The organism is Xenorhabdus indica, from assembly GCF_014467235.1.
In the GTDB taxonomy this organism is placed as follows: Bacteria; Pseudomonadota; Gammaproteobacteria; order Enterobacterales; family Enterobacteriaceae; genus Xenorhabdus; species Xenorhabdus indica.
This window is the reverse complement of record NZ_NKHP01000014.1, coordinates 57672-115342: the sequence shown is the minus strand read 5'-3', so window position 1 is coordinate 115342 and position 57671 is coordinate 57672. Positions and strand designations below refer to the sequence as shown.

Sequence of the window (57671 nt, the reverse complement as noted above, 5' to 3'; positions counted from 1 at the left end):
AATTTGGTCGCAGCTATATTGCTCCCGCATCATCGTTACCCATCTATCTCTATACAGCAGATAAGTTACCTTCTGGGTACGACTCTTGGCGTGGTTGGCGTGATATTGTCGGAGAGCATTCTGTACTTCATCCTATTGGTGGAACTCATAGCACTATCATGCAACAACCTTTGATCAATCAATTGGTCGATTCGATCACTGAGCATTTGCTGCCTACTTCCTATGCTCCAGGTGTCATTATCCAAAAAGGGACTGCCTCTATTCCCCCGCTTTTCTGTATTCCTGGTGCAGGTGCCAGTGCCTCCAGTTTTATTGCATTGGCATTGTCACTTCCGTCCCAGCTACCTGTACACGCTTTACAGTCTCGTGGCCTAATAGAGTCACATCTTCCTCCTTATATCAGCGTTGAAGGTACGGCTCATGCTTATGTTCAAGCGATCCGTCAAATGCAACCTCATGGCCCTTATCACCTGCTAGGTCATTCCTTCGGCGGTTGGATAGCCTTTGAGATTGCGTTACAACTACAGGCACAAGGAGAAAGAGTGACCGATCTTATACTCGTTGATAGCAGAGCCCCTGACTTACAGGATAGTGTTCCGAAAGCTGTTGGTCGTGTTGAAACATTCATGAAATTGATCGATATCTACAACATGATGCTGACTCAACCATTACCGTTTACGAGACAAGACTTCGAAAACCAGGAATCAGATGAGCAGATTCAGCTCCTGCTGAGAACGTTGGTGAATGTCGGTATTTTCCCTGCGCATGCATCGATGTCACTGTTGCAAGGTATCGTTCAGGTTATGCAAGCTAATTTGAATACAAATTATACACCTTCTGCCCGCTATGAAGGCCTCGCTCATCTGATTAACGCCAAAGAAGGAGACGTTGATGAAACAGAAAACCGCAAAAATATGTGGTCCAAACATGTCACTCAGCTAAATACGATGATCGTATCTGGTAATCACATGACTATGCTGTCCAACCCACAAGTTAAACAATTTGCCACTTGGTTATGGGAAGAGTTGGATTATGTTAATAACCCTAATCTTGAAAGGCACTTCATGAAGTAAAGTGACTCAACGCTATGACTTTAGCCAGCCTTGCGGGGCTGGCATTTTATCGCTTTCTAACCAATCTGGTCTTTAGGTGTAGTGACATAGGAATTTGCTTACCTGATATCAAGTGATTCCTCAGTATGTTATTCACCAAAAAGGATAGATACACCAGCTAGTTATGCACATAATTTATGGACTATAAATGAACACTTCGACAATAAAACAACCAGCCCATCAGATCTTACTCTCACTTTTGTACCGTTCGCGCTGGGCACTTGCCATTGCTGTTTTTGCTAGTATCGTCAATGGTATTTCCAGCGTCTCTTTGATTACTCTAATTAACAGAGCAGTGACAATCCCCAATGATAACTATTCTTTGCTCGCTTGGTATTTTGGTATCCTGGCTGTGCTGGCTATTACCTGTCGCATACTGAGTGGCGTGATTTTCGCTAAATTAAGCCAGAATACAATGGCGAAGATGCGCCAACTTATTTCAGAACGCGTTGCGCGTGCCCCCTTTCGCCAGATTGAACTGCTTGGTTCATCTCGAGGTCAATCTATTATCACAGATGATGCAACTAATGTATCAATGTTATTCTTCACCTTACCCAATATCATAATGCAGGGTTCGATCGTACTAGGCTGCCTCAGTTATCTGGCTTGGTTGTCCTGGCCCGTGTTCTTCTTGGCATTGGTTGTGGTCATCATTGGCTCACTCGGTTACAGCCTTGGCGGAACCAGAGCGATCAATTCATTCAAGGAAGCGGGTAAGGCGCAAGACCGTCTCTTCAATCACTTCAACGCCTTATTTTCTGGTGCGAAAGAGTTGAAGTTACACTTCTCACGTGCTCAATCTTTTTTTACCCACTCGCTTGGCAGCGAGATTGATGCGGTACGCCAGCATCGTACTCGTGCTTTTAGTGTTTATGCCTTTGGCGCTGGCTGGATCCTCTTCTTATTTTATGTGTTTTTAGGCGTGGTAATATTTGCCCCGACTGTGATACCAGGCCTTGAAACAACGACTCTGGCTGGCTATTTGATTATCTTTCTGTTTATGCTGATGCCTTTGGATGGGCTACTCAACAGTATCCCAGCACTGAATGCAGCTCGTGTATCGCTGAATCGCATCGGAAATATACTTTCTGAATTGAATGAACAAGATTACTTTGGCCCGCAAATCTGTGCTGACGAGTTCGGTGAAGTTCACTCACTACACTTGTCTGGCATTACCCACAGCTATTATCGAGAGAGAGAAGATGAAGTATTCCAACTTGGTTCCATTGATATGGAACTTAAAAGAGGAGAAATTACTTTTCTGATTGGTGGTAACGGCAGTGGTAAAACGACACTCGCCAAGCTATTAGTTGGCCTCTATACACCAGAAAGCGGTGTCATTACTGTTGATGGACATGCCATCACTGACAGCAATAGAGCAAACTACCGACAATTATTTTCAGCGATTTTCTCTGATTTTCACCTTTTCGAAACATTGGTAGGCTTGAGTGATGCAGATTCGACATTAGATGCGCGTGCTAACGCGTTGCTCGCTAAACTACATTTAGATCACAAGGTAAAGATTGAAAATGGTTGTTTCTCAACCCGTGATTTATCACTGGGACAACGAAAACGCCTCGCCTTGGTGGTTGCTTATTTGGAAGACCGGCCATTTTACCTATTCGATGAATGGGCTGCTGATCAGGATCCACTGTTTAAGACCGTATTCTATCAGGAATTACTGCCCGAATTAGCAGCACGCGGTAAAGCAGTACTGGCTATTACACACGACGATCGCTTTTTCCACTTGGCTGATCATTGTATCAAGCTGGAAAATGGTCGACTTCTTATCAAGGACGACAGTACCGTAATAGTTCAGTGATATTACTGGATGCAGTGGGTTTTACCAATGAGAAACTCGTAAACCCACTTTCTGGATCATTCGCACTGATTCTTGTTTCCCTTGCCGTTTTTAGAAACTGGTTTCAGACTTTTTCCAGTTATTTTTCGGCCTTCATGAGCGGCTCTTAAAAAAGAAGAAAGCCGGAAGATCACGCGGATCTTTCCGGCTTTTTCAATATATCAGTATTTATTCATCGTATTCGATAGTTGCTTCTAAGGCAGCTCTAAGCCAGTCCCAAAATGACTCAAAGTTACCCACGTTTTCATACCCTTCACTTGAAAAATCATGAATGATAACAACTTGGTTGGGATTAGCTTTATCCCAACAAGCGACATCATCATTATCTTCTCGACGAGCGAAAGGAATAATATCTCTATTTGGATATCTTTTTTTCAAGCCATCAAAGCGAACTCTAAGCCGTTCTCCTTCCAAAATGATCCAAGGATCAAAGTCGAGTAAGTTTTGTTCAACTATCCTTGTAAATTCATGTGGATAAGAAAACCATTCTGGAAGTTCTGATTTTGTTAATAGTTGTTCCATACTAATCAAGAGATCCTATAACAGGTGAACCATCAGGATATCTATTTCTATATCCTGCACTTTGTTTTCCTATGCGAAGATTAATAGCTTCTTCCCATGTTGATGGAGTGCCTTTTCTGGTTGTAAAACGTTCGACAAATTCTGTTGGCAGTGGTGATGAACCATCATGAATTCGAGCTTTAACATTAACACCAGCTCTTGATGCAGCTAAAACCCTAGTGTTATCTATTGTTGTCAGCCCGCCATCTTTTCATTCTAACTACATCAATTGGATCTCCAGCCCAACCTTTATTCTTCATGCTTTGAGTTATGTCAGCAGCACCATTAACTGAGTTTTGGCTAAATCTAATGGTTTTAGGGTCTAACTCAACCACTTCTGGAGTTTTAGGTTTTACAGGTTCCCCTTTGTTTCCTTTTCCACCTGCCAGCCCCAGAGGATCAACCCAAGATACCGGATTATACACATACCCATAAGGATTCACCCCACCCAGCGATGCCGAACAGCGGGGGCGCCAGACATAATGCAGATTGCCCATTTACCCCCGCCTACGCCGATGCTTCCGGGCAGTCCGGTCACGGTCTGCCCCTGCTCCGCACCCAGCGAACTCAACGGGGATTATCGGGCTGTCCGCTGCCATCGTGGTGTCGGTCTGATACGGTAATTTCCGCAGGTTCAGTGCATGAGCAGCTCTCCGGTGGCTCGGTGTCGGCGTTCGGCTGCTGATGCACCCGCTTTAACTGTTTGATGGCGACCCGCGTATAGATCTGGGTTGTGTTGATCTTCTCATGCCCCAGCATCGCCTGGATATGCCGGATATCGGCACCGTTATCCAGCATTTGTGTGGCCATTGAGTGCCGGAACAGATGGCAGGCGCCCGGTTTGTCCAGCTGTGCCTGTTGACGGATGGCTTTGCCTGCGATCTGCGTCAGATGCCCCAGACTCAGAGGCCTGCCCTTTTGTGAGATAAACAAGTAGCCGCTGTCGTACTGTGCAGCCAACTGAGGCCGGACATGTTCCAGATAGCGCTTCAGCCAGCCCAGCGCCCGCTCACCGATAGGCACAACCCGATCTTTATTCTCTTTGCCCTGATTCACCACTACCGCACCACGTTCGAAGTCGATGTCGCCCCGCTGGAGCTGGCGTAACTCCATGCGCCGGATGTGATGTGGTGAAAGGACATGGAAAAGGACGTACTGGGCACCCTGTTATCACTGTTATGCCTGCCGTAAAACGTTTCAACTGACCTATACCTATCAAGCCTGTCATCCCGGCATGAAAGAGCAGATTATTGATATGACAATCAATAACGCCGGTGTCAGGGATACCGCTCGCGTTCTGAAGGTCGGTATTAACACGGTCATTCGCACACGAAAAAACTCACGCCAAGAAACGTAACCACGTGCCACTGGTAGGGAGTGACATTCAGATTATCGGTGAAATAGACGAGCAAGGGTCGTTTGTCATCAGTGTTGGCTCTGGTATGCCTGGGAACCGAATATGAAGCGAGTCATCGCACATGTCTTGGATGATCGCAGCAGGAAAACGTTGGAAAAATTGCTGGCTCTTCTGTCTCCTTTCGATATCCCGTTCTACTGTACGGATAATTATGCCCGTTTATGATTGCCTTCCTGAGGAAAAACATCTCACAGGAAAGGCATTGACTCAACGTATCGAAAGAACCAATCTCACCCTGCGTATTCGCATCAAGAGACTGAATCGAAAAACTATAGACTATTCTAAATCCGAAGAAATGCACGATAAAGTGATAGGCACGTTCATCGAGCGTGAATACTACCTTGTTTAACCGATCTAACTATTGGGAACATGACCATCAAAACCACAAACAGTCCTACGACTACTAATGATGATGCCGATCTAATTCGCGGTAAAATACCTATTTGTGTCAATAGATTAGGTAGTACAAGTGAAGATAAATCTATTGGAATGGCTGGTGATAACGAAACACGACCTCATAATGTGGCATTCAATTATATAGTGAGAGCCGCTTAAGTCTGAGTCAGTCGCATTGAACAGAATAATTTCAATCCACAGAAAGTTGCGGGTGTAATTCGGTGAATCACTCATCAATAATAACCCGCAACATAGTGTTGATTCCAAATTGGATCTTCCGGCATCTAAACACAGATGTCTAATCGATACACTCTGGAATTATCATACATCCCACCACCAACAGAATATTCCCAAGCATACAAGAATAGAAAGAATTGGGTCATAATGAAGAAGTTCGGATTATTAAAACCCTTTTTATCAAAAAATCTCTTTACAGAAATTTAACTAATTATTATGAATATAAATAAAAATGTTAAGGTTTACACAAAAAACTTAAGTGATTCCTTATACAATTTATAAATGGTTATAAATATTTTAAGGGAAAAATATAGTGCAAAATCTATATTGGGAAAAAGAAAACTATCGAGTTTCAACAGATAAATCACTATTAGATATCACGACTATCCACCAGTTTCTTACACATTCTCATTGGGCTAAAGGAATTGATCTCGAAACAGTACGGTGCTCTATTGAAAACAGTCTGGCATTTGGATTGTATGACAAGAACGTGCAGATAGGGTTTGCTAGATTCGTGACAGATTTTTCAACTTTTGGATACCTGTGCGATGTTTATATATTAGAAGAATATCAAAAACAGCAGCTAGGAAGCTGGTTAATGACATGTTGCCAATCTCACCCTATTATTCAACGATTACGAAGAATAATGCTGGTGACTTCATCCGCGCATTGGTTATACGAAAAGTTTGGCTATTCTCCTGTTAATCGTGAAAATTTTGTCTGGCAAATATTTCGTCCAGATGTTTATGAAAAAAATTGATACCAAACAAGGCTACCGATGTTTAAATTTATTGGGGAAAATATCGATATTTTCTGATGACAGGGTAAAAGCAGAACATTGTTGAGAAAATTGAACACTATCTTCCAGTGTCATTCCGGCCAGCCAGCAGTGAGCAAGCCCTGCCATCATCGCATCACCGGCTCCATTTGTATTGACGACATTACTCATTAATGCGCGTGAATAGCCTGCTTTATTATCTAATTCACTATAATACACACCTTCAGCATCCATACTTAAAATTATTCGTTGGACACCCTGTTGATGAAACCAAGATGCAGCAATGGCTGCGTCCTCCAATGTTTCAATCTCAATACCACTGAGTATTTTGGCTTCGGAGCGATTAGGTTTCAGAGTATGGATATAGGATAGCCAATGGCGGATATTAGATGCTTTGAAGGTGGAAACAGTATCAACAAAAATCGGAACATTATTAGCGTGGTTGAATATCCATTCCAATGATTCCTGAGATAAATTGCAATCAAGAACTAATACACTGGCATTTTGGATAAGTTTTTTAGATTGAGTCAGTAATGAGGGAGTAAGTTTATTCAGAATGCTCATATCATTTACAGATATGATACACTTTCCATTTTCATCAATAAATGAATTGCAGATTGATGTTTTTTCATCATCCAGCTTATGTAAATATTTAATATTAACGCCAGATAATTTTGTTTGTTCTGACAGAAGCTTACCATGTTGGTCGTTGCCAACGACAGAAATTAAATAACTTTCATTTTTTAATGCAGCAATATTCTGAGCGATATTTCTCCCGACCCCACCGGGGGTCGAGATTATTTTCCCTGGGTTGGAATCATCAAATACTATTTTAGCAAAGGTATAGCTGGTTATATCTATATTAGTTGCTCCAATCGTAACAGCATAAACATCATTGGACAAAATATAACCTTTCCCTTTGATATAACCTTTTTTACTTAGATTCATAATATGTCCTGCAACACACGAGCGACTAATTCCAAGAATATCTGCAATTTCTTGCTGTTGGATAAAAGGGTCTCGTTTTAAAATTTGCAGTATTTGATTTTCCCTATTTGACATATTATGACCTTGGTTACTTTTTGTATTCATATTTTTATTTCATATTGAGTGGACAGTAAAGGTTATTTTTATAATTTATTCGGCTTTTGAGAAAGTGATCGTAAGTTTGGTTGGATTGATTTTTTGTTCAAATTGTGATCTGAATCAAAAATATTATTCTGATAAATCAACAATGTTTAGGATAATAAAAGTGTTCAGATTGTAAACTATATTTTATTCTAAATAAAATTATTTTATATCAAAGTGTTATGGTTAATTCTGTTTCTCACAAACAAGTGTTTGGTTTTTATGGAACAGCCTTTGATATCTTGTGAAAACGAAAGATACTTCATATATTAATATATTAAATTCACATAATGAAATTAAAAAATTTGTGTAAACCTGCCTAATGCTATCGAAAACAAGTCTGGTTTCTGTATTGTTAGATAACAACCCTGATATTTAAGTCTATCTTCATGATATAAGATGTTTTTCACAAATTGCTTTTATTTAAACATATATTTATTATTATTCATCTGAAGAAAATATTTTATTAGTTTGATTATATTGATAAAAATAGATTATTGACTTTATTTCTTATAATTTTCATAGGGATAATTAACGGTTTTTTATTGAGTCAATATTATCAAATGATTGCGAATTAATCTTTTTATTATTGGTGTTTATGAATTGTTTGTATTTTTTTTGTAAAACTATGGCAATATGCAAGTGCTACATCTGATGTTAATTAATTGTGATTAAAAATGACCAGCGTGAATTAATATATTAATGATAAGTATTAATTGATTATTTTGGTGCCCTATATGATGATTAGAAAATTCACAATAATATTTATATTTTTAATACCGTATATTTCTTTTACAGCATCCGCTTCTCCGGTAAACCTGAATGAAAATCTATCACCATCTGTTGTGAGTGAAGGAATAAATAATTTACAGAACAGTGAAAGGGAGATTAACAAACTCATTGAACAGAGGCTGCATCAGGCAATACTCAATCGATCAGAAGAGAATTCTGCAAAAAAATCATTACCAAAGCTCGTGGAGTCAAAAAAATGTCTGCCAATTAGTGGCATTTATATGCAGGGAATATCATTATTGTCAACCTCTGACCTGAAAACGCTAAGTGCTATTCCTAGTGATTGTATTACCAGTCATTATATTAATAAATTAGCATCAGAAATTACGAATCTTTATATTCAGAAAGGCTATGTTACAGCCAGAGTAAAACTCATTCCGCCTGATTATGATAAGACATTAGGGATCAGGATTATAGAAGGTTTTGTTGAAGATATTCGGGAAGGGGATCGCTGGGTTAATAGTCAAACTCTTTTTCCTGATTTAAAGAATAATCCATTAAATATACACCAACTCGATCAAGGGTTAGATCAGGCAAATCGTCTGCAATCAAACAGAACTACATTGGATATCCTGCCTGGTACAGTCAATGGAGGGTCTATCATTCTCTTGAATAACAAACATAGTACGCCCTGGAAAGTTTCTGTGACAACTGATAATTATGGACAAAAAAGTACCGGGAAGTGGATGGGAAGGTTAAATACCAGTTTTGATAGCCCATTGGGATTATCGGATTTTATTAGTTTCAGTGGAAGCTCTACATTAAATAATTCTAAAAAAAAACATAACCATTCTTATATATTACTTTACTCACTTCCTTATGGTGAGATGACATTCAGCGGATTTTATGTTGATTCAAAATATAGAAATAAGATGCAATTACAGGTTAGATCAATAAATATAAGAGGAAATGCTGAACAAGCAGGAATGCGGGCTGATTGGGTATTTCATCGTAATCAAAAGCAAATAGATACATTAAGCACACAGGTCGTATATAAAAAAGGAAATAATTATTTAAATGATGAAAAACTCATAACAAGTAGTGAAACCGTTAGTCTTGTTTCTCTTAGTGTCAATCACTTACAAGTTATTCCTACTGGTATTTTTACCTTTGATATTGGAATTAATAAAGGAATGCCATGGTTTGATGCACAGACAGTTATGGACAAGGATTTTATTAAAGGTCAAATGTCACTGAATCTGAAAAAGAGCTTTATACTGTTTAAATCATCCTATTTTTTTGATAGTGAACTTTATACGCAATATAGTCGGAATCGGTTACCGGCTATGGAATGTATAGATATTGGTGATAAAAATAATATTCGAGGATTTAATGGAAGTTTCTTATGCTCTGATAATGGTTGGTATTTAAGGAATACATTGTCTTATCCGATCCCTATACCTCAAGGCTCTCTGACATTAAGCATTGGTGGAGATTTAGGACAGAGTAAAAGTTATAGCAATAAAGGTGAATGGATAAATGCTATAGGGCTGAATGCCGGGATGACATTACGCTACCAACAATTGTTTGCTGATATTCAAGTCAGCCAAGGAAAAATCTTGTCTCCACAATATCGGGGGCTTGATAGCCCTATACAGCTATTAACACGTTTCTCTTACAGTTTTTAATTTTTAAGTAATTACTTTCACTTTTTTAAATCTATTTTTTTGATTACACAGAGTAATAATTAGAAGCACAGGAGTCATTATATGAAAAATACTGATTTTAGATTATCACCTACTGGTCGGCTTGCTGTGTCAGTGGCAATTATTATGATCTTCAGTTCAAATAGTTTTGCCAATGGGATCACGCCCGGAGGTGATCCATCACACCAACCTGATGTAACAAATGCTAAGAATGGCGCAGTGGTCATTAATATTGCTACTCCTTCAGAGTCAGGCTTATCGCATAATCAATATGAAGATTTTAATGTTTCTAAAGATGGTGCAGTTTTCAATAATTCACTAATAGACGGTAATTCGCAATTGGCAGGCAAGTTATTGGCTAATAATAATTTGCATGGACGGAAGGCAGAGATCATTTTAAATGAGGTTATCAGCCGTAATCCTTCTTTATTACTGGGTAGACAAGAAGTTTTTGGCGCGGCGGCAGATTATATATTAGCAAATCCCAATGGTATCACTTGTAATGGGTGTGGTTTTATCAATACAAATCAGTTATCGCTAGTTGTAGGTAATCCATTAGTCGATAAAGGTGTTTTGAAAGGGTTTAACACGTTTGAAGGTAAAAATAGTCTGAAAATTGGTGAAGGAGGTTTGGTACATGATGCTATTATAAATCTTATTGCCCCCAAAATTAATAGCCTTGGTAAAATCAGTACCAACCAAGATCTTAATATAATAACAGGTCAAAACAAAATTTCTTCTGATGGTCAACTATTGGATACAAAAAAATCAGCAGTAGGTTTACTTGATAGCTATTATTTAGGCAGTATGCAGGCTGGCCGTATTCGGTTATTAAGTACAGATAAAGGTAGTGGTGTTAATCTGCAAGGCGAGATGGCCGCTGGTGGTGGTATTAACATTGAATCCAAAGGAGAGTTAAAATTGGAAGGAGCCAGGCTGAAAGGAGGTGATCTTGAATTAAAAGGTGACACTATTTTATCCCAAGGAGCCTTAGGAGAAGTTTCTTTCAAAGATGAAAAATCAGAAAGCTATTTTATGAGCGGAAATAGTACTCGTAAGGAGAGAAAATTACAGTCTATTGCTCATACCAGATTAGAAGGTGAAAATATTACATTGAATGCCCAAAAAGATAATAAAATTATGGCAACAGATATTTATGGCAACAATATTAACCTAATCGGTGAAAATCTGAAATTAGAAGGGCAGAAATATAATCAGCATACTGAAGACAATGAAGAGCAATGGAAATTTTTATGGAAAGATAGTAAAACTAATAGCTATGATAAATTTCAGCAGGATGGAGATAATATTCGAGCTAGCGGTAATGTGAAATTAGCTGCGACAGGTGAGGATATTAAAATAGAGGGTGGGAATATTGATGCAGATAATAATATCATATTATCTGCTAAGCGTGATGTGGTAATAGACAATTTGATAGAAGCTGAAAAAACAAATAATAAAGAATATATCAGACTTGATTCTGGTAAATTAACTACAGGGGATAAAGAAAAAGGTTACTCCACCCAGAAAAATATCAGAAGTGATTTGAATGCTGGAAATGATTTGGGTATTGAAGCAAATGGTAATATTAAATTGATTGGTACTAAATCTCACGCTGACAATAATTTAATCATTAAGGCAAGTAAACAATCTCAAATTATTTCTAAAGATTTTGATAATAAATCGACAGATAATGATAACGTAACATACTGGGGTGGAATTGCAGGAGGGAAGAATAAAAATAATTACAATGAGATTAAACAGAATCAATCCTCTGATGTAACAGCAGATGGGTATATATTCGTGATAGGTGATGATGGAATTAAAATTACCGGAAGTAATATTAAAGCAGGAGAAGGTGCATACTTTGAAACAATTAATGGAAGCTTATTAATTGATAATGCAGTTAATTATCATAAAAATAGTATTGATGAGAGGAATGGAACTGTTTTTAATATTACTAAAGATTCCAATAAAGAAAAAGAATATAAAGAGACGGCAATACAAAGTCAGGTTATTTCTGATGCGGATTTGAAATTACTCAGTGGTAAAGATATTGAAGTCGTGGATAGTTTAATAAAAAGTGCTAATGCATTGAATATCAATGCACTTGGTGATTTAAAGGTTTCCTCTTATGGTGAGAAATATGATCGGCAGAAAATAGCATCTTTGCTTAAAGCAGGGTTTATATTTAAACCTGCTACGAAAGATAAGGATAAAGATAATGGAAAGCTTTTTGATACTGGACTTATTATTAATTATACCAGTGATAGTCAGCAACAAGGAAAAATAACACAAAAATCATCGGAGCTTAACGGGAAGAATATTTCCATTAATGCAGGTAAAGATGTTACTGTTATCGGATCAGATATAGTCACGACAGATGGTAATGTTGATATCTTAGCTAATAATATCTCTTTCCTTTCTGCCGATAATGAAATTTCGAAAAAGCAATCTCATTCATCTACTGGTGTTGGTTTAGTGTTTTCTTTAGGCAAGGGGGGAATTGGGGCTACTGTTGGTACTCAATATGGCAATATCAATAGCGTTCAACAGCAGAAAAATGCAAGAGTTTCAAAAACGAATATTGCTGGTGACATCAAATTACAGGCAAGAAATAAATTAGAGCAACAGGGAACTCAGCATAATATCGCCGGTAATTATGATGTTAACGCTAATCGTATAGAGAACCGGGCGGCAGTAAGTAGTACTACTGAATCTTCAGGTGATCTGAAAGTAGGAGGTGCTCTAGGCATTTCTTTGGGGGTAAAAAACAACTCTCCCGGTGTTGCTCTTAATATTTCCGCTAAGGGAGATAATCACAAAGAACATTCCAGCACATCAAATGCTGATGTTACTCTAATAAACGCCGATAATATTAATATTAATGCTAAGGATGATGTCTATGACCAAGGAACGCAATATCATTCAACTAATGGAAATATAGAATTAAAAGCAAATAATCATATCAGTGAAGCTGCGTTTAATCGTAAAGAAAAAAATGTTTTTCATACGTCAGGTAACGCAGGTTTACAAGCAGGTTTTGACATCCAGTCTCAGGATCTTGTTGTGAAAGGGGGAGGAAAAGGGGGCGCATCGTGGAGCTCTCAATCCAGCTCTGACGCTATAGTCAGTGATTTCAGAGCACAGAAAAACATTAATATTCAAGCTAAGCATAATGCCAAATATCAGGGTACATCTTTTGATGCTGAGAGTGGAAAAACTAGCATTAATGCGGGAGATAATATTACTTTTAATCAGGCAAATAATACTAATAAGGTTTCTAATACAAATTATAAAGTGGGTATTGAAGCTCAGATAGGCGTTAATGTTGCTACCGGTGTTGTTAATTCTGGAGCTGCCTTTGTTGGCTCAAAATATGCTACAAATGATGAAGATACGATAATCGCAAAAAACAGCAATATTAAAGGTGAACAAGGTGTTAACTTAACTGCTGATAATAATCTATCCTTACAAGGCACAAATGTTTCTGGTTATCAGATAGATTTAGCAGCAAAACGGGGCGGAATTATTATTACATCAGCGCAAGATATTACAAGGAAAAATAGTCTTCAAGTTGGTGGTGAAGGAGGATTCGCGGCTGCAATAACGGGTTCTAAATTAGGTCAATTGGGTGTGAAGGCTTATGGAGAATTCGGCAAAGGTTATGCAAATGCAGTTACCAACCATAACAGCCAGATTACAGGTGAAACTGTTACATTAACTAGTGGAAAAGATACAATACTCAAAAGTTCTAATATTGTAGCAGATAGCGTAAATGGTAAAATTGGAGGTAATCTCAATATTGAAACTGTTAAGAATACAAATAATGGACAAAAGACATATGTAGATGCTGGAATTATGTTTAATAGCGGAAATTTATTTAATGATAAACAGCCAACCGGCATTTTTGGGGTGTTGAGTAAAATCAAAAGTATTCTAATCGGGACAAAAGATAAATTAAAGGTTGATTACGAAAAATATGATGATGAGGCTCTGGCGAATCAGTCTGGTATTTCTGGTGCTAATAGTGTAGATCTAAGCGTAGTGGGTAAAACTTATCTGACTGGGGCGAAAATTGACAGCACTAATAAACCTGTTAATTTGAATACTCAGGAAATAGAAAACCATTCAGTAACTGCATATAGTAAAGGAGAAAAAGTATCAGTAAAACTACCTGAATCACCTATTGAATTTATAGCGAGTTTGCCAGAAGTCATTTACAATATTGCAAATAAAAAAATTCCATATACAGATATTCAAAATTATGATGAAAAAAGCAGAGCGCTTGAAAGTGAAGTAAAAGGTTATAAATTAAAGTGAGTATTATTTTATTACCATTCATAATTAATAACAATGGCACAATTAATATTGTTGCCATTGTTACTTTGAAATTCAAGTCAAAATTAATCTGTTTTTTTAATATGAGGGAAATAACCCAATTAAATTGGGCTAATATTTATTAAGAAATTGCGTTTTGATATAAATCCCAACGGTTACCATAAATATCTTCACTTTTTCCTGGTTGGGGATATCTTCCACCAGCGTAAAACCCAATTTGTTGGTGTAGTAATCAATGGCTTTGTCGTAATCATCAACAACAATAGCAACGTAACCTATACATCTTTTTTGTATTCTCATGGTATTCCTATTTAAAATTACAGCATCCGTGTCCCTAAGGCCACATTTTTTCAACTTTGGTGATCCTGCCAACACGAATATCGAGGGCCATAAAAGTAGATATATCTGTGAGATGATTTTCTGGATTTTGCATGTCTGTATATTTGTTAATAGTAAGGTAATTATATTGGGATATTACTATAACAGACAGCACATAAGAATATTTGTCTGACTTTGTGAGCTAATTCACGTCGATACAAAACACTTATCTGTATGAATTCATCAAATAATCATTCAATACGTTATTCTATGGCAACGATATAAACAGGTTTGCTGTAGTCACAAAATACTGTGTAATTTTCGGGAGCCAACAAATGATTTTAGTAACTGGCGGAGCACGTAGTGGAAAGAGTGCTTATGCTGAACGGCTGATCACAGAGCGCTGCGAACAGGTGTTGTATATTGCTACGGCTCAAATTACGGATGAGGAGATGGCTGCTCGTATTGAGCGGCATCAGCAAGATCGCCCCCCCCATTGGCGAACCTGGGAAGGACATCAGGATCTGGGAAATGTTATTCGCCAACACCGTAAACCAGAAGAGGGAGTTATACTTGAATGTGTAACGACATTAATTGCTAACCTGCTTTTTGATAAATCAGAAGGCATGTCACCTGATAAGCTGGATTTCACCTCATTGGAGGTATTTGTCCACCACCAGATAGATGACTTGATCGATGCTTGCCTGAATTGTCCGATGCCTGTTTATTTAGTGACCAATGAATTGGGGATGGGAATTACTCCTGAAAATCGACTGGCTCGTCATTTTATTGATATTGCCGGACGAGCTAACCAGAAACTGGCACAGGCAGCAGAAACAGTCTGGCTGATGGTTTCTGGTATTGGAGTGAAGATTAAATGAAATTGAAACTTTTTTGGGCAACATTACAGTTTATGACACGGCTTCCCGTGCCTGCAAAGTGGGCTCAAGGTACTGATTTTTATCAGCTAGGGCGGGGTATAGCGACTTTCCCTTTGATTGGTTTTATTGTCGGCGTAATTGCATCCTGTATTGCTCTGGCAATAAGTCAATCTGGCGGGGGAGTGTATATTGGTGCAATCGGTTATGCGTTAGCTTTGGTGCTTCTGACTGGCGGATTGCATTTAGATGGTCTGGCTGATACCTGTGACGGAATTTTCTCCAGCCGCCAGAGGGAAAGAATGCTGGAAATTATGCAGGATAGTCGTCTTGGAACGTATGGCGGGCTGGCCCTGATTTTTTGTATCCTCATTAAAATGCTTGCTGTTGTTGAACTTGCCTATCATCCTCCCCTGAAATTATTAGCCTTATTATCTTGTGCTCCTGTTGTTGGACGTACTGTTGTTGTGCTTTTGATGTTTGAGCAGCGTTATGCCCGTGAAAATGAAGGAATGGGGAGCAGTTATATTGGCCGCATTACTCCACGTGGTACGGTGCTCACCTTACTGACAGGGACGGTATTGGTGATGATACTTGGTGATTGGCAGGGATTATCTGCAATGATGGTTACGATGATCGCCATTTTTTTACTTTCTCTCTATTTTAATTATCGGTTGGGAGGGCAAACCGGAGATACACTAGGAGCGGCAATTGAAATAGGCGAAGTGGTTTTTTTACTGACTTTGATTTTGATTTGGAAATAGTTTCTTGGGAAATAGTTCTTTTGAAAAATAGCTTTTATAAATTGGTTTATGGAGAGCCAATAAATGTGGTTTCCTTTAAGTACCCAATCTGAAATTTGGCTGGAAGAATAATTATGGAATTTCACTCTTTGTCTCTTTTACTTGATAAAATTCAACCACTTGATCGGGAAAAAATGGAGACAGCAGCACAGCATATCGACAGCTTGGTCAAACCGATTGGTAGCCTGGGGCGTCTGGAGACTCTGGCAATACAACTTGCGGGAATGCCCGGTATTGAGGATCTGCGAAATCTGCAAAAAGAAATTATCGTTATGTGTGCTGATCACGGCGTTTATGAAGAAGGTGTGGCTATTTCTCCCAAGAATGTGACGGCCATACAGGCACGGAATATGTTGCAAGGGCTGACAGGAGTTTGTGTATTGGCGAAAAACAGCAATACTCATGTTTTGCCTGTAGATATTGGTATTGATTGTGAGCCAATAGATAATTTGCTCTCTCTCAAATTAGCCCAGGGTTGTGGCAATATTACACAAGGTCCGGCTATGTCTTATGAATATGCAGAAGCATTATTGTTGGCCAGTGCGCAACTCGTTCAACAGCGTATTGCAGCAGGTGTTTCAGTGTTTGGTGTGGGAGAACTGGGAATTGCAAATACGACACCAGCAGCGGCAGTTATCAGTGTCCTTACCGGAAGCGAGCCCTGTGATGTGGTTGGATTGGGCGCTAATTTGCCGATTGAACGACTCAGACATAAAGAATCTGTTGTACGTCGTGCTATTGATGTGAATCAGCCAGATGTGCATTCTTCCCTTGATGTATTAGCAAAGGTAGGTGGGTTTGAGCTTGTGGGGATGACGGGAGTGATTTTGGGAGCCGCAGCCGCAGGCGTTCCGGTTGTCCTTGATGGTTTTATTTCTTACGCTTCTGCGCTGGCGGCAGTCCAGATAGCTCCTTCTGTTCGGGATTACTGTATTCCATCTCATATGTCAGCAGAAAAAGGGGCAGTGTTGGCATTACAGCATTTGGGGCTACAGCCTTATCTGCATTTAGATCTGCGCCTTGGTGAAGGTAGCGGGGCAGCAATTGCAATGTCTTTGATTGATGCTGCCTGTGCAATGTATTGCAATATGGGGTATCTGGCAAAAAGTGGGATTCGATTTCCTGCGTTACTCCAATGAGTTAGGTTCTTTCGGGAGTAATGTTATATTGCTGCATGAATTCTCGCATTTTACCATGTCCTGGATGTTATGGGTCTTTCGCTAATTTTCTTAATTGTTCTTTGAGGATCTTTCCGTTTACATTGCGTGGCAGTGCTAAAAAAGTATAGCCTTTGGGCCGCTTATAGCGTGCTACAACGGTACAGATATAGTCATCCAATTCTTGTTCAGTTATCAATGTATGTTCATCCAGTTCGATAAAGGCATGGGGAACTTCACCCCAATATTCATCAGATTTTGCTACAATAGCGACAGCCAAAACTCCGGGGTAATTTGACAGAGCATTCTCCAACTCAAGGCTGGAAATATTTTCACCACCAGAAATAATGATATCTTTTTTCCGATCGATGATTTTAATATAACCATCGCAATCAACGACGGCTAAGTCTCCGGTAAAAAACCACTGACTTGTCATATCAGTTGTAATATGGCGGGCAGGATCATAAGAGGCAACAATATTGCCCCGAATGACAATCTCACCAATAGAGTATCCGTCAGAAGGGACTGTTAACCCGCTGTTTTCATCAATAACCCTGACCTCTCCTTGTAAATTGGAAACAATACCCTGACGCATCTTTTTTAAAATTGTTTCTGATGTTGGTAGTGTTTCCCAATCATGTTTATCTTCACAAACAACGACCGGCCCATAAGTTTCTGTCAGGCCATAGACTTGGGTAACAGCGATCCCGACAGCGTCAAGTAGAGCAAAGATTTTCTCTGTTGGTGGAGCACCGGCAATAAGACCGTAGACATGATTATTAAAAGAGATGCCGCGTTTCTGAGCTTCTTGTCCCAGGGAATAATGCACAATTGGAGCGCCACAATAGTGTGTAACCTGATGTTTTTGCATAAGCTGTATGGCTTCTTCTGCATCAAATTTGCGCATGCAGATATGTGTACCGGCACGTGCAGCTATAGTCCAGGGAAAACACCAGCCATTACAATGAAACATTGGTAGTGTCCATAAATAAGTAGGGCGCTTAGGCATATCCCAATCCAGGATATTAGAAATTGCGTTAAGGTATGTTCCCCGGTGTGAATAGACAACCAATTTGGGTTGTCCACTGGTTCCCGAAGTGGAATTAATGCTGATGGCTTCCTGTTCGTCAATGGGATAAAAATTTAGGGTCTTGGATGAGTATTGGGTTAACAGTGATTCATAGTGAATAAGATCCTGATCAGTTTCCGATATTAATATAGCTGCATTATGCTGAGTTGCCGCAATATTTTCAGTAACCACAATATTTCCAGTAACCACAATGATTTTTATCGGATTGTTAAAAACAACATCATCTAACAATGGAAGATAGACTTTATCTATAACTAAAATCTCAGGATTAATTTTCTCAAAAATAAAATTTAATGTAGCTGAATCTGTCCTGATACTTAAAGCGTTGAGGATCCCCCCGGATAGCGGAACAGCATAATGTAGTTCCAGCAGTTCGTGAGTATTGGATAATAGTGTGGAGACAACACTACCTTTACCCACTCCCATTTGCTGAAGTGCAACTGCAACTTTTTCACAGCGCATTGCATATTGTTGCCACGTCCAACACTGTTCTCCATCTATTATCGCAGGATAGTCACCATTACTTAATATAGTTCTTTTGAGAAATAAAATAGGTGATAGTGCGCTACCGTCATATTCATTTAAGAATGAATGAGAGAGAGTCATATTTTTTTACCCTGTATTTTCACTTATTACTAAAAGTAATCGCGGTGATGATAATATGCAATCCATAATAAGTAATTATGAGTGCTCTTTTCTCAATAAATTTCTCACGAAATTAAGTTAAATAACATCACACTTTTTGTTTAGATATTAAATTGATATTTTATTGTTTTTAATATATCGGTTATATTTATTGTTATTGATAAAATAACATGCTGAAAATATATTGAGGAATTAAGTGTAAGGTAGCAAAAATACTGTATCTACCGATATAAAAGGAAACAAAAATGTTTAATTTAGCCGGAAAAATCGCATTTATTTCTGGAGGAACCAAAGGTATTGGTAAAGGGATTGCTCAGGTATTTAAACGGGCAGGTGCGACGACTATTATTTCAGGTACGGATAAAGTAAAAGGGGAAGTTATTGCCAAAGAATTGGGTGTTGATTTTATCTCCCTTGATGTCACGGATCAGGCTGCATGTAAAAATGTGATTGATGGAATTGTCGAAAAATATGGCAGGATTGATATTCTTTGTTCAAATGCGGGTATTTTTCCACAACATTTTCTTAACGAAATGACGGTTGAAGATTGGGATTTAGTGTATACCGTCAACCTGAAAGGTACATTTTTATTAGTTCAGGCTGCGCTGAGTGTAATGGAGAAGCAGCAGTATGGACGAATTATACTGACTTCATCTATCACTGGTGAGATAGTAGGAATGCCGGGATACAGCCATTACGGTGCGAGTAAAGCAGGGCAGCTAGGGTTTATGCGAAGTGCGGCACTTGAATATGCAACTCAGGGTATTACGATTAATTCCATTATGCCAGGCATGATTGCTACTGAAGGCTTGCAGGCATTCGGTGAAGATTTTTTGCAACAGATCGAAGCTACAACCCCAATGCGTTCCTTAGGAACACCGGAAGATATTGGCTATACTGCTTGTTTCCTGGCTTCTGATGAAGCGAAATATATAACCGGGCAGACAATTGTGGTTGATGGTGGGCAGGTATTACCAGAAATACAAGGTGTTTGATTGATCTAATGTGATCAAAATCGCCTTTTCTTTCTCTCTATTCTTTCTGTCCGTTGTCGTAAGGCAGAAGAAAAAGGTAAGATGGGTAACTAATAAACACAGGGAGGGAAAGCATATTCTCTTCCTGGTTTTTTATTGTCTGAGTTAGGTAAAATACTATGTCATTGAACTATGAACGTAAGTCTCTTCCACTACCCAATGGAAATAATAAAGTACTGCTGCACTCATGTTGTGCGCCGTGCTCAGGGGAAGTGATGGAAGCAATGTTAGCTTCGGGGATAGATTTCACGATATTTTTCTATAATCCGAATATTCATCCGCTAAAGGAATATGAACTGCGTAAAGATGAAAATATTCGTTTTGCAGAACAGATGGGCATTCCTTTTATTGATGCTGATTATGATCGTGATAACTGGTTTGAACGAGCAAAAGGTATGGAAAACGAACCTGAACGCGGCATTCGCTGTACTATGTGTTTTGACATGCGTTTTGAGCGGACAGCGTTATATGCTCATGAACATGGTTTTCCTGTTATTACCAGTTCGCTTGGTATTTCACGCTGGAAAAATATGCAGCAAATTAATGAGTGTGGTGTCCGCGCTGCTTCCCGTTATCCGGGGTTAACGTATTGGGAATATAACTGGCGTAAAGGCGGCGGTTCTGCGCGTATGATAGAAATCAGTAAACGCGAAGAATTTTATCAGCAAGAATATTGTGGCTGTATTTATTCTCTGCGCGATACTAATCGACATCGTTTGGCGACCGGACGGGAAAGAATAAAACTCGGTACTGTGTTTTACAATGCAGATAGCGATAAAAAAAGTAATAAAAGCTGCAATAAGAAAGATCATTAATCACTATAACTGTCGATTAACGTATTCTCTTTTCTCTCTTATTTAATACCTGTCCACCATTTTGATATGGAGGCAGGTTTATTATTTTTTGCCTCATCATATCTGCCTGAGTTTTTATGAGGCAAAAAACTGTAATTAATTTTTGCCGTATCTGGCTCTATTGGGTGTACACCCAAAGCGTTTCCGATAGCTTTGAGTAAAGTAGGACTGACTGGAAAAGCCAGATTCCAGCGAGATATCAGCAATGCTCATTCCACTGTTCAATAGTAATTGATGTGCATAAAGGATACGCTGTTCACTGATCCAGGCACGGGGTGATATGCCGTAAACACTGTTGAAAAGTTCCTTGAATGAAGTTAACCCCATGCCAAATTCGCGGGCAAAATCATTCAGCCTCCATTCTTTGAGATAGTGAGCCTCCATAAATGCTTGCAATCGTTCTACTTGACGATTACTCAACTGCCGCAAAACCGACAGCAGTAATGAGCCTTGTTTTCCGAGGGAAAGTAACAAAAGGAGCTCTTCAATTCTTAACTGAACCAATACTGGGGGATAGTCATGAGCAAGTACGTTGACTAATCCACGGATACTTTCTGTTAATAAAGGAAATTGATTGAAAGGAATTAACCGATAAGCGGGGAAATCATGACGCTCTATATTACTTAATAGATCTCCAAAGCGTTTCATAAAACTACGCAAAAAATCCATATGTAATGGTAGCCATAATGCCTGACAATTTTTTGTATTAGTTTTTGCAGCATAGTTTCCCGGATGGGTAAGAAGGATATCATTTGACTTGATGTGATAGGTTTTGGTGCAATCTTTCCATATCATTTCCCCGTCAAGTAAAATATACAGTCCTCTTTGTTTATGTTCGAGAATATTGAAGTCCGGCATGGTTAACTGTAAAGAGAAAATATTCTTTTTGTTTAAGCCTGTCGTCCTTTTCATTTTATACTCCTAATCTTCCGTATCATGAGTAATCTGAGATCCATTGACCATATCCTCTGTCTTTCAAGTAGCTTTTTTGTGGACTGGAATGCAACTCAAAACTTACTGGATATAAATTGAATGTAGGATAAACATATTGTCAGATATCAGAATCGTATGCGTAACATCAATTAAATCACCCCAGTATTATATCCTCAAATTAATATTTATGTTAGTTTTAAATGTCAAAAATTTAGATTTAAATTTATTTGTTCTCAAGCCAGAGAAGCTGAGGTGGTGATATGTTTTTATCCATTCCGTTAATAAAAATTATCAATTTTTAATTGGGTAAATTTAAATCCCAATAGATTGATTATTTCTTGAAATAAATTTTTATATTAGAAAAGGCAAAGAATAGAATCATATTTACACCAGAATTTATGCTCTCATTATTATTCTTTCATTGATTAGGTATTAGGGCACAACAATATTACTGTATCACCTGTGATATTATTTTGTTAATTATTCGTTTAATTGTGTTGCGGATTTATTAGTTTATATGGTTTTTATATTGAAAATAGTCAGATAAAGCTGTTGAAGTGAGCTTTTTATGTTGGAGTTTAAGAGAGAATTATCGATAATTCAGCATATTAGGCTTTAGCGACAGCGTTATCGGTGTAATAGCGTTACAAATGCCCCTGTTATAGCTTTGTAGATTGTTTTTTATACTGATACAATGCTAGGATGTATTTTCATCACCTTTCTTCTATATCCGCTAAGGCATACTCATAGATATATTTGCTGATGAAAGATAAAAGATCACAAGAACGAGAAAAATATGGAAAAGTATCGTTTTTCAGATAACGTTTTTTTATACAGTCTATGGCTCTTCTGGGCTATTACACTGGGTTTGTACGTGTATGGTGCAAATATTAGTTGTGCCATAACAGCAATTTTATCTTTTTTAGCCTTAGTATTTTACTTTACTAATATGAAACAGAGAATCAAAGTTATGTTTGGAAAAAAAACTGAGACATCTGCTGCCAGCCTGGTCACACAGATCACTCCTGGGCAAACTGAAGAGAAAAAAATCTCCGGTACTGAAGCCCGCGCGAATACAATTATCGCGAAGAATTCCGTATTTAAAGGGGATATCGAGATGGAAGGAGATATTCAGATTTGGGGAAAAGTTGTCGGAAATATTCGCGTAAAAGGAGGAGCTATCCGTGTTATGCATGCCGGAAAAGTGGAAGGTGAGTTAAGTGCGCCTGAAATTATTATTGATGGTCATGTTGAAGGAACGTGCTGTGCAGAAACATTAGATATTCTTGAGCATGGAGAATTACGGGGTATTAGCCGTTGCGGAAGTATGTCAATCCGACGTGGTGGATTATTTGTTGGTCAATCTGAACAAGTAGAAAATAAGAAAAAACAGGAAGCTGAGCGAATTGTTTCTATTAAGGAAAGTCAGGGAGACAAGCCAAAATCTAAAACCACTGCCTGATATCTGCTGATAAAGAATACTCCCCGTTTTTCAATCTATTGAGATTCATTGAGTATAAAACTCCATGTATTCTGCCGGAAATATGTAGAATTTTCCGGCAGTTTTTGTTTTGATAGTCAACTGTTTTATACCTCAATGAATTTTAAGGGGGCGTTGTGATTATAGAACTGGAAACAGAAAGGTTATGGCTTCGCGCCTGGAAGGAAGAAGATAGAGAACCTTTCTTTCGCTTGAACAGTAATCCGGAAGTGATGGAGTTTTTCCCTGAGACGCTGACAAGAGAGCAAAGTGACACATTCGTTGATAGTTTTATTCGTAAATTCGAAATACAAGGAGGTTGGGGTTTATGGGCGGTTGAATTAAAGCAGAATGGCGAATTTATTGGTTTTGTTGGGCTGAATATCCCTAGCCTTGAATTGCCATTTTCTCCTTTTGTTGAGATAGGCTGGCGTCTTGATAAGCCATTTTGGGGAAAAGGTTATGCTTGTGAAGCGGCCCGTAAAGTTTTTGATTTTGCTTTTACAGAAACTGAACTAGATGAAATTGTGGCGTTCACCTCTTTGCTGAACTATCGCTCAGAAAGTGTAATGAAAAAATTGGGTATGGTCAGAGATGAAAAAACCTTCATGTATCCGGCATTAGAGGAAGATCATCCATTGCGGGAGCATGTTTTGTACCGGATCAAGCGTCCGGATGGTTAAATAGACGCCATCAAGGTTATTCTGATGAACAGAAATGACCTTGATGGAAAACGTATTACTACATAAACCGTTATTGTCTGGAGATCACCAAAGCGACGCGGCCAATGAATTGAATATCACTGATCGCACAGTCAAAGGTGACATCATCATCGCTGACTCGAATTTTACTGACAGGGATTTTGGCTATTTTCTTGATACTGTGCATTCCTTCAATATCTACCAGCCATAAACCATCCTGAATATTGTCTTCCTGGGTATCAAGCAGATACCAGGATATGCCATCATCAACCATCAGCGGTTTTCTGAGGTCTTTGGAAATTAGCTCACTATCCAGGATAACCGGATCAGCCTCATTTAGTTTTCCTCCTGACAGTTTTACACGAGAGATTGACGGCGCGATGATATCTTCCAACCGTTCCGTTTTTTTACCTTCTTCTCCGTTTGGGAACATCTCTCCTTGCCCTGTACTCAACCATAACAGTGAAGCACCAGTTTCTAGATTACACTGAATAATCCAATCCGCCGGAAAACTATCACGAAGATAGCGGTTTGCCATAGTGCTTTTGGACACGCCTAAATGGTCACTCAGAGCCTGACGAGACTTAAATCCATACGCGCGGACAAGGCGCTCAATAGCTGGTCGCCCACCGCTATCAGCCCCCATCTTGATCTCAATATTGGTATTTTTCATTGACAGTACAGATAAGAGATATTAGTATCTCACCAAAGTTCTCTAATTGAGACCTTGATGAACCCGGATTGGTTAATGCGAAAACCATTGAGAGATATTGCATCATGAACTGCCAAATTTCAATCCTTATACCAGAGATCAACTGTGTTCCAAGTATTGCTCTGACAATAAGCTCTCTGAAGGTAAAAGAGTGAGGAAAATATGGCGAATACAGAGAAAGAAAAATTTGCCCAAATTAACCTCGGTCAGCGGTTGGAAGGATTGAACCATTTGTCGAGGATCAGAGCGATATACTGGGGAAATGATGAGAAAGAATTAAGACGGTTTCTTGCCGATATGCGTGACAAAAGGGATTGTCATTATGCAGAGAATAAGCGGGTGCTATCCGCTATTTTCTATTTGGCAAATATTCCACGTTCTCGTCATGACAATGAAATCAGCCAATTTACCCTAGAGGAAAAACGGTCTCTGATCAAAGCGATGAATCACATTAAGGTTGTAGTCAGTCAGTTTCCCAAGCATTTGACGTTATCCAATTAATCACTCTTTTAAACATTTTTTCTGTTTATCTTTCTGAATAAATAGCATTTTTGAACAGATGGCATGTGCACGTCAGGCACTTACATACCCTTAATATGGTGACATTGATGAATAGTATTTCTTTCGCTCATGAATATTACGCTGGCAATGCTATTGCCAACGATAAGCAGGTGGGAATGTGTCGGCCAAACTTCCCGCAAAATGCGTCAATGGCAGAGTGTTTGTTGTGGGAAGTGAATGCAGAAGATTATCAATGGTGCCATCAATATATCGGTCAGATACCGGTCTTTCTGGCGAAATATTTCAGCCGCCGTTATGCCGATATTTTGACTAAATCAGGGCGCAGGGCTGCCAATTCTTATCTGAGAAAAACTGTCGGGCAAAATGTGTTGCCACGGTTACAGTTGGTTAAGCACAGATACCAATTCAAACACCGGGTGTCTGGTATTGCTCCTTTCCCTTTTATTGCACAATTGAATAACGTGGTGACTTATGATCGTAAACAGCTTTTGAAGCTCGCTCATGAAGTCTCTGTGTTTATCACGGAAAACTATGAGTACTATTCTCTGAAGCCTTTTGGGGAACCCGCTTCTTTAAGTCCCTCTTCTTTGCAAAAACCTTTTTTGCAAGAGTCCCAACATAGCCAAATGAAATCTTTGGACAGTGAGATGGAACAATTTTCTCGTATGGCAGAAGTTTATCAATTATTGGCAAAACTAACGTTGCAATGTGGTACTCATCCTCCTTATTGGCAGCGATTTAACCATGGACGCAAAGCACTTTCTGTCGATCAGCTCTGTGCAGCAATGTTGCGTATGATGTCCGCCCGCTGGTGGTACTTTCGTTTAAAGCGCCTGCGGGATATTCAATCGGAACATATGGCAATTGCAGTTGGACAGGTTCAGAAAGTGGCATCGCCTTATGTTTCGCAACATGCTTTGCGTGAATGGCTGGAGCAAAAGCGACGCAATCGTGAGTTTTTCCAGCTTTTTGATTTGGAAAATGAAGCGGGAGAACGTATTTCATTAGCAGAAACTGTGATTCACAGTAACGCGAATCCTGCTATCCGTCGTTGTGAATTGATGGTCAGAATGCGCGGTTTCGAGGATATTGCTGACAAAATGGGCTGTGTAGGGGAATTCTATACTATTACGGCACCAGCGAAATACCACGCAGTCCGGCATCAAGGTGGATTTGTTAATCAGTGGGAGGGCGCGACTCCCCGCGATACACAACGCTATTTATGCAGCGTATGGGCAAAAGCCCGTGCAGCTATTGCTCGTGCAGGAATTAATCTATTTGGTTTTCGTGTTGTCGAACCTCATCATGACGGTACTCCGCATTGGCATATTTTATTGTTTATGCTGCCAGAACATGTGCAGCAGGTCAGAAAAATCCTTGAACATTACACTTGTCAGGAAGAAGAGGAAGAGTTACTGCGTCATCGTAATAATGACAAAAAATCTCGTTTTGATTACAGGGAGATAGATCCTCATCAAGGTAGTGCGACAGGTTATATCGCAAAGTACATTTCTAAAAATATTGATGGTTACGCATTAGAAGATGAAATCGATCATGAAACGGGCGAATCATTACGCGATATGGCTAAATCGGTAACAGCATGGGCAAGTCGTTGGCGTATTCGTCAATTTCAACAAATTGGTGGCGCTCCGGTTTCTGTTTGGCGCGAATTGCGCCGACTCAAAGAAATACGTTTGTCTGATAATAAAATGAATGCGGTCTTACAGGCCGCAGATGAAGGCAATTGGGCTGCTTATACGCAGGCCCAAGGTGGACCGTGGGTTGCTCGTTGTGATTTGGTCATCCGACTCTCTTACAAACAGATTCCATTTGGTAGCTCTTATGGTGAAGAAATTCACGTCATCCAAGGAGTGACCTCGCCTTTGCTGTCTTATGCAAAATATATCTGTACACGAATCCATCAATGGTCAATTGTACCAAAATCTGATGCGATTCCGACTTCGGAGAAGATTGTCTATAAAAGAAACAGGAAATGGCTCTCTTGGAGTTCTGTCAATAACTGTACGGATAGACAGGGAAGATATTATTGTGATATAGATGTGAAATTGTTTTAAAGAATACTTTTTTTCAAAAAAAATTTCCATAAAAGAAATATATAATGGTTATTAACTATTAATTTTTATCTTTAGGAAGGGAAAAAACTACTTTAAATTTTCACTAATTAGGTGTACTGTATATGTATACAGTTTTTGAGTGGAGGCGTATATATCAGTGGACTCTCTTATGGAATCATTGGTAGCACAACGTATTAATTTTATTGCCAGAATGGCGACAAGTTGTGAATGCAATCAAGCAGAAGACAAAGAATTGGCATTGGTCTGGATAGCTGAGTTATCTGCACCTTATGAAAAAAGACTTAGCAGTTATAATAGCTTGTATAAAAACAATTTGTTAGAAAGGGAATGGTCGGTAAATTCAGATTCGGTAGAAGAATAGATTTTGTCGGGAGAAAATGATGCGGATTGAAATACTTTTCGATAAGCGAGCTAATGTTTCTGAATCGGTCATGTCTGCACTTGAAAATGAACTTAAAAAGAAAATACTACCTCAGTATCCAGAGACGCATTTTAGAATTGCCGTCAGCAGCAATACGTCCGTAAAAGTGACAGGAAGTAAAAACAGTAGTGAACACAACCAAATAATGGAACTCATCCAAAGTGTCTGGGAGGATGATAGCTGGCTATCGGATTAGGTCTAATAGATTGAATTCTCAAACAAATAACAAGTAATTTAAATAACACAAGGGCAGGGTCAATTCCTGCCCTTATGCTTTCTTAAAAAGTCAATATCCTGGCAGAGTTGTTCTTCATTTGTACGATTTCTCCGACAATGCCGCTTCATTGAGGTGTTCCGCTGATTATTCGATCATAACTCTCCGATTTACTGATTGTTTTCTGCAAAGAAAAGGAGAGTGTATGCAAATTATTGCACAACAAAATGAGACGGTTGATGCTTTGTGCTGGCGCCATTATGGCCGGACATTGGGCATGACGGAACGTGTATTGTTAGCCAATCCGGGACTTGCTGATTTTGGCGCGATATTGCCTCATGGAACAAAAGTTGAAATGCCGGACTTTATGCCTGTGGCCAGCAAGCCTATGATCCAGCTTTGGGATTAAGGGGTATGAATGGATAAATACAGCCATGCAACTTATGCCTGCGCCAGCACCACTGCTATTTTTTCCGGTCTTTCTTTATATGAGTGGAGTTTCCTGTTGGGAGCATTCGCCAGCATTGCTCTCGGCATTCTGACTTATCGTCTCAATCGTCGTGAGCAAATGAAACGCACTCTGATCTTAAAAGAAATTTTGGAAAATCTGGAGGTAGATCCTGCGTCAAAATCAGCCAGTATTGTCAGCGAGCTGATAAATCACGCACCAAAAGAGCTGTGATATGTATGCAGGATTTCAAAACTAAACTTAGCCGGTTGCTTATTGGTCTTATCATCGGTGGTGCCAGTTCTTCCGTTATTCTTTCCCAGTTCCTTGATGAGAAAGAGGGTAACCGGCTTACAGCCTATCAGGATGCTGGTGGAGTTTGGACGATATGTCGGGGAGTGACGCGCATTGATAATAAAGCGGTATATAAAGGAATGCAGTTGACCTCTGAACAATGTGAAGCCTTGAACCGGATTGAAGCTGATAAAGCGATTGATTGGGTAAAAAAGAATGTCCACATTCCGCTGACTGAACCACAAATTGCAGGGATTGCCAGTTTTTGCCCATATAACATCGGTCCTTCAAAATGCTTTTCTTCCACATTTTATCGCAAGCTCAATGCCGGAGATAGAAAAGGTGCCTGTCAGGAGATTAAACGCTGGATTTATGATGGAGGACGTGATTGCCGAAAAACCCAAGGACAGCCGAACGGTTGTTATGGGCAGGTCTTACGGCGTGATCAGGAATCTGAACTGGCTTGTTGGGGACTGGAACAATGAAGAAAGTACCTTTAATTGTCACCTTTATAATTGGAGGATGCTTTGGCTGGTGGGGACACCGTTCACTGTTTCTTAGCGAAGTGGCAAACTTGAAGCAGCAGCATTCCGCTCAAATCGCTGCTATCTACCAGAAAGCAAGCCAGGAAACATTATCAGCTATTCAACGAATGAAAGATGCACAAAACAGGGTCACTCAACTGGATGAATACTATTCTGGAAAATTAGCTCATGTTACTGAAGAAAATGCCGCTTTGCGGGCTGATATTGCCGCTGGCCATCGCCGGGTGCGAATCGCCACCGCCAACCTTGCTACCTGTCAGCTCACCCAAAACCGAAATACCCGCTCCCGCAGTGTGGGCGATGGAACCCAAGTCGAACTCACTGCAAAAGCTGGACGCACTATTTACGATATCCGAGCCGGGATCATCAACGATCAAGCCAAACTAGATTACCTGCAACAGTATGTCCGTGAAGTTGTCCGGCAATGTAAACCCTAGCCATTCTGTATGGCTTAACAGAACTCCCTTACATGACCTCCTAAAAGCCTTTTTTCAGAATAAAAAGGCTTTTATTTTATTGATTTAATTTCCTTTTTTCTGCTGTTTTGTATGCCGGTTCCTACAAGCCTGGTTTAATGTTTCACCTGCTTTTTCATGGCATTCTTACGCCATGAACACACAACTCACTGAACTGATGCGCTTATTGCGCAACCTGATCCGAACAGGCGTCATTACCCAAGTGGATACCACAAAGGGAATGTGCCGAGTCGCGACAGGTAATCTTGAAACCAACTGGCTGCACTGGTTGACATCCAGAGCGGGAAACTCCCGCACGTGGTGGGCGCCCAGTGTTGGTGAGCAGGTTTTATTACTGTCCATAGGCGGCGAACTGACCACCGCCTTTGTATTGCCAGCAATTTTCTCAGATGAGTTTCCGGCACCATCAACATCTCCTGAAGCAACGCATATTAAGTTTCCGGATGGTGCAGTGATGGAATATGAACCGCAATCAGGCGCATTGACTGTGACTGGCATCAAAACCGCGACAGTGATTGCATCGGATTCCGTTCATATTACTGCGCCGGAAATTACCTGTGTTGCCAGCACCAGAATTACGCTGGATACACCGGAAGTCATCTGTACGCAGCTAATGAGCACGGGGAATCTGATCGTGCGCAACGGCGGCAAAATGACGGGCAATATTGAGCACACCGGCGGCACATTCAGTTCCAATGGTGTGATCGTGGATTCCCATAAACACACCGGTATTCGGTCAGGCGGTGACACATCAGGAGGCCCCGTATGATGTATCTGGGTATGAACCGACAGACAGGTAAGGAGCTGGCCGATCTGGATCATGTCCGGCAATCTGTCAGCGATATTTTACTGACCCCTGTGGGTAGCCGTATTGCACGGAGGACTTACGGCTCTTTGCTGCCTGAACTGATCGACTGGCCGCAAAACCCGGCGCTCAGGCTTCAAGTGATGGCGGCCAGCTTTACCGCAATCAGCCGCTGGGAGCCACGTGTGACGCTGACGTCAATCACGATGGAAACCCTACAGGACGGCAGAATGGTGGTAGATATCACGGGTACTTACCATCAGTCCGCCAAAGAATTTTCACTTTCGATTCCGGTGAGGTAAGCAATGCCAACAATCGATTTAAGTCAGTTGCCGCCACCGGACGTGGTTGAGCCACTGGATTACGAACAACTGTTAGAAGAGCGCAAAAGAGGGCTGATATCGCTTTATCCTGGAGACCAGCAAGATGCCATTGCTCGAACCCTGCAACTTGAATCCGAGCCTTTGGTGAAGTTGCTGGAAGAGAACGTGTACCGCGAACTGCTTCTGCGCCAGCGAGTTAATGAAGCTGCACGAGCGGTAATGGTTGCTTATTCAACTGGTAACGATCTGGATCAATTGGGTGCGAACAACAATGTATCCCGCATGGTTTTGCGTTCTGCGGATAACTCCACCATACCGCCGACACCGGCTGTTATGGAATCCGACAACGATTACCGCGTGCGCATTCCTCAAGCCTTTGAAGGTTTGAGCGTTGCAGGACCGGTTGGGGCTTATGAATACCATGCCCGCAGTGCAGATGGGCGTGTCGCGGATGCTTCGGCTATCAGCCCCTCACCAGCCAACGTTACGGTAACAATCATGTCCCGTGAAGACAAAGGTGTGGCATCCAAAGAACTGTTGGAAATCGTCGAAAAAGCCCTGAACGATGAAAACGTACGCCCAGTGGCAGATCGTTTGAAAGTTCAGTCAGCGAACATTGTGGAATATGAAATTGATGCGGTGTTGTACATCTTCCCGACACCGGAATCAGAACCTATCCGTAAAGCGGCTGAGCAAAAACTGAAACATTACGTTGAAGCGCAACATCGTTTGGGGCGTGACATTCGTTTGTCAGCGATTTATGCCGCATTGCATGTGGAAGGTGTCCAGCGTGTAGAACTGAAAGCACCGCTGAAAGACGTTGTGCTGGATAAAACTCAGGCTTCTTACTGCACCAAGACCACATTGACGATGGGAGGTTCTGATGAGTGATCGCCTTCTGCCGATGGGCTCAACCCAGTTAGAACTTGCCGCAGCTAAAGCATGTGCTGAGTTGCAGAAGATCAAAGTGCCATTGCGGGAACTGTGGAACCCGGACACTTGTCCGGCATCATTACTGCCTTATCTGGCATGGGCGTGGTCAGTGGATCGCTGGGACGAAAACTGGCCTGAGAACACCAAAAGGGAAGTGATCAAAAGCTCGTTGTTCCTGCACAAACATAAAGGAACGATTGGTGCGATTCGGCGGGTAGTTGAACCGTTAGGTTATCTCATCCGTGTACGGGAGTGGTGGCAGACCAACGACGTTCCGGGCACCTTCCGGCTGGACATTGGTGTGCTGGATAGTGGTATCACCCATGAAATGTTCGAAGAGCTGGAAAATTTGATTTTCGATGCCAAGCCGGTGAGTCGACATTTGATTGGGTTGGATATCAACCTGGATACACGCGGTGAATATCATTACTCGGTAGCGACTTACAGCGGTGACGAACTGACAGTTTATCCCTATTTCCCGAAAGAAGTGACAGTATCCGGCTCAGAAATTGTGGGCGCGGGAGTACATATTATTGATGACATGAGGATTAGACCATGAGTACCAAATATTTTGCGCTGCTGACACAGTTGGGCGCGGATAAATTGGCAAATGCTGCGGCACTGGGTACTAAAATCGAAATTACCCATATGGCCGTTGGTGATGGTGGCGGCAGCCTGCCGATGCCAGACACTAAACAAACTAAATTGATTAATGAAAAACGTCGTGCAGCGATTAATACGCTGAGCATTGATCCAAAAAACACTAACCAAATCATTGCGGAACAAGTTATTCCTGAAAACGAAGGTGGCTGGTGGATCCGTGAAATCGGCCTGTATGACAAAGATGGCATTCTGATCGCTGTTGGTAACTGTGCAGAAACCTACAAACCCCAATTACAGGAAGGCTCCGGTCGTACACAGACGATCCGTATGATCCTGATTGTCAGCAGCGCTGACGCAGTGACTTTGAAAATTGATCCGTCTGTGATCCTGGCGACACGTGAATATGTGGACGATTCCATTAAGAAACATGCAAATAGCCGTAATCATCCTGATGCGACGCTGAAAGAAAAGGGATTTGTGATCCTAAGCAGCGCGGTGGACAGCAATAGCGAAACTCATGCAGCGACACCGAAATCGGTAAAGGCGGCTTATGATTTGGCTAATGCGGCGAATAATAATGCTAATGGTCGTGTTCCGGCAGGGCGTAAGGTGAATGGTAAGGCGCTATCAGCAGATATTGCGCTGAATGCAGGGGATGTTGGAGCTTATTCTAAGGAAGAAACCGAAGCTAAGGTGCGTGAAGCTAAAGCACAGGCAGATGCAGCAAATAATAATGCCAATACTCGTCTGGAAAAAAACAAGAATGGTGCGGATATTCCAAACAAAGATGAGTTTGTAAAAAACCTCGGTTTAACAGAAGCCAAAACCAAAGCGGAGGGGGCATTGCCTCGCAGCGGAGGAGAAGTCACCGGGGATATCACGATTTCAACTGACAGTGAGATAGCCTGGCGTAGAAATACGGACATGGCTGCTATCGGTTTTAAAAATACCGGTGATGGTGATACAGACTCCTATATGTGGTTTAAAACAGGCGATAATGGTAACGAATATTTCAAATGGCAGCATAGTCTTTCTGGAGGGGGAACCACTGAATGGATGAGCCTGAAATCTGATAATCTCCGAGTTAAAGGGCATCAGGTCTATCATGAAGGGTATAAGCCATCCGCTGCGATCATTGGTGTTTATACAAAATCTGAATCCGATAACCGTTTTATTCATTTAAATACGAACACTAAAACATCAGGATATATTTTATCTAAAGCAGCCAATCTTTATGATGATCCTAGTTCGCGTCATTTAGGACTTTCAGGTTTTTTAAGGCCTAATGGGGTAGATGATCTTGGTGGGTTAGCTATTCATGTGGCCCATCCTTCTGTGGATGGGCCACAGCATGCTAGAGGTATTTCTTTTGAATATGGAAGTAATTGGGATAAATTTGGGATATCTACCTATGCTTTTGATAAAGATGGAAAATTTCAAGGAAAAAAGAAAATACTAACAGAAGATGATAAAGATTCATTAGGTAGTGTGCCTGTTGGAGTACCTTTACCGTGGCCACAAGATAAAGCACCGCCAGGATATTTAATTTGCAATGGTGACAGTTTTGATAAAGCTAAGTATCCTCAATTAGCAAAAGCATATCCATCTGGTTTTTTGCCTGATCTGCGTGGTGAGTTTATTCGTGGTTTGGATGTAGGACGTAATGTTGATTCAGGAAGAAAGGTACTGTCTTCTCAAGAAGGTAGTATACAAAGCCATACCCATTCTGGAGTGTTTACTGGAGCATTTGAAAGAGAATCTGGTGGTCGAGGTGGTTGGGGGGCTACAAATACTAATGGAAATACTGCAGCGACTGGTGGAAATGAAACACGTCCTCGTAATATTGCTTTTTTATATATAGTTAAAGCTGCTTGATGTTTTATAAGGTAGTCCTGGGTAAGTAAATTATTCAGGATTACGAACAGATTATGAACATAGATAGTTAGTATAATATTTAAATTATTGCTGATTTATAGATCTTTAGATCACATAAAATAGATTATTTACTTATAATATGATAATATATTTTAAAATTTAAGTTTATAAAATGGTTTTGCAATGGGTAAGATTATTGTGAATGGCGTTTTAAATCATAAGTTTATATCAGAATATGCTTATGATTTTGAAAATATAATAAATAAAAAAACAAATCCAGATTTAATTCAAGATAGATATTATCGCAAAGGTAAAGCGTGTTGGGTTCTTCAAACTTTAATTAATCTAAAATATTATTATGCTGATTATTTGGATATTACACTAACCAATGAAGTTCGTGCAGATGCTATAAATCTATTACATTATGACGATTTTAGTTTTAAAATGAAACCATGGAAAGGAACTACTATAGTTTGTCAAGCTGATAGACCTTCAATATCTGGGGCTGATTGCATTGTTGTTCAAAACTCATTACAAGCCAAAAATGGAAAAATTTTCATACCTCATTGGCCACAGCCTGGATTGAAACCTAGATCTAAAAATCGTCATGAAGTAAAAACGATTGGTTTTTTGGGTCATGAAGATGCATTGCCTGAATTTTTTTCCGATGAAGCGTTAATAAGAGCTCTAAAAGATAGAGACATTACATTTATAAAATCATCTAAAAATTGGGAAGATTATACAAATATAGATATTGCTATAAGTTTTAGAAAAAATAGCTCTTTAGAACTTATAAGAAAACCTGCTAGCAAGCTCATTAATGCATGGAGTGCCGGTTGTCCTCTAATTTGTGATGATGAGCCTTCTATGAGAGCTATAATGCAAAGTGAATTAGATTACTTAATAGCAAGAACACCAGAACAATTTATTCATGAAGTAGATAAATTAATAAATCAACCTGATTTATATTTATCTATGGTATTAAATGGAAGAAATAGATTCGAAGAATATAATCGTGAGTCTACAGTAAAAAAATGGTTTCATTTAATTGAAAAAATTCATCAAACAAAAAAGGCAAAAAAAATCAGTTTTATATTAAGATTAATTAAGTTTTATTTGCATAAAAAATATATTAATTAAATTATTTTTCAGAATAAATAACTAGGGGCATATGCCCCTTTAATTATATTACCTTGGTTGTTCCGGCCATTCAATTTCTGGAGCAACAGATAGATCAACTCTATTCAATAACACTAAATATTTTTTCCACTTAATGAGAGATGATTTTTCTTCATTTGTTGCTAATTCAGTATCAATTGCATATTGTAATGGTAAAATAATATCATTCGCTTTTTTTCGTAAATTTATTCGTTCTTTTTCTGCTTCAGAAATTTGATTTTCTTTTAAAGAAATTTTATCCGTAACCCATTTAGAGCCATCCCAATTGTCAAATTCAGTATTAGGTTTCTTAAAGGTTAAAATATCAGATAATCCTCCTATTTCAGTAACGTTAAACTCTTGTCGCGTTTTGATGTGGTAAGCAGTTTTTCCTCTATAATCTGATAAATATTCCCAGTCTGTTAGTTTTTCGTTACGACAAACCACAAAACCAGGTTTATTTCCCAGTGGTTTATCAACACAAGAATGGGCTGGGATACCCACTCCAACAGCTAGAAATTCAATATTACTATTTAAATATTCTCTAGTTATAGCATCGTAATTAAAAATAATTACTTTTCCAGAAATAGTTGCTATGTTATTTTTATCTAATTTAGCTTTAAACATTATTTAGCCCTTAAAATATAATTAAATGCTATATTCCTTGGTCGCGTTTTGAAATTAGCTAATGAAACTGCGCCTGTAGGGATTAATTTATTAGTTGTGGAAAAATATTGACCACTACCATATGTAGGAGATTCAAAATTCTCAGCTGTATTATCTGTTGGATATCTGTTAGGGTAACTATTAATAGGTGGCGTTACTAAACTTCCCTGAGTAGGTGAATACGCATAAATATAAATATTGGGTAATTGTGTCGCATCTTGCCATGACAACAAATCACGAGATATATCAATCCCTCGACTATCATCCCAACCACGAATAAATTCACCTCGTAAATCTGGTAATACTCCAGATGGATATATCTCCGCTAATTTCGGATATTCTGACTTAGTAAATTTTGCACCATTGCATTTTAGCCAACCTATAGGAGGTGTATCAGTTGGCCATGGAATAGGGGAACCTATGGGAAACCCAATGATAGATTGCTGTTTATGATTACCATTAGTATTTAAAAACCGGGTATGCAATATAGCGGAGGAATCAAGCCAGATTTGCCCTACATCACCACCTTTAAATCCGATACTGACACCTTTTACCCATTCTCCTTCCTGACCACATGAAAATGCCCCTATATATGACTGATCAGGAACCCTGGTCATATGTCTGGTTTGGGAAAATGCCTGTACATCCCCCGCACTTAGAGAGATATCATTCATAAGCGGTTTCCCATTGATTTTTCGGTTATTGGGCACCGCATTTTTTGCCAGCTCCTGAGTTTCTGTTAAACCGACGTTAAAAGAGATTGCTAAACATTCTAAGTTTCAGACTGAAAATTTAAGATACCTACAAATAGAAAATTATAAATAAATTTTTATGTTTATAGCTTTCCAGTGACATAATGATCCATGGTTTTATCACCATTTAAATTCTGATTATGACTAAACCTCGGTTTAGTGGGAACTGTGGATAAAGCTCAAAACGCTGTACCAAATTCAAGGAAAGTGAATGGAAAATCATTATCGGGAGATATCACCCTGAATGCAGCAGATGTTGGTGCATTTTCTCAAACGAATCAGATGACTAATATCCCTGATCAGTCGTATATAGGGGCATTTTCATGTGGTAGAGAAGGAGAATGGGTAAAAGGCATTAGTATAGGATCTAAAGGTAGCGATGTAGGACAGATATGGATTGACTCTTCTGCTATGTTACACACTCAATTTTTGAATTCTAATGGCAACCATGCACATCAATCCTATACTGTTCGTGGGGAGTGTTACACAAAACCAGAATCTGAGAATCGTTTTATTCCATTAAATAAAGGCACTACAACATCAGGGTATATTTTATCTAAGACGGCAAATTATCTTGATGATCCTAGTTCACGTAATTTAGGTCGTTCAGGTTTTTTAAGAACTAATAATATGGAGAATCTTGGTGATTTTGCTATTCATGTAGCCCATCCAAATGCAGAAGGCTCTCAACATGCAAGAGGAATTTCTCTTAATTATGGTGGTAGTACAGATAAATTTGGATTATCTACTTATTCTTTTGATGAAAATGGTAAGTTTCAAGGACAGAAGAAAATCTTAACAGAAGATAATATGGCAGATATGCTGTATCCAGTAGGCATAGTTTTATGGTTTGCTCAAAACAAAAACCCGAATAACCTTTTTCCTAAAACACAATGGAAATATATAGGCGAAAATAAAACAATTCGTTTAGCTAACCAAAATGGTTCAAACGTATTTTCTGTCGGTGGAAATGATTCAATAACACTCACGGGTGCACAAATACCATCTCATAATCATTCAATTAATGCTACTACTAGCAATTTTGATTATGGTACTAAGACTACTAATTCTAATGGAAATCACTTCCATGACAGTGGGTGGGGTGAAGCTTCTGGTGCTAGATATGGAAATTATGATAATACGGAAAATAATGTAGGTTCTCGTAGTACTGATTGGGATAATTATAAGCATAAAACCAGTACTGAAGGTGCTCATACGCATACCGTACATATAGGAGCGCATACACACTCAATTTCAGGCACAACGGGAAATACTGGTAGTAGCTCAGCTATAAATATTACTAACTCATATATTATGTTAATGGGGTGGTATCGAATATCCTAACTTGTATTAATTAATATTAAAACTCATCTTATTAATTAACCTAGTTAAGGTTGGTTTTATTCTCATCTGCACCAATAATTACATATAAAAAATATTGGTATCGAGTAAAAAACCGCCTTCTATGGAGTAATACCGCTCGCTTAAACACGAGAGGTATTACCATGGGAGGTGGTTTAAGAATGGCAATAAAATTAGTATTTATTATTTTTTTCACCAAAAACCAAATAGTATTTATTTAATGCATCTTGGTCGACAATAGATGCTCTAGCCGCCTGACGCTTTATCAAAAGAGACTGATATTCTTCATTAGTAATCGAAGATTCAATATCTAAGCTCAATTGATCACGATGTCTGGTTACAAGCCAATCCGTCGATTTTAAGTATAGAAGATTATCTCGGTCTAATTCTGATTGAGATTTGATAAATTCACAATCATCTACATTATAACCTAGTAATTTAATGTCTTCTTCAGCAGTATTGGGATTAAAGATACCAATAATTTTATTATCAATTTTATTTATTACTTTCATGATTTTTTCCCTGGGGTAAATACCGGAGATATACTCGTTTCACCAGCAGCTACTATCATAGACTTATTAGCCATTGGCACATATAAATAAGGAAGAGCCAAATAAATCTCACAGTCTTCATCATAAGGTAAACCGAAGTTTAGAACATTGCCTTGCACGGTAGTTACTCGAGATATATCGATTAATTTGTCTACAAACAACCAACCATCTTGAGCAGAATCTGCTTCTGCCTTTTCAATAACATAACCTCCTAATGGTCTATATTCGCCCTCGTTGTATCCGCTATCTACTCCCATACCTAATTTCCCTTTAACTATTTTCACCCAAAAACGAAGACCTAATTGTTCAAAAACTCCATAAGTCTCGACCGGAATTCTAAAAAATTTATGTCCAGAAGATTCAGTAGTCGATGTTATTTTCAAAATCTTACCTGAGTCTATCCCACCCCATCCACTGCCCAAACCACCACGCCCCATACGAGCACCTAAATAATACTTACCATACCAATACGGATTATTTTCATTTGCCGAGTCTGGATCTGGAGCCACATTAGGAGGAGCTACTTCTGTGTAAGGACCTTCAAACCCTTTAGTCCAGGGATGCACAGCCTGTATAGTACACCCTATTGCTGTATAGTTAGTTGGATGTCCTTCCGGTTCAACTGACCGCATCATTGAGTTACTAAAAAGGTTTAAAGGAAGAGGAATATAACCCTGTATATTCGTTTTAAATTGATTAAATTGATTAAATTGGCTATCAACTTTGTTTATCTGTACATCTGTTTCTTCTTTAGAATATGCTCCGACATCTGCTGCAGAAGGTTTATTTTTAGTGGTATAAAACTCTGTCCACGGCTCTTCAAATCCATATCTATCTCTGGCTGAACGATAAGCAATACCATTGTTCCGATACATAGCCTTTAATTGTAAAGCAGGGGTACTACCAGCATCCACATTAAAATGTATGACAAGCTGGGTATCTCCATTTCTCTGAGCAATATAAGAACCGGATGCTGCATCCCACGATACGCCATTTTCTCCTTGAACAAATGTGGTAGCTCCTCTGGAAAATGCACCAACATCTGCTGCATTCAGGGTGATATCTCCCGATAATGATTTTCCATTCACTTTCCTTGAATTTGGTACAGCGTTTTGAGCTTTATCCACAGTTCCCACTAAACCGAGGTTTAGTCATAATCAGAATTTAAATGGTGATAAAACCATGGATCATTATGTCACTGGAAAGCTATAAACATAAAATTTATTTATGATTTTCTGTTTGTAGGTATCTTAAATTTTCAGTCTGAAACTTAGAATGTTTAGAAATATATTCTACACATCAGTATGTTACATAAATGCAGATAGTTTATTCCGTCGTGTATCTCCTAACACCAGTTCTCAGCATAAAATGTCTGGTTATTTTTTTAGCGAAAATGATACCAAATTATCATGTTATTCAATTATTCCTTATAAAATGTCAACAACATCTAACAGAGGAGACTTTCCATTGTGAAAAATTGTGGAGCTGGAAATTATCTGACTGTTTTATTTAGAATAATCTGTGTTAGTATGTCACATCAAATAAAATTCAACATGGTGTCCTATGAAGATTTTTGTCATCAATTTAGAAAAAGATATAGAACGCAGAAAATCAATGCAAGAGCAGTTGCAAAAAGTGAATCTTAGTGCTGAGTTCATAACAGCAGTATACGGAAAAGAATTAACCAATGAGCAGCTGATAAATTCATGCCCTGATTTTGATGATTTAGCCCTCACTCTTGGTGAAGTTGGTTGTTCAATGAGCCATATAAAAGTGTATAAGAGAATGCTCGATAGCAGTATACCTGTTGCTTTAGTATTAGAAGATGATGTACTTTTTGATGAAAGTTTAATTACTATATTGTCGTGTTTAGATAATCATCCCTTGTTATTAAGTTCAAAACCTTATGTTTTTTTATTAAATAATACTAATGAATATTTCGAATCATTTAAAAAACCATTGATAGAAAACTATAATATAGTCAATGTAATTGATGCCGCATGTGCTTTTGGATATGTTTTAAATCTATCCGCAGCCAAGAAATTATATCATTATTTACAACCTGTTAGATTTGTTGCCGATGAATGGAAATTTTTCAAAGAACAAGGTGTAATTACATTGAAAGGAATTATCCCTCCAGTAATTCATCCTTCTGCCCAATCGATAAATTCATCGATCGGGGAAAGAGAGTATACATTGACGAAATTAGATATAGAAAATAGAAAACGTACAATTATCATTCAAATAAAGTTAGCTTTGTGGAGGATATTCATTCGTACTTGGCTGAAAAAAGTTAGGCCTTAGCTTTCAAGCTAAGGCTATCATGAATGAACTAATTTGTTCGGTACCAACCCATTAACATAATATAGGCATTAATAACATCAAATCCTTCACCACTACCAGTTTCAGATGTATTACCACTAACATTATGTACATGTTCTCCATTCCATGATGTGTTTCCAGTCCAAGTCCGGGATGCATCAAATGTGGTAAGGTTTGTCCATCTATCTGTATATTCTACACCAGGTTTACTCTGGCCATTTCTAGCAAAAGCACCTCCAAAAATATCACTTCCATGAGCAATAACACTTGGTAGATAACCAGTAATGTTCATATTCCCACGGTTATGATTATGTCCTCCAGTACTATTTGTATTCCCACTAAAATAGTGACTATGTTTTGGAATATGTTTTATAGTTAGCTGCTTAGTATCATTACCACCTGCCGATAACACATTTGATCCATTACTAGCAGCCAAGCGAACTGTTCTATTTTCACCAATATACTTCCATGTTGTCCCGGGAAATAGATTGTTGGGATTTTTATTTTGTGCAAACCATAAAACAATTCCAACAGGGTATAGTAAATCTATGGATACTGATTTGGCTAACGCATCAGTGACTGCTTTTTGACTCATTATTTGTTCAGCTGAGTTTCCTGATTCTTGTACTATCGCTGATTTTGGTACGGAATTTTTTGCCAAATTAATAGTTTCTACATAATCATGAGCATAAGGCAGGACAGAATCATCGTAATCTTTTCCTAATAGGGGGTCATCAATGGCATAGGATTTCACAGCCCATTTCATTTCAAAATTATTCTGAGGCTCTAAAGCACTAGAGAGCTCCACTTCATCATCTTTACGAGAATAATGAATATCGGAAAAATTACTGGTGGCATGGTAAGTTAATCCACCCCGTAAATAACAACCACTGAATCTTTTGCAATAAACAATATCTCCGGGCTTAACCTTTTCATAAAGGGGATATTTACCATCAATTGGCCTTGCAATACTCATCATGCCATGACAAATATTTTTAACGGTCTTACGGTATCTCTGATGAATCCGTTTAATATTCAGGTACTGGGCATCACCTCCCCACAGATAATCCCCTCCTTCAATCTGCAATAACAACCCAGCAATATGAAATTCACCTTTACTAAATAGGTCTTTTTCTCTGTCTTCAGCATACCAGCGATGAATTGTTAACCACGAATTTGCTCCATTATTCGATGGAAACTGCCACCATACCGGATAATAACGATCAGTACTCAACCCGGTTAGATCTATCGTCATGTTAAAACGCGGTTCACCCTGTACATCTTGTGCATTCAGGGTCACATCTTCCCCCAACGGTTTCCCATTGATTTTTCGGTTATTGGGCACCGCATTTTTTGCCAGCTCCTGAGTTTCTGTTAAACCGAGGTTTTTTACAATCCTTAGATCCTTATGATCCTAGCTAAGATCCAATCTCCTATCCCCTGAAAACCAATAAATAGAGGTGAAAATGACCCAATTTAGCTTGTCAAAAAATAACCAAAAACTCGAATTACTTGAAATAATATTGAATAGAATAAATTTTAAACCAATTTTGAGCTAAAAATAGACTAAAAAAGGTCATTGTTTGGTCAATAAAAGACTGCCCTCACAAAAAACTACTCATTTCTCTCTCCTATACAAAAACAAATCAAATATAAAATTAACATATTGATTATTAATAAAAATATTAATATAGATTTGTACCTTGCCCCACACACAGCCAATCGAATGATTTCCCCCGTTCAATCCGCCAATATATCAGCACACCTTAACAGGAGAGAACGCTAATATGGCACAAGATTATCATCACGGAGTCCGTGTACAGGAAATCAAAGAAGGTACACGCACCATCACTACCGTTAGCACCGCTATCGTGGGTATGGTCTGTACTGCACCTGATGCAGACGAAAAAACATTTCCATTAAACACTCCGGTATTACTGACTGACGTTATGAGCGCCATTGGTAAAGCCGGTGAAAAAGGCACATTGTCCGCATCCCTGAAAGCTATTGCAGCTCAGGCTCAGCCTGTGACTGTCGTTGTTCGTGTGGCTGAGGGCGAATCTGAAAAAGAAACCATTGATAACATTATCGGTGACGTTACGCCAGAAGGTAAGAAAACGGGTATGAAGGCACTGCTCGCTGCGCAAAGCCAGCTCGGTGTTAAACCTCGCATTCTGGGTGTTCCAGGTTTGGATTCACAAGCTGTGGCTGCTGAACTGGCCGCTATTGCCCAGCAACTGAAAGCAATGGCGTATGTCAGCGCTTATGGCTGCAAAACCATCGAGGACGTCCTCAAGTATCGCAAGAACTTTGGTCAGCGTGAACTGATGCTGATTTGGCCTGATTTCCTGAGATGGGATAAAGGTGAAGTTGTTGCACCTGCGACGGCTTATGCACTGGGCTTGCGCGCCAAAATCGACGAAGAGATCGGTTGGCACAAAACATTGTCCAATGTAGGTGTTAACGGCGTAACGGGTTTGTCTGCCGATGTCTTCTGGGATCTGCAAGCGACTGGAACTGAGGCTGATCTGCTGAACCAGAATCACATCACAACACTGATCCGCAAAAACGGTTTTCGTTTCTGGGGTTCACGCACTTGTGCTGGCTCTGATTCTGAGGACTCACTGTTCCCATTCGAAAGCTACACCCGTACTGCTCAGGTTCTGGCTGACACCATGGTTGACGCACATATGTGGGCGATTGACAAACCACTGACTCCATCACTGGTACGAGACATTATCGAAGGTATCAATGCTAAGTTCCGCGAACTGAAAGCAGGTGGTTACATCATTGACGGTCGTTGCTGGTATGACGACAAAATCAACGATAAAGACACCCTGAAAGCAGGCAAACTGACCATTGATTACGACTATACCCCTGTACCGCCACTGGAAGACATGATGTTACGCCAGCGCATTACAGATAGTTACCTGATGGATTTCGCAAAAAGTATCAATAAATAAGGGGCTAACTGATGGCATTACCTCGCAAACTTAAGTACCTGAACTTGTTCAATGATGGCAACAATTATCAGGGTATTGTGGAAGAGCTAACTCTTCCTAAGCTGAGCCGTAAACTGGAAGCCTACCGCGGTGCCGGTATGAACGGCAGTGCAATGGTGGATCTGGGTCTGGATGAAGGCGCACTGGATGCGGAATTCACTCTGGGTGGCATTGAAGCTCAACTGTACAAACAGTGGGGCATCGCACAAGTTGATGGCGTTATGTTGCGCTTTGCTGGCTCTTTTGAGCGCGAAGACACGGGTGACGTGGTTGCAGTTGAAGTTGTTATGCGTGGCCGTTTCCAGGAATTCGATCACGGTACTTATAAACAAGGCGACAACACTCAAACCAAAATTACCGCTAAAAATACTTATTTCAAACTGACTTGGAATGGTGAAGAACTGGTTGAAATCGACACCGTCAACATGGTTGAGAAAGTGGGCGGAGAAGATCGCCTGGCGCAGCATCGCCGCGCTATCGGTCTTTTTTAATCACTCTTTTATTAACAAATTTAAAACTTATTCCCTGTCTCAATCAGCATATCGCGGCTGAGACAGGTTTTTACTCGGATAAACAAGGTTGAATTATGACTGAAGCACTGAAAACTCAAGATGAAGATCTGCGCACAATCGAATTGGAAGCTCCACTGGCGCGAGGCAACGGAAAAATCACGGAAGTGACGGTACGTAAACCTACCAGTGGTGCGTTGCGCGGTGCTCGTTTACAGGCACTGCTGGAAATGGATGTGGATTCTATGTTGCTGGTTCTGCCACGTGTTACCACTCCTGCATTGACCAAAAATGACCTGATGATGATGTCACCTGGTGATCTGATTAATCTCAGTGTGGAGGTGGTCAATTTTTTGTTGCCGAAGTCGGTCAAGTCCGATTCCCAGAACGATTAACCGTTGATGAACTGGTGGCAGATATTGCCACCGTTTTTCACTGGACTCCGGCAGACACAGATGAAATGTTATTGTCGGAATTATTGGACTGGCGACATCGGGCCATTTTAAGAAGTGGTGCAGAAAATGAGTAATATACAGTCACAGCTTAACAAAGTACTGAGTACTGTTGGTAAGCTGACCAGTTCCTTTAAATCTTTTCAACATCATCAGAAAAAACTGGTAGGTTCAGTAGATAAAATTTATAACCAGTTTAAAAAACTCAATAAGAGTGTTGAAAAATTAAAACCCATTATAGGTTATGCGCAGGAAACTGCGCGTATGCGGGCCGAACTTAAGGCCTATAATCAAACAATTAAACAATCTTTTTCTGTGCGGCAAAATTCCCCAAAAGTGATACAGGTAAATGCCGCCAGCCAATCAGCTAATGTGGTCCAAATGACCCAGAATGTCCGACAGGAAAATTCATCCAGTAAAAAAAATGAATTTAATCTTGGTGTGACAGGCAATATGACTAACAATTTTAAATTGTTAGATAAATTGGTTATTAATATTAATCCTCAGATAACTATTTTATTTGGCATGCTGAATAAAATTAATGGGGTTTTGAATTTAACTGCTGGTTTTGTAAAAGTCACATTCCAAACATTAATTAGTCATATACAAATATTTGGTAATATCGGCATAAAAGCATTTGATACGTTAAGAATCAGATTAAATATATTTGCCTTGCTGGGGATTCAGGCATTTGTGGAATTAAGGGCCAGTCTGAACTTTTTTGTACAATTGGGTATTCGGGCTTTTGTCGCGTTAAGAACGAGTTTGCGCTTTTTCGTGCAATTGGGGCTGCAGGCATTTGTGGAATTAAGGGCCAGTCTGAACTTTTTTGTACAACTGGGTATTCGGGCTTTTGTTGCGTTAAGAACGAGTTTGCGCTTTTTCGTGCAATTGGGGTTGCAGGCATTTGTGGAATTAAGGGCCAGTCTGAACTTCTTTGTACAATTGGGTATTCGGGCTTTTGTCGCGTTAAGAACGAGTTTGCGCTTTTTCGTACAATTGGGGCAGCAGGCATTTGTGGAATTAAGGGCCAGTCTGAACTTTTTTGTACAATTGGGTATTCGGGCTTTTGTCGCGCTAAGAACGAGTTTGCGCTTTTTCGTGCAATTGGGGTTGCAGGCATTTGTGGAATTAAGGGCCAGTCTGAACTTCTTTGCGCAGTTGGGAGTTAGTGCTTTTATCGAACTAAAAGCCAGTCTGAATATTTTTGCGCAGTTTGGCATTCAGATTTTTGTTGATCTGAGAGTTAGTCTGAATAAATTTGCGGAATTGGGCCGCCAGGCACTGGATACATTAAAGACCAGCTTGAATACTTTTGCGCAGTTGGGCATTAAGGCTTTGGAGACGTTGAAATCCAGCCTGAATAGGTTTGCAGAATTAGGTAGCCATGCACTGGATACATTAAAGACCAGCTTGAATGCGTTTGTACAGTTAGGGACTCAGGCTCTGAATAAATTAACATATCCTTTAGATATGTTTGTCCAGTTAGGAATCAAAGCCTTTGAAGAGTTAAAAGCCAGCCTCAATTTCTTTGCTCAATTAGGTATTCAGGCGTTGGATAAATTGAAATCCAGCCTGGATACATTTGTGCAGTTGGGACTTAAAGCTTTTGAGGAATTAAAATCCAGCCTGAACTTTTTTGCACAATTAGGTGTTCAAGCGCTGGATAAAATAAAATCCAGTTTGGATGCATTTGTGCAGTTGGGACTTAAAGCTTTTGAGGAATTAAAAGCTAGTCTAAACTTTTTTGCACAATTGGGCGTTCAGGCGTTGGATAAATTAAAGTCCACTCTGGATGCATTTGTGCAGTTGGGAGTTCAGGCACTAAATAAATTAACGGCCCCACTGGATATATTTGCACAATTGGGTACTCAGGCGCTGGATAAATTAAAATCCACATTGGATGCATTTGTGCAGTTGGGGGTTCAGGCACTGGATAAATTGAAATCCAGTCTGGATATATTTACCCAGATTGGGGTTCAGGGACTGGAAGAATTAAGAGCCAATCTGAATAGATTTGCGCAAGTCGGTATTCAGGCTATGGAGAATTTAAGAGATGGCTTGAAGGCATTCGCACAATTCGGAGCTGAGGCTTTGGAAGCACTAAGAGCTGCCATGGATTTTTTTGGTAGAACCGGGGATAAGGTTTTTGGCTCACTGAATAATGGTGCTGATTTGTTATCTAACAAAGGTAATAAAGATACTTTTGGAAAACAAAGAAGAGGCTTAGGTGCATTAGGGAATATTGGTCAAAAAGTTTTTGGTGTTTTGGGTAATGGCATAAATATTCTGGCAAGTGTTGGTGTAAAAGGCCTGTCTTTTTTAAGTAGTGCTTTCAGCGTGTTAGGTAAGGCAATGCTGTTTATTGGCCGGGCTATGATGGCAAACCCAATTTTTGCTGTTATTGGTATTATCGCAATGGCTGCTATTTATATTTGGCAGAATTGGGAATCATTGGGGGCAAAATTTACTGCCTTATGGGATGGTGTAAAAAATATCTTCGGTATTGCCTGGGAAGGAATTAAAAACCTTGTCAGTACAGCGTGGGAAGGTATTAAGAATTATTTCATGAGTGGTGGGTTAATCGGCATTATTTACCAAAACTGGGACACCATTAAACAAAGTGCCTCAGAAGCTTGGGAGTTTGTTAAAACGATAATAAGTGGGGCTTGGGAATCTGTTAAACAGAGTACATCTGAAATCTGGGAGAGCGTTAAAAAATCAATTTCAGATAAATGGAATGAAATTGTTGCTGATGTTCAGGCTATTCCTGAAAAATTAAAAACGGCTGGGTCAGAAATGATCGATAGTTTGCTAGTTGGTATTCAGGAGAAATGGGAAAACCTGAAAAGTAAGTTTTCCTCAATTACAGATTTTTTTAAATCGTGGTGGTATGGCGATGATAAAAAGGAAATTACTGTAAAAACATCGCAGGAAATTACTAAGAACGACACAGTACAACAAGCGGCACAAATTACTAAGAGCGACACAACACAACAAGCGGCACAAATTACTAAGCACGATTCAGGAGGATTTATTCCAGCCGGGAAGCTAGGCCTCGTGGGTGAATATGGTCCTGAAATTATCAACGGCCCTGCCAATGTTACCAGTAGAAAAAATACTGCAAAACTGGCTGCTTTGGGGCTTGCCGTCAGCTCAATGTCATTGCCTGCTGCGGCGCAGGATGCTCCGTTGCACGCACAAAGTTTACCTGCCCATGCTTATGAGGAAGTTCAGGCAAAATGGGAGCGGAGCCAGCCACAACAATACAGTGGCGCAACACCGCAATATAACATCTATGTCTATGGCTCTCAGGGACAGTCCGCTCAGGATATCGCCCGTATGGTCAGACAGGAACTGGAACAACGAGAACGTATGCATCAGGCCCGTATGCGTAGCTCACTTTCTGACAGAGGAGAAGATTTCTTATGATGGCTGCACTTGGTTTATTTGTTTTTATGTTGAAAACCACGCCATACCAAAGTTTTCAGCATAAACAAAGCTGGAGACATGCCTTTAATAGCCGTGTGGGAGCACGGCCTGCATGGCAATTTGTGGGTTCAGATAACGATACGATTACATTATCGGGAGAACTTTATCCTGAACTGACCGGCGGTTCGCTTTCACTGACTACATTGAAATTGATGGCAGATAGTGGCAAAGCGTGGTCTTTTATTGATGGCAGTGGCTCGATTTACGGCATGTTTGTCATTGAAAGTATTGATGAGACTAAAACCGAATTTATGTCAGGCGGGGCGCCCCGCAAAATTAGCTTTACGCTGACTTTACGGCGGGTAGACAACAATTTGTTTGAGATGTTGGGTGATTTGCAGGATCAGCTATCTGACATCAAGGATAAGTTATCTAAGCCGCTGAGTAAGTTTTCTGAGCTTAAAGATCAGACCAATGGATAAAGTTAAGGAAATATTCTCATGATAGATTTCAGTCAATTGACACCAGGCACAGATTGGATTCCCAAATTTGATTTGATTATTGGGAAAACAGGGGCGCCAGCTTTTCGGTTGGAAACTAATAGCAAAGATATCACAGGAAAAATTCAGTCGCGTTTAATGTCATTAACACTGACAGATAACCGTGGATTGGAATCAGATCAGCTCGATATTGAATTGGATGATGCAGATCGCGAACTTATTTTTCCTTCCCGAGGCGATATTTTGACATTGGAACTGGGGTGGCATGGCCACACTTTAACGCCAAAGGGAAAATATGTCGTTGATGAAATTGAACATTCAGGTGCACCTGACCGATTGACTATCCGTGCTCGTAGCGCGGACTTTCGTGGCGACCTGAACGTAAAGCGTGAAGCTTCTTATCATAAACTCACGTTAGAGAACATTGTGAGTACGATTGCTACGAGAAACCAACTGAAATTTCAAGTCAGTGAGGAATTGAAAGGGATCTCTATGCATATTGATCAAACTAACGAATCTGACGTGAGCTTTTTAACGCGGGTGGCTAAGCAGGAAGGCGCGATTGTTTCAGTTAAAAATGGCGAATTGTTGTTTATTTGTCAGGGAAAAAATAAGACTGCAAGTGGTACGCCTATTACTCCTGTTGTGATTACTCGTGAATCAGGGGATAGCCATCGATTCTCTCTGTCTGATCGTGAAGCTTATACTGGTGTGATTGCTCAATGGTGGGACACAGGTACAGCATCTAAACAGACAGTCACTTATCAACGACAGGAGTCGACAAAAACAAAAATTGATGTCTCCGTTCACTACGAAAGCAGCAAAACTAAGTCATCAACTAAAAATCATTCTCAGATAAGTAATAAGTCTTCTAAACATAGGGATAGAGAAAAACTAAAAAAAGAAAAAAAGAAAAATTCGGGTGCTACCGACTTGTCGAAAAAAAATCTTAAACCGAAAGAAGGGAAGAAATCTCCTTATGATAGGACTCGTCGTACAGGAGGAAATCGGCATGACAAAAATAGTCGTAGAGATGAAAGTCACTCCTATTCCTATGAGGAACAGCGAGAATCTGTGCATGGATCTCATCAAACAACGACGAACCAACAACAAACACAAGAGTATTTGCAGGGAACAGCGGAGAATATACTGACACTTTCGCGGATCTATCACAACAAAGCAGAGGCAGAACGTGCTGCCAAAGCAGCCTGGGAAAAAATTCAACGAGGTACAGCGCAGTTTTCTATCACTTTGGCCAGAGGACGTGCTGACATCTATCCTGAAACACCAGTTCTGATTAGAGGGTTTAAACCACAGATAGACGAAACAAATTGGACGATAGTTAAAGTGACTCACAATCTCAATGACAGTGGTTTTACAACATCTTTAGATCTTGAGATTAAGCTTGATGAAATAGAAATCAAACCAGAGGATACCAAAATAAACACTTGATCTCAATATGAGAACTTTGATATATTGTTCACCAGACGAGATGGTGTTATTTCATTAAAAACAATGCTTTCAAGAAAGGTGAACAATTATGATTAAGTGTCCTCTGTGTGGTCAGTCAGCACATACTCGCAGCAGCTTCGAGCATTCCAGCCAAACAAAGGAGCGCTATAACCAATGCCAGAATATCAATTGCGGGGCAACGTTTGTCAGCCATGAAACGTTTGTGCGCTTTATCTCTAAGCCGGGGGAAGTTGAAAGTGTTACACCACATCCAAGGGTAAAAACGAAAAGACAACCTCGCCAGAAAGCTGTTACACAAGCGGCTGTAAGCCAATAAATAATGAAGAAACCTTGCTCCAATTTTTGCCACCTTTATGGTGGCTTTTTTGTGGATGTTTGACAATTTCAGTTCTTGATTTGAGAACTTTATTGTAGGGAAATGACAAACAAATAAGTGCTTTCATGAGACGCCCGCTTTTCAGCGTAGCAGGCGTCAGTCTATGGCAGGGTTACTTCTGAGATTCTGCCTGCAAAATCCTTTGCATCTCATCCTTTATATGCAATTTTTCTTTTTTTAATCGCACAACTTTTTCGTTATAGCCGGCTCCGTTCGGGCCTTCAAGTTGCGATATCTCGTGGTCAAGGCGGTTATGTTTTTCAAACAAGGATTGGAAACGGGGGTGAGATTCTTTCAGGTTAGATACTAAATTGTGATCTTCTGGAAACATGGGACCTCCTATACGAAGTTTGCTACCACACTATGAGTGTAGCAGCCCATTGTAATATCAGATTTGAGAAATATCACATAAAAAATATTTTGTAGAAACTATGTATCTTTCTGATTGTTAATGTAAATTTATTTTATATCCGAGAGAGTTGCTTTTATCTAAAAGAATAGTGGTAAAAATCAGTGCCTTGCCAAAAAAGCATAATTTCTTTAGGGATTTTCGTTGTTATGATCCTCTTGCATTGTTAAACATATCAAGAGGTGAAAAATGAAAAAGTATCTACTTGCTTTAGCTGCTATGGCTGTTTCTGTTTATGCTCAGGCTGATAAACTTGAAAATATAGCTCCTTATCCTGAAGCTTCAAAGGGTATGGTTCGCAGTGTGATTACATTATCACCTGAAAAGAACGAAAATAATTATATGGTGGAGTTGATAATTGGTAAGGATATGTTGGTGGATTGTAATCATCATTCATTCGGCGGCAAGCTTGAAACGAAAACCCTGGAAGGGTGGGGATATAATTACTACGTTTTGGATAAGGTCATGGGTCCTATTTCAACCAAGATGGCATGCCCTGATGGCAAGAAAACTATGAAATTCGTTCAGGTGAATTTAGGAAAAGATGCAGCTGTACGTTATAACAGTAAATTACCAATTGTAGTATATACACCAGATACCATGAAAGTGAAATACCGTATTTGGCATGCGTCAGATAAGATCAATAACGCGGTAGAGAAATAAATTATTAATTAAATAAATCAGCGACCTGAGTTTATTATCATTAAACTCAGGTTGTTATGTATTGAATATGAATGTTGTGTACCTCAGATTAATTTATTCATCATGGTAAATGACTTATTGCCTACTTTCCATTAGATTCAGATATCTTCTATCTGGATAATTATAAAATCATTATTCGTAATGTTTTTCTATCACTTATTTTCTGCTGACAGTTCCTTGCACATACTTAAAAATACTAACTAAACTTTGTTTGGATTCTTTTGCATTCATGCAAATATAATTGAGGATTCATAGAATGTTTAAAAAATTATCAGCGGAGTTATTCGGAACGTTTTGGTTAGTATTTGGAGGGTGTGGAAGCGCTGTTTTAGCTGCGGCATTTCCACAGACAGGGATAGGTTTTGTAGGAGTATCTCTAGCTTTTGGTTTAACTGTTGTGACAATGGCATATGCTGTTGGTCATATTTCCGGGGGGCACTTTAATCCGGCTGTGACATTGGGATTATTTGCTGGTGGGCGTATTTCAGCTAAGGATGTTATTCCTTATATTATTGTTCAGGTAATTGGAGGAATTGCAGCCGCTGCGGTACTTTATCTGATTGCCAGTGGTCAAAGTGGCTTTAATGCAACAGAGAGTGGATTTGCATCTAACGGTTATGGGGAGCATTCTCCTGGGGGATTTTCATTACAATCTGCAATTATCATTGAATTGGTGTTAACAGCATTTTTCTTGATCGTCATTTTTGGCGCGACAGATAAAAATGCGCCAACGAAATTCGCGCCATTGGCAATTGGTTTGGCATTAACTTTGATCCATTTAATTAGCATACCTGTGACAAATACGTCAGTTAACCCTGCAAGAAGTACAGCAGTTGCGATTTTTCAGGGAACCTGGGCTATAGAACAGCTATGGTTATTCTGGTTGGTTCCATTAATTGGGGGAATTATTGGTGGTTTGATATATCGCGGATTATTACAAAAAAATGAGTAAATCATGGAGGTTTTCATATTTTGAAATGCCACACCATTGTGTGGCTTTCTTTTAAGCGTTTTTGTGATAATTTCTTTGCACAGCTAATTTTTCTGAAAAGGAAAAGAAGATGAAAGAAGCGATGGAGTGGAAACGTGACGAATATTGGATCACAACAGATAAAAATAAAATTGATGTGAAATTTGTTCACAATAATCTTACGCAATTATTTTTAGCACTTGGCATTAGTCACTTCTGATGCGGGTTGGTTATATAAAAAATTTGGATTTGTTCCTGTCACAAAACAAGATTTTGTATGGATGTTGGAGAAAACCCAGAATAATTAGCTTGAGTCGTGGCAACAAGGAAACACATTCCCGGAAGCCTTTGCAAACGGTGATGCGTTCATAAAGAAGGGTATAAGCCTATCAAAGTCATAAAACAGCCATCATTGACCATACTCTTCATCTTTCAATTCGTGCCAATGGCTGATAATTTTCCCTACGATATCATAATCATAGATTCTTACAGCCCCATCCAGAAATTACGGTCAGTGTCTTTTTCCATTTTATCAATAGGATGTCCGGAAGCTCTTCCCTGAACGCCTCCCAAAGTCTGGTGGATCATAAAACGAGTATGTTAATGGAGCGTGATTGAAGTAGTTTACGGTGGGAAAAGTGACTTTGAGGTATTGCTTTTTTCTATTTTATTATCAAGAACATTATATGTCATTTTCTTATCACTTAATTAATATTTTTAACAGTAATAAATAGTATAACTTATAAAAAATTTTTCTATATAAAGTGGGCTAAATTAATAAGTTAAAATTTCTAATTAGTTTAATTAAGTGAAATTTCTTCTTTATATTGTTTTTTCCTAAGCTTTTTCTCTTTGCTCATAGATATTAAATGGCTATATTATTTTATATATGTACATGTAATAAAATACATTATATACAACAAATATTATTATTTATGTATTATATGATTGTCATGTATGATTCATGTTAATAAGATGTTACCTTGTTTATTTCCATAGAGGAGGTTGATTATAATATTTTCGACAAGCTTAAGTTTGTCGCTTTTTTATTAATTACCTGATTTTGTCGGCATAACTTATTGTTTAGTTAAGTGAATTTAAAATTCCTGGGTTTTGTGGTTTTTATATTAAAAAAAATTATAACCTTATAACTTTTCAATTTTGTTTTTGAATTTTTTATTGGGTTATATCAAATAATATCATTAGTAAATATCTAATACAGATATTCTGTAGGTAGGAATTATTTGTATTGAAGTGAATATAATAAGCTAGGAATGAATTATGAAATACTTTGATATAGAAAAGGTGTCAGGAAAAATCTTGCAGGAATTATTGCAATATAGACGTCGTTTTCCAACATCTGAACATACAATTGAAAATGAGGAAAAACACGTTGCCGAGGTTCAGTTACCACGTATTCGCGCATTTGTTGAGCAAGGCAAAACGATTAAATGTATCCTGCCAGCGTTTCCGACAAAATCACCAAACCCCCGTAAGGTATTGGGCATTATGCCTGATATGGCAGAAAAATTATCGCTGATTTTTTTGAATTCTTTATGTCAACGTATTCAGCTTTATTATCCCCCAGGGGCGCATATTATTATTTGTTCTGATGGGCATGTATTTAGTGATTTGATACGGGTCAATGATAAAACTGTTACTCTTTATCAATTGGAAATTGAGAAACTGTTACATGAATTGGGATTGACTAATCTCTCGGTATTTAATCTCGGTAATGTTGAGTCATTAACTCAATATACCAGCAATTACGATCAACTACGTGAATTGCTAGTCAGTAACTATGCTTATTCTACTGAGGAGATTAAAGCCACATTGAAAGAAAGCGAAGAGGGTATTCAATTATATCGGGCGATTACTCGTTTCCTTTATGAAGATAGCTTATTACCTGAATATATCGGTTCTAAAAATGCGTTGCAGAAAGATGCCCGCCATCGTTCTGTTGGCGTGATCCAACGTAGTTGGGCTTGGGGAAGTCTGCTGTCAGAACAATTCCCTGAAGCCATCCGTCTTTCTATCCATCCTCAACCTATGGACAACATTAAAATCGGCATCCATATGATGCCTACCCGAGATGACTGGCTGACACCGTGGCATGGTGTCGCAGCCAATATCAATGGTCAGTTTGTGCTGATGAAAAGTGATGAAGTGAAAAAAATGCAAGGCAAATTGGTCGAAATCCGTGGTGTTCCAAGCCATTACTTGATCGAAGGTTTACCTGAGATAAGTCAACAGGATGTACCTCTGGTGACTACATTACAGAATAAGCAAACAGCTTAGGAATATCTCTATCCTCCATCGTTATACTGCACTTTGAGAGAAAGCATTATGTATACAGATAAACTCGATTGTCACATTGAACCGATTACTCCTTTTGGTGTGATGATTACGCCAAATTGGCCTGAGCAGGATGTGGGCACGCTACCTGTTGATACTTTACGTGAGTTAGCTCGTACTCATTTACTGGTTATATTACGCGGTTTTTCTTCCGGTTTTACAGATCCAGAAAAGTTGACTGAGTATTCTCGCCGTTGGGGAGAAATCATGATGTGGCCTTTTGGCGCTGTATTGGATGTGATGGAACATCAGGACCCTTCTGACCATGTATTAGACAGTACTGAAGTACCTCTGCACTGGGATGGAATGTATAGAGAAACTATTCCGGAATTCCAGATATTCCATTGTGTTTCAGCACCAGAAACAACTCAGGGGGGCCGAACCACATTTATTAATACTGAACAGTTGGTCCTTGATGCCAGTGAAGATGAACGTCATAGCTGGAAAAATACTATTGTCACTTACCGTACAAGCCGCGTAACACATTATGGTGGTGAGGTAGTTTCTCCACTGGTTTGTCTTCATCCTGATGGTGAGAAATGGGTAATGCGTTACAACGAACCGATGGCGGTTGACTGTGAAAAATATTCTGATCATCACACTGTCAAATTTGTCGGTCTTTCACCAGAGCAGCAGAAGGTTTTGGAAAAAGATCTGAAGAGCAGGCTTTATGAACCGCGCTATTTCCTTGCTCATCAGTGGCAAACGGGTGATATTGTTATTAGTGATAACTTTACTTTACTACATGGCAGAGAATCTTTTATTGCTCGTTCATCCCGCCATCTCCAAAGGGTACATATTCACGGAACACCAATATGTAATAACACTAGCTTTAAGACTATTTCCACGCCGCCTTCAGATAGTAAGGCAGTTTAATTGAAGGAGATTTGATTTATGGCGCGTATTGTTTTGGCAGCAATTGCAACTCCGGGACATGTTTTTCCCATTTGTTCCATTGCCAGACACTTAATAGAACAGGGACATGATGTAACAATATTCAGTGGTTCTCTTTTTCGGCAACAGTCGGAAGCGCTAGGGGCGAGTTTTGTTGCTTTTGATCCGAGAGTGGATGTTGATTACCGTTATTTGGAAAAAAAGTTTCCTGAACGTGGACAGCATCCGCCGGGAAATGCCCAGACGTCGTTTTCTCTTAAGCAATTTTTTGCCGGGCCGATCCCTGTACTATATCCTCAATTGCAACAACTGGTTGCAGATGCTGATTTGCTGATTGTTGACAATACGTTCTATGCTGTATTGCCCTTATTACAAAAGCCTGCTCATGAACGTATTCCTGTCATGGTGATTGGGGTAAGTCCGCTGTTATTGTCATCTCGGGATGCCATATTCTGGGGTGCACGTATACCGCCCGAATTGCTTCCTGCCGATTTAAAACGTGAACAGTTGGTGGATGAGGAAACTCACAAGCTGATTGCACAGGTCCAGGACGCTTTTAACACAGCTTTGGCCACAGTGAATGCGCCTTTGCTGACACAGGATTATAACGATGTCATTCTGAAACAATCTGATCGTTTCTTGCAATTGGCAACTCAGTCATTTGAATTTCCGCGTGATGATCTGCCCGAAACACTGGATTTTATTGGTGCGCTGAAAGTTGATGTACAGGATGATAAAAAAGAACTGGAATGGCCTGATGAGAGTTTGCCACTTATACTGGTTACCCAAGGTACATTGGCGAATGTTGATTTCAATCAGTTAATAATACCGACTTTGCATGCCCTGGCGAATTTACCAGTACGCGTTTTGGCTATCACCGCAGGAAGACCGGCTGAAATGTTGGGTGAATCAATACCGGATAATGCCAGAGTAGTGGAATATCTTAACTTTGAATATTGGCTTCCCCGTTCAGCAATTTTTATGACTAATGGTGGATATGGTTCTCTCAATGCAGCAATTCGTCATGGTGTACCTATGGTTGTGGCTGGGACAGGAGATGGTAAGCTGGAAGCGGTTGCCCGTGTTATCTGGGCACGCTGTGGTATCAGCCTGAATACAGATACACCGAGTGAACAACAGCTCTATCAGGCAGTCACACGGATACTTTCTTCTCCTGAATGGTATCAGCAGGCGCAGAAACTTAAGGCAGATTATGCTGCTCATAACGCTCTGGAGTCTATTACATTCCATGTTAATAAATTGCTTGCACAGTCGGTTTAAGTAGCGACAGAGATCATGGTTTAATTTCAAGTTGCAGCCAACAAATCTGCAACTTGAAAAGCAAAAAGGATAGGAG

The 57671-nt window shown here is 39.5% G+C and carries 54 protein-coding genes and 3 pseudogenes (1 of these 57 only partly in view); 43 read left to right on the top strand and 14 right to left on the bottom strand.

Annotated elements, in window-relative coordinates:
• Both Xind_RS12395 and Xind_RS12390 read left to right on the top strand, forming a co-directional pair.
• Positions 1-1073: part of a non-ribosomal peptide synthetase coding region (locus Xind_RS12395; protein ID WP_187650141.1), annotated on the top strand (this coding region is incomplete at its 5' end). Its footprint begins 1265 nt before the window's first position; the window shows 1073 of its 2338 annotated nt.
• A gap of 187 nt (positions 1074-1260) precedes the next feature.
• Positions 1261-2934, top strand: coding sequence for a cyclic peptide export ABC transporter (locus Xind_RS12390; RefSeq protein ID WP_047683373.1), 1674 nt, complete (start codon positions 1261-1263; stop codon positions 2932-2934).
• A 207-nt stretch (positions 2935-3141) separates the two neighbouring features.
• Here Xind_RS12390 and Xind_RS12385 read toward each other — a convergent pair whose 3' ends face one another.
• From Xind_RS12385 to Xind_RS12375, 3 genes and pseudogenes are all read right to left on the bottom strand, one after another.
• Complete coding sequence (locus Xind_RS12385) at positions 3142-3495, bottom strand: hypothetical protein (protein ID WP_052189625.1); 354 nt, start codon at positions 3493-3495, stop codon at positions 3142-3144.
• Position 3496: 1 nt separating this feature from the next.
• Positions 3497-3983 (bottom strand): annotated as a pseudogene (locus tag Xind_RS24590) (RHS repeat-associated core domain-containing protein); the annotation flags it as partial.
• Between the two features lie 118 nt (positions 3984-4101).
• Positions 4102-4647, bottom strand: coding sequence for a tyrosine-type recombinase/integrase (locus Xind_RS12375; RefSeq protein WP_187650140.1), 546 nt, complete (start codon positions 4645-4647; stop codon positions 4102-4104).
• Between the two features lie 14 nt (positions 4648-4661).
• On the opposite strand from Xind_RS12375, the pseudogene Xind_RS12370 reads away from it, so the two are divergent.
• A pseudogene (locus Xind_RS12370) lies at positions 4662-5300 on the top strand (IS1 family transposase).
• 597 nt (positions 5301-5897) lie between these two features.
• Positions 5898-6344: a GNAT family N-acetyltransferase gene (locus tag Xind_RS12365; RefSeq protein WP_187650139.1), complete on the top strand. Its 447-nt coding sequence runs from the start codon at positions 5898-5900 to the stop codon at positions 6342-6344.
• 12 nt (positions 6345-6356) lie between these two features.
• Here the strand turns inward: Xind_RS12365 and Xind_RS12360 are convergent, their stop codons facing one another.
• Positions 6357-7424 (bottom strand): PfkB family carbohydrate kinase, encoded by a 1068-nt coding sequence (locus Xind_RS12360; RefSeq protein ID WP_047683433.1) that lies wholly within the window; start codon positions 7422-7424, stop codon positions 6357-6359.
• Positions 7425-8227: 803 nt separating this feature from the next.
• On the opposite strand from Xind_RS12360, the gene Xind_RS12355 reads away from it, so the two are divergent.
• Both Xind_RS12355 and Xind_RS12350 read left to right on the top strand, forming a co-directional pair.
• Positions 8228-9910, top strand: coding sequence for a ShlB/FhaC/HecB family hemolysin secretion/activation protein (locus tag Xind_RS12355; RefSeq protein WP_246432532.1), 1683 nt, complete (start codon positions 8228-8230; stop codon positions 9908-9910).
• Between the two features lie 81 nt (positions 9911-9991).
• Positions 9992-14251: a hemagglutinin repeat-containing protein gene (locus Xind_RS12350; RefSeq protein WP_187650138.1), complete on the top strand. Its 4260-nt coding sequence runs from the start codon at positions 9992-9994 to the stop codon at positions 14249-14251.
• Positions 14252-14443: 192 nt separating this feature from the next.
• Here Xind_RS12350 and Xind_RS12345 read toward each other — a convergent pair.
• Positions 14444-14569: pseudogene (locus tag Xind_RS12345) on the bottom strand (VOC family protein); the annotation flags it as partial.
• Positions 14570-14922: 353 nt separating this feature from the next.
• Between Xind_RS12345 and cobU the strand changes: the two are divergent.
• The 3 genes from cobU to cobT all read left to right on the top strand — a co-directional run bounded on the left by cobU (position 14923) and on the right by cobT (position 17407).
• The gene (gene cobU / locus Xind_RS12340) at positions 14923-15468 is read left to right on the top strand and encodes a bifunctional adenosylcobinamide kinase/adenosylcobinamide-phosphate guanylyltransferase (RefSeq protein WP_047683381.1); all 546 of its coding nucleotides are present in this window, start codon (positions 14923-14925) and stop codon (positions 15466-15468) included.
• Positions 15465-16229, top strand: coding sequence for an adenosylcobinamide-GDP ribazoletransferase (gene cobS, locus Xind_RS12335; RefSeq protein WP_047683382.1), 765 nt, complete (start codon positions 15465-15467; stop codon positions 16227-16229). The genes cobU and cobS overlap by 4 nt, the downstream gene beginning before the upstream one ends.
• Before the next feature lie 113 nt (positions 16230-16342).
• Positions 16343-17407, top strand: coding sequence for a nicotinate-nucleotide--dimethylbenzimidazole phosphoribosyltransferase (gene cobT, locus Xind_RS12330; protein WP_047683384.1), 1065 nt, complete (start codon positions 16343-16345; stop codon positions 17405-17407).
• 67 nt (positions 17408-17474) lie between these two features.
• Here cobT and Xind_RS12325 read toward each other — a convergent pair whose 3' ends face one another.
• Positions 17475-19121 (bottom strand): AMP-binding protein, encoded by a 1647-nt coding sequence (locus Xind_RS12325; RefSeq protein WP_187650137.1) that lies wholly within the window; start codon positions 19119-19121, stop codon positions 17475-17477.
• Positions 19122-19405: 284 nt separating this feature from the next.
• Between Xind_RS12325 and Xind_RS12320 the strand changes: the two genes are divergently transcribed.
• Both Xind_RS12320 and Xind_RS12315 read left to right on the top strand, forming a co-directional pair.
• Positions 19406-20155, top strand: a complete 750-nt coding sequence (locus Xind_RS12320; protein ID WP_047683388.1) for an SDR family oxidoreductase — start codon at positions 19406-19408, stop codon at positions 20153-20155.
• A gap of 158 nt (positions 20156-20313) precedes the next feature.
• Entirely contained in the window at positions 20314-21009 is a 696-nt protein-coding gene (locus Xind_RS12315; protein ID WP_047683390.1) for an epoxyqueuosine reductase QueH, read from the top strand.
• Between the two features lie 135 nt (positions 21010-21144).
• Here Xind_RS12315 and Xind_RS12310 read toward each other — a convergent pair whose 3' ends face one another.
• The gene (locus Xind_RS12310) at positions 21145-21960 is read right to left on the bottom strand and encodes a helix-turn-helix transcriptional regulator (protein ID WP_187650136.1); all 816 of its coding nucleotides are present in this window, start codon (positions 21958-21960) and stop codon (positions 21145-21147) included.
• Positions 21961-22951: 991 nt separating this feature from the next.
• Between Xind_RS12310 and Xind_RS12305 the strand changes: the two genes are divergently transcribed.
• Both Xind_RS12305 and Xind_RS12300 read left to right on the top strand, forming a co-directional pair.
• Positions 22952-23443, top strand: coding sequence for a bactofilin family protein (locus tag Xind_RS12305; protein ID WP_246432530.1), 492 nt, complete (start codon positions 22952-22954; stop codon positions 23441-23443).
• Positions 23444-23598: 155 nt separating this feature from the next.
• Positions 23599-24144 carry a GNAT family N-acetyltransferase gene (locus Xind_RS12300; RefSeq protein WP_187650134.1) on the top strand — a complete coding sequence of 182 codons (546 nt, stop codon included), beginning with the start codon at positions 23599-23601 and terminating at the stop codon, positions 24142-24144.
• Positions 24145-24214: 70 nt separating this feature from the next.
• Here Xind_RS12300 and Xind_RS12295 read toward each other — a convergent pair whose 3' ends face one another.
• Positions 24215-24835, bottom strand: a complete 621-nt coding sequence (locus tag Xind_RS12295) for a phage repressor protein CI (RefSeq protein ID WP_047683398.1) — start codon at positions 24833-24835, stop codon at positions 24215-24217.
• 201 nt (positions 24836-25036) lie between these two features.
• On the opposite strand from Xind_RS12295, the gene Xind_RS12290 reads away from it, so the two are divergent.
• From Xind_RS12290 to Xind_RS12220, 14 genes are all read left to right on the top strand, one after another.
• Positions 25037-25375: a DUF5347 family protein gene (locus Xind_RS12290; protein ID WP_187650133.1), complete on the top strand. Its 339-nt coding sequence runs from the start codon at positions 25037-25039 to the stop codon at positions 25373-25375.
• A gap of 107 nt (positions 25376-25482) precedes the next feature.
• Positions 25483-27471: a replication endonuclease gene (locus tag Xind_RS12285; protein ID WP_187650132.1), complete on the top strand. Its 1989-nt coding sequence runs from the start codon at positions 25483-25485 to the stop codon at positions 27469-27471.
• Between the two features lie 169 nt (positions 27472-27640).
• The gene (locus tag Xind_RS12280; RefSeq protein WP_047683404.1) at positions 27641-27853 is read left to right on the top strand and encodes a hypothetical protein; all 213 of its coding nucleotides are present in this window, start codon (positions 27641-27643) and stop codon (positions 27851-27853) included.
• 16 nt (positions 27854-27869) lie between these two features.
• The gene (locus tag Xind_RS12275) at positions 27870-28109 is read left to right on the top strand and encodes a DinI-like family protein (protein ID WP_246432528.1); all 240 of its coding nucleotides are present in this window, start codon (positions 27870-27872) and stop codon (positions 28107-28109) included.
• A 223-nt stretch (positions 28110-28332) separates the two neighbouring features.
• Positions 28333-28536: a tail protein X gene (locus Xind_RS12270; RefSeq protein ID WP_047683408.1), complete on the top strand. Its 204-nt coding sequence runs from the start codon at positions 28333-28335 to the stop codon at positions 28534-28536.
• Positions 28537-28545: 9 nt separating this feature from the next.
• Positions 28546-28809: a hypothetical protein gene (locus Xind_RS12265; protein ID WP_047683410.1), complete on the top strand. Its 264-nt coding sequence runs from the start codon at positions 28546-28548 to the stop codon at positions 28807-28809.
• Positions 28810-28814: 5 nt separating this feature from the next.
• Entirely contained in the window at positions 28815-29354 is a 540-nt protein-coding gene (locus Xind_RS12260) for a lysozyme (protein WP_052189631.1), read from the top strand.
• Positions 29351-29851 carry a lysis system i-spanin subunit Rz gene (locus Xind_RS12255; RefSeq protein ID WP_187650131.1) on the top strand — a complete coding sequence of 167 codons (501 nt, stop codon included), beginning with the start codon at positions 29351-29353 and terminating at the stop codon, positions 29849-29851. The genes Xind_RS12260 and Xind_RS12255 overlap by 4 nt, the downstream gene beginning before the upstream one ends.
• Positions 29852-30023: 172 nt before the next feature.
• The gene (locus Xind_RS12250) at positions 30024-30659 is read left to right on the top strand and encodes a phage baseplate assembly protein V (RefSeq protein ID WP_047683412.1); all 636 of its coding nucleotides are present in this window, start codon (positions 30024-30026) and stop codon (positions 30657-30659) included.
• A complete protein-coding gene (locus tag Xind_RS12245; protein ID WP_047683414.1) occupies positions 30656-30997 on the top strand; it encodes a GPW/gp25 family protein in 342 nt (113 codons plus the stop codon). The genes Xind_RS12250 and Xind_RS12245 overlap by 4 nt, the downstream gene beginning before the upstream one ends.
• Before the next feature lie 3 nt (positions 30998-31000).
• Positions 31001-31909, top strand: coding sequence for a baseplate assembly protein (locus Xind_RS12240; RefSeq protein WP_047683416.1), 909 nt, complete (start codon positions 31001-31003; stop codon positions 31907-31909).
• The gene (locus tag Xind_RS12235) at positions 31902-32510 is read left to right on the top strand and encodes a phage tail protein I (protein ID WP_187650130.1); all 609 of its coding nucleotides are present in this window, start codon (positions 31902-31904) and stop codon (positions 32508-32510) included. The genes Xind_RS12240 and Xind_RS12235 overlap by 8 nt, the downstream gene beginning before the upstream one ends.
• Positions 32507-34429, top strand: coding sequence for a phage tail protein (locus tag Xind_RS21685; RefSeq protein WP_246432527.1), 1923 nt, complete (start codon positions 32507-32509; stop codon positions 34427-34429). The genes Xind_RS12235 and Xind_RS21685 overlap by 4 nt, the downstream gene beginning before the upstream one ends.
• A gap of 183 nt (positions 34430-34612) precedes the next feature.
• Positions 34613-35569: a glycosyltransferase gene (locus Xind_RS12220; protein ID WP_047685757.1), complete on the top strand. Its 957-nt coding sequence runs from the start codon at positions 34613-34615 to the stop codon at positions 35567-35569.
• A 48-nt stretch (positions 35570-35617) separates the two neighbouring features.
• On the opposite strand, the gene Xind_RS12215 is transcribed toward Xind_RS12220, so the two are convergent.
• Complete coding sequence (locus tag Xind_RS12215) at positions 35618-36214, bottom strand: tail fiber assembly protein (protein WP_047685759.1); 597 nt, start codon at positions 36212-36214, stop codon at positions 35618-35620.
• The gene (locus Xind_RS12210) at positions 36214-36927 is read right to left on the bottom strand and encodes a phage tail protein (RefSeq protein ID WP_246432526.1); all 714 of its coding nucleotides are present in this window, start codon (positions 36925-36927) and stop codon (positions 36214-36216) included. Before Xind_RS12210 ends, Xind_RS12215 begins: the two co-directional genes overlap by 1 nt.
• A 246-nt stretch (positions 36928-37173) precedes the next feature.
• Here Xind_RS12210 and Xind_RS21680 point away from each other — a divergent pair, with 246 nt between their 5' ends.
• A complete protein-coding gene (locus tag Xind_RS21680) occupies positions 37174-38349 on the top strand; it encodes a phage baseplate protein (protein ID WP_338114352.1) in 1176 nt (391 codons plus the stop codon).
• A gap of 191 nt (positions 38350-38540) precedes the next feature.
• Here Xind_RS21680 and Xind_RS12200 read toward each other — a convergent pair whose 3' ends face one another.
• Both Xind_RS12200 and Xind_RS12195 read right to left on the bottom strand, forming a co-directional pair.
• Positions 38541-38879 (bottom strand): hypothetical protein, encoded by a 339-nt coding sequence (locus Xind_RS12200; protein WP_047686490.1) that lies wholly within the window; start codon positions 38877-38879, stop codon positions 38541-38543.
• Positions 38876-40045, bottom strand: a complete 1170-nt coding sequence (locus Xind_RS12195; RefSeq protein ID WP_187650129.1) for a tail fiber protein — start codon at positions 40043-40045, stop codon at positions 38876-38878. Before Xind_RS12195 ends, Xind_RS12200 begins: the two co-directional genes overlap by 4 nt.
• Before the next feature lie 436 nt (positions 40046-40481).
• On the opposite strand from Xind_RS12195, the gene Xind_RS12190 reads away from it, so the two are divergent.
• Positions 40482-41222 (top strand): glycosyltransferase family 25 protein, encoded by a 741-nt coding sequence (locus Xind_RS12190; RefSeq protein ID WP_047683600.1) that lies wholly within the window; start codon positions 40482-40484, stop codon positions 41220-41222.
• Between the two features lie 28 nt (positions 41223-41250).
• Here the strand turns inward: Xind_RS12190 and Xind_RS21675 are convergent, their stop codons facing one another.
• A complete protein-coding gene (locus Xind_RS21675) occupies positions 41251-42540 on the bottom strand; it encodes a phage baseplate protein (protein WP_246432525.1) in 1290 nt (429 codons plus the stop codon).
• A 487-nt stretch (positions 42541-43027) separates the two neighbouring features.
• Between Xind_RS21675 and Xind_RS12180 the strand changes: the two genes are divergently transcribed.
• The 8 genes from Xind_RS12180 to Xind_RS12145 all read left to right on the top strand — a co-directional run bounded on the left by Xind_RS12180 (position 43028) and on the right by Xind_RS12145 (position 50924).
• Entirely contained in the window at positions 43028-44203 is a 1176-nt protein-coding gene (locus Xind_RS12180) for a phage tail sheath protein (protein WP_187650128.1), read from the top strand.
• Positions 44204-44214: 11 nt separating this feature from the next.
• A complete protein-coding gene (locus Xind_RS12175; protein WP_187650127.1) occupies positions 44215-44733 on the top strand; it encodes a phage major tail tube protein in 519 nt (172 codons plus the stop codon).
• A gap of 95 nt (positions 44734-44828) precedes the next feature.
• Entirely contained in the window at positions 44829-45146 is a 318-nt protein-coding gene (locus tag Xind_RS12170; RefSeq protein ID WP_047680883.1) for a phage tail assembly protein, read from the top strand.
• A 14-nt stretch (positions 45147-45160) separates the two neighbouring features.
• Positions 45161-45280, top strand: a complete 120-nt coding sequence (locus Xind_RS12165; RefSeq protein ID WP_197056368.1) for a GpE family phage tail protein — start codon at positions 45161-45163, stop codon at positions 45278-45280.
• On the top strand, positions 45273-48635 hold the full coding sequence (locus tag Xind_RS12160) for a phage tail tape measure protein (protein ID WP_187650126.1): 3363 nt from the start codon (positions 45273-45275) through the stop codon (positions 48633-48635). Before Xind_RS12165 ends, Xind_RS12160 begins: the two co-directional genes overlap by 8 nt.
• Positions 48632-49117 (top strand): phage tail protein, encoded by a 486-nt coding sequence (locus tag Xind_RS12155; protein ID WP_187650125.1) that lies wholly within the window; start codon positions 48632-48634, stop codon positions 49115-49117. The genes Xind_RS12160 and Xind_RS12155 overlap by 4 nt, the downstream gene beginning before the upstream one ends.
• An 18-nt stretch (positions 49118-49135) precedes the next feature.
• A complete protein-coding gene (locus Xind_RS12150) occupies positions 49136-50587 on the top strand; it encodes a contractile injection system protein, VgrG/Pvc8 family (protein WP_187650124.1) in 1452 nt (483 codons plus the stop codon).
• Between the two features lie 88 nt (positions 50588-50675).
• Entirely contained in the window at positions 50676-50924 is a 249-nt protein-coding gene (locus Xind_RS12145; protein WP_047680871.1) for an ogr/Delta-like zinc finger family protein, read from the top strand.
• Between the two features lie 172 nt (positions 50925-51096).
• Here the strand turns inward: Xind_RS12145 and Xind_RS12140 are convergent, their stop codons facing one another.
• The gene (locus Xind_RS12140) at positions 51097-51315 is read right to left on the bottom strand and encodes an HP1242/YdcH family protein (RefSeq protein ID WP_047680869.1); all 219 of its coding nucleotides are present in this window, start codon (positions 51313-51315) and stop codon (positions 51097-51099) included.
• 267 nt (positions 51316-51582) lie between these two features.
• On the opposite strand from Xind_RS12140, the gene eco reads away from it, so the two are divergent.
• From eco to Xind_RS12110, 6 genes are all read left to right on the top strand, one after another.
• Positions 51583-52056, top strand: a complete 474-nt coding sequence (gene eco / locus Xind_RS12135; protein ID WP_047680867.1) for a serine protease inhibitor ecotin — start codon at positions 51583-51585, stop codon at positions 52054-52056.
• A gap of 295 nt (positions 52057-52351) precedes the next feature.
• Positions 52352-53047, top strand: coding sequence for an aquaporin Z (aqpZ, locus tag Xind_RS12130; RefSeq protein ID WP_047680865.1), 696 nt, complete (start codon positions 52352-52354; stop codon positions 53045-53047).
• Between the two features lie 109 nt (positions 53048-53156).
• Entirely contained in the window at positions 53157-53285 is a 129-nt protein-coding gene (locus Xind_RS22770; RefSeq protein ID WP_255347638.1) for a hypothetical protein, read from the top strand.
• A gap of 1061 nt (positions 53286-54346) precedes the next feature.
• Positions 54347-55363 carry an L-tyrosine isonitrile synthase gene (gene pvcA, locus Xind_RS12120; RefSeq protein ID WP_047680863.1) on the top strand — a complete coding sequence of 339 codons (1017 nt, stop codon included), beginning with the start codon at positions 54347-54349 and terminating at the stop codon, positions 55361-55363.
• A gap of 48 nt (positions 55364-55411) precedes the next feature.
• Entirely contained in the window at positions 55412-56296 is an 885-nt protein-coding gene (pvcB, locus tag Xind_RS12115; protein WP_047680860.1) for a tyrosine isonitrile desaturase/decarboxylase, read from the top strand.
• Positions 56297-56314: 18 nt separating this feature from the next.
• Positions 56315-57595, top strand: coding sequence for a glycosyltransferase (locus Xind_RS12110; RefSeq protein ID WP_047680857.1), 1281 nt, complete (start codon positions 56315-56317; stop codon positions 57593-57595).
• Positions 57596-57671 lie beyond the last annotated feature (76 nt).

Bases quoted from the DNA above. Each gene is read 5' to 3' on its own strand.
- Xind_RS12390 (WP_047683373.1), top strand. From the start codon at position 1,261: ATGAACACTTCGACAATAAAACAACCAGCCCATCAGATCTTACTCTCA.
- Xind_RS12385 (WP_052189625.1), bottom strand. From the start codon at position 3,495: ATGGAACAACTATTAACAAAATCAGAACTTCCAGAATGGTTTTCTTAT.
- Xind_RS12375 (WP_187650140.1), bottom strand. From the start codon at position 4,647: ATGGAGTTACGCCAGCTCCAGCGGGGCGACATCGACTTCGAACGTGGT.
- Xind_RS12360 (WP_047683433.1), bottom strand. From the start codon at position 7,424: ATGTCAAATAGGGAAAATCAAATACTGCAAATTTTAAAACGAGACCCT.
- Xind_RS12355 (WP_246432532.1), top strand. From the start codon at position 8,228: ATGATGATTAGAAAATTCACAATAATATTTATATTTTTAATACCGTAT.
- Xind_RS12350 (WP_187650138.1), top strand. From the start codon at position 9,992: ATGAAAAATACTGATTTTAGATTATCACCTACTGGTCGGCTTGCTGTG.
- cobU (WP_047683381.1), top strand. From the start codon at position 14,923: ATGATTTTAGTAACTGGCGGAGCACGTAGTGGAAAGAGTGCTTATGCT.
- cobS (WP_047683382.1), top strand. From the start codon at position 15,465: ATGAAATTGAAACTTTTTTGGGCAACATTACAGTTTATGACACGGCTT.
- cobT (WP_047683384.1), top strand. From the start codon at position 16,343: ATGGAATTTCACTCTTTGTCTCTTTTACTTGATAAAATTCAACCACTT.
- Xind_RS12325 (WP_187650137.1), bottom strand. From the start codon at position 19,121: ATGACTCTCTCTCATTCATTCTTAAATGAATATGACGGTAGCGCACTA.
- Xind_RS12320 (WP_047683388.1), top strand. From the start codon at position 19,406: ATGTTTAATTTAGCCGGAAAAATCGCATTTATTTCTGGAGGAACCAAA.
- Xind_RS12315 (WP_047683390.1), top strand. From the start codon at position 20,314: ATGTCATTGAACTATGAACGTAAGTCTCTTCCACTACCCAATGGAAAT.
- Xind_RS12310 (WP_187650136.1), bottom strand. From the start codon at position 21,960: ATGAAAAGGACGACAGGCTTAAACAAAAAGAATATTTTCTCTTTACAG.
- Xind_RS12305 (WP_246432530.1), top strand. From the start codon at position 22,952: ATGTTTGGAAAAAAAACTGAGACATCTGCTGCCAGCCTGGTCACACAG.
- Xind_RS12295 (WP_047683398.1), bottom strand. From the start codon at position 24,835: ATGAAAAATACCAATATTGAGATCAAGATGGGGGCTGATAGCGGTGGG.
- Xind_RS12290 (WP_187650133.1), top strand. From the start codon at position 25,037: ATGGCGAATACAGAGAAAGAAAAATTTGCCCAAATTAACCTCGGTCAG.
- Xind_RS12285 (WP_187650132.1), top strand. From the start codon at position 25,483: ATGAATAGTATTTCTTTCGCTCATGAATATTACGCTGGCAATGCTATT.
- Xind_RS12280 (WP_047683404.1), top strand. From the start codon at position 27,641: ATGGAATCATTGGTAGCACAACGTATTAATTTTATTGCCAGAATGGCG.
- Xind_RS12275 (WP_246432528.1), top strand. From the start codon at position 27,870: ATGATGCGGATTGAAATACTTTTCGATAAGCGAGCTAATGTTTCTGAA.
- Xind_RS12270 (WP_047683408.1), top strand. From the start codon at position 28,333: ATGCAAATTATTGCACAACAAAATGAGACGGTTGATGCTTTGTGCTGG.
- Xind_RS12265 (WP_047683410.1), top strand. From the start codon at position 28,546: ATGGATAAATACAGCCATGCAACTTATGCCTGCGCCAGCACCACTGCT.
- Xind_RS12260 (WP_052189631.1), top strand. From the start codon at position 28,815: ATGCAGGATTTCAAAACTAAACTTAGCCGGTTGCTTATTGGTCTTATC.
- Xind_RS12255 (WP_187650131.1), top strand. From the start codon at position 29,351: ATGAAGAAAGTACCTTTAATTGTCACCTTTATAATTGGAGGATGCTTT.
- Xind_RS12250 (WP_047683412.1), top strand. From the start codon at position 30,024: ATGAACACACAACTCACTGAACTGATGCGCTTATTGCGCAACCTGATC.
- Xind_RS12245 (WP_047683414.1), top strand. From the start codon at position 30,656: ATGATGTATCTGGGTATGAACCGACAGACAGGTAAGGAGCTGGCCGAT.
- Xind_RS12240 (WP_047683416.1), top strand. From the start codon at position 31,001: ATGCCAACAATCGATTTAAGTCAGTTGCCGCCACCGGACGTGGTTGAG.
- Xind_RS12235 (WP_187650130.1), top strand. From the start codon at position 31,902: ATGAGTGATCGCCTTCTGCCGATGGGCTCAACCCAGTTAGAACTTGCC.
- Xind_RS21685 (WP_246432527.1), top strand. From the start codon at position 32,507: ATGAGTACCAAATATTTTGCGCTGCTGACACAGTTGGGCGCGGATAAA.
- Xind_RS12220 (WP_047685757.1), top strand. From the start codon at position 34,613: ATGGGTAAGATTATTGTGAATGGCGTTTTAAATCATAAGTTTATATCA.
- Xind_RS12215 (WP_047685759.1), bottom strand. From the start codon at position 36,214: ATGTTTAAAGCTAAATTAGATAAAAATAACATAGCAACTATTTCTGGA.
- Xind_RS12210 (WP_246432526.1), bottom strand. From the start codon at position 36,927: ATGAATGATATCTCTCTAAGTGCGGGGGATGTACAGGCATTTTCCCAA.
- Xind_RS12200 (WP_047686490.1), bottom strand. From the start codon at position 38,879: ATGAAAGTAATAAATAAAATTGATAATAAAATTATTGGTATCTTTAAT.
- Xind_RS12190 (WP_047683600.1), top strand. From the start codon at position 40,482: ATGAAGATTTTTGTCATCAATTTAGAAAAAGATATAGAACGCAGAAAA.
- Xind_RS12180 (WP_187650128.1), top strand. From the start codon at position 43,028: ATGGCACAAGATTATCATCACGGAGTCCGTGTACAGGAAATCAAAGAA.
- Xind_RS12175 (WP_187650127.1), top strand. From the start codon at position 44,215: ATGGCATTACCTCGCAAACTTAAGTACCTGAACTTGTTCAATGATGGC.
- Xind_RS12170 (WP_047680883.1), top strand. From the start codon at position 44,829: ATGACTGAAGCACTGAAAACTCAAGATGAAGATCTGCGCACAATCGAA.
- Xind_RS12160 (WP_187650126.1), top strand. From the start codon at position 45,273: ATGAGTAATATACAGTCACAGCTTAACAAAGTACTGAGTACTGTTGGT.
- Xind_RS12155 (WP_187650125.1), top strand. From the start codon at position 48,632: ATGATGGCTGCACTTGGTTTATTTGTTTTTATGTTGAAAACCACGCCA.
- Xind_RS12150 (WP_187650124.1), top strand. From the start codon at position 49,136: ATGATAGATTTCAGTCAATTGACACCAGGCACAGATTGGATTCCCAAA.
- Xind_RS12145 (WP_047680871.1), top strand. From the start codon at position 50,676: ATGATTAAGTGTCCTCTGTGTGGTCAGTCAGCACATACTCGCAGCAGC.
- Xind_RS12140 (WP_047680869.1), bottom strand. From the start codon at position 51,315: ATGTTTCCAGAAGATCACAATTTAGTATCTAACCTGAAAGAATCTCAC.
- eco (WP_047680867.1), top strand. From the start codon at position 51,583: ATGAAAAAGTATCTACTTGCTTTAGCTGCTATGGCTGTTTCTGTTTAT.
- aqpZ (WP_047680865.1), top strand. From the start codon at position 52,352: ATGTTTAAAAAATTATCAGCGGAGTTATTCGGAACGTTTTGGTTAGTA.
- Xind_RS22770 (WP_255347638.1), top strand. From the start codon at position 53,157: ATGAAAGAAGCGATGGAGTGGAAACGTGACGAATATTGGATCACAACA.
- pvcA (WP_047680863.1), top strand. From the start codon at position 54,347: ATGAAATACTTTGATATAGAAAAGGTGTCAGGAAAAATCTTGCAGGAA.
- pvcB (WP_047680860.1), top strand. From the start codon at position 55,412: ATGTATACAGATAAACTCGATTGTCACATTGAACCGATTACTCCTTTT.
- Xind_RS12110 (WP_047680857.1), top strand. From the start codon at position 56,315: ATGGCGCGTATTGTTTTGGCAGCAATTGCAACTCCGGGACATGTTTTT.